This is a genomic window from Pseudomonas sp. BMW13, from assembly GCF_013357275.1.
GTDB classification, from domain to species: domain Bacteria; phylum Pseudomonadota; class Gammaproteobacteria; order Pseudomonadales; family Pseudomonadaceae; genus Aquipseudomonas; species Aquipseudomonas khazarica.
The window spans coordinates 1-46,305 of record NZ_SUKD01000037.1; the positions used below are offsets into that span (position 1 = coordinate 1).

The 46,305-nt window shown below is 64.5% G+C and carries 47 protein-coding genes, 1 other RNA gene and 3 pseudogenes; 23 read left to right on the forward strand and 28 right to left on the reverse strand.

Translation table 11 applies throughout. The annotated features are described in order from the left end of the window. Positions 1 to 228 precede the first annotated feature (228 nt). A complete protein-coding gene (locus tag E4487_RS23130) occupies positions 229 to 1,587 on the reverse strand; it encodes a glutamine synthetase family protein (protein WP_037056753.1) in 1,359 nt (452 codons plus the stop codon). Between the two features lie 794 nt (positions 1,588 to 2,381). Between E4487_RS23130 and E4487_RS23135 the strand changes: the two genes are divergently transcribed. The 5 genes from E4487_RS23135 (at position 2,382) to aguA (ending at position 7,989) form a co-directional block, all read left to right on the forward strand. Then, positions 2,382 to 3,761 carry a glutamine synthetase family protein gene (locus tag E4487_RS23135; protein ID WP_037056751.1) on the forward strand — a complete coding sequence of 460 codons (1,380 nt, stop codon included), beginning with the start codon at positions 2,382 to 2,384 and terminating at the stop codon, positions 3,759 to 3,761. 174 nt (positions 3,762 to 3,935) lie between these two features. Continuing rightward, positions 3,936 to 4,994, forward strand: a complete 1,059-nt coding sequence (locus E4487_RS23140; protein ID WP_037056749.1) for a polyamine ABC transporter substrate-binding protein — start codon at positions 3,936 to 3,938, stop codon at positions 4,992 to 4,994. A gap of 63 nt (positions 4,995 to 5,057) precedes the next feature. After that, positions 5,058 to 5,699, forward strand: a complete 642-nt coding sequence (locus tag E4487_RS23145) for a TetR/AcrR family transcriptional regulator (protein ID WP_037056747.1) — start codon at positions 5,058 to 5,060, stop codon at positions 5,697 to 5,699. Between the two features lie 221 nt (positions 5,700 to 5,920). Beyond that, the gene (gene aguB, locus E4487_RS23150; protein ID WP_037056744.1) at positions 5,921 to 6,802 is read left to right on the forward strand and encodes an N-carbamoylputrescine amidase; all 882 of its coding nucleotides are present in this window, start codon (positions 5,921 to 5,923) and stop codon (positions 6,800 to 6,802) included. An 80-nt stretch (positions 6,803 to 6,882) separates the two neighbouring features. Then, the gene (gene aguA, locus E4487_RS23155) at positions 6,883 to 7,989 is read left to right on the forward strand and encodes an agmatine deiminase (RefSeq protein ID WP_175254479.1); all 1,107 of its coding nucleotides are present in this window, start codon (positions 6,883 to 6,885) and stop codon (positions 7,987 to 7,989) included. 137 nt (positions 7,990 to 8,126) lie between these two features. Here the strand turns inward: aguA and E4487_RS23160 are convergent, their stop codons facing one another. From E4487_RS23160 to E4487_RS23220, 13 genes are all read right to left on the reverse strand, one after another. After that, positions 8,127 to 8,315: a DUF2892 domain-containing protein gene (locus tag E4487_RS23160; RefSeq protein ID WP_047591620.1), complete on the reverse strand. Its 189-nt coding sequence runs from the start codon at positions 8,313 to 8,315 to the stop codon at positions 8,127 to 8,129. Between the two features lie 14 nt (positions 8,316 to 8,329). Then, positions 8,330 to 8,749, reverse strand: a complete 420-nt coding sequence (locus tag E4487_RS23165; RefSeq protein ID WP_175254480.1) for a DUF6691 family protein — start codon at positions 8,747 to 8,749, stop codon at positions 8,330 to 8,332. 2 nt (positions 8,750 to 8,751) lie between these two features. Then, the gene (locus E4487_RS23170; RefSeq protein ID WP_175254481.1) at positions 8,752 to 9,186 is read right to left on the reverse strand and encodes a YeeE/YedE family protein; all 435 of its coding nucleotides are present in this window, start codon (positions 9,184 to 9,186) and stop codon (positions 8,752 to 8,754) included. Beyond that, on the reverse strand, positions 9,183 to 9,497 hold the full coding sequence (locus tag E4487_RS23175) for a metalloregulator ArsR/SmtB family transcription factor (RefSeq protein WP_037056733.1): 315 nt from the start codon (positions 9,495 to 9,497) through the stop codon (positions 9,183 to 9,185). The genes E4487_RS23170 and E4487_RS23175 overlap by 4 nt, the downstream gene beginning before the upstream one ends. A gap of 139 nt (positions 9,498 to 9,636) precedes the next feature. Next, positions 9,637 to 10,026, reverse strand: a complete 390-nt coding sequence (gcvH, locus tag E4487_RS23180; protein ID WP_047588890.1) for a glycine cleavage system protein GcvH — start codon at positions 10,024 to 10,026, stop codon at positions 9,637 to 9,639. 94 nt (positions 10,027 to 10,120) lie between these two features. Continuing rightward, entirely contained in the window at positions 10,121 to 11,203 is a 1,083-nt protein-coding gene (gcvT, locus tag E4487_RS23185; protein ID WP_175254482.1) for a glycine cleavage system aminomethyltransferase GcvT, read from the reverse strand. A gap of 229 nt (positions 11,204 to 11,432) precedes the next feature. Further along, the gene (locus E4487_RS23190) at positions 11,433 to 13,049 is read right to left on the reverse strand and encodes an iron ABC transporter permease (protein WP_175254483.1); all 1,617 of its coding nucleotides are present in this window, start codon (positions 13,047 to 13,049) and stop codon (positions 11,433 to 11,435) included. 173 nt (positions 13,050 to 13,222) lie between these two features. Then, positions 13,223 to 14,224 (reverse strand): extracellular solute-binding protein, encoded by a 1,002-nt coding sequence (locus E4487_RS23195; protein ID WP_175254484.1) that lies wholly within the window; start codon positions 14,222 to 14,224, stop codon positions 13,223 to 13,225. Between the two features lie 95 nt (positions 14,225 to 14,319). Next, on the reverse strand, positions 14,320 to 14,631 hold the full coding sequence (locus tag E4487_RS23200; protein ID WP_150607596.1) for a YceK/YidQ family lipoprotein: 312 nt from the start codon (positions 14,629 to 14,631) through the stop codon (positions 14,320 to 14,322). A 34-nt stretch (positions 14,632 to 14,665) separates the two neighbouring features. Next, entirely contained in the window at positions 14,666 to 15,883 is a 1,218-nt protein-coding gene (locus E4487_RS23205; protein WP_037056723.1) for a 2-octaprenyl-3-methyl-6-methoxy-1,4-benzoquinol hydroxylase, read from the reverse strand. Positions 15,884 to 15,976: 93 nt separating this feature from the next. Further along, positions 15,977 to 17,161: a 2-octaprenyl-6-methoxyphenyl hydroxylase gene (gene ubiH / locus E4487_RS23210; RefSeq protein WP_037056721.1), complete on the reverse strand. Its 1,185-nt coding sequence runs from the start codon at positions 17,159 to 17,161 to the stop codon at positions 15,977 to 15,979. A 4-nt stretch (positions 17,162 to 17,165) separates the two neighbouring features. Then, entirely contained in the window at positions 17,166 to 18,500 is a 1,335-nt protein-coding gene (gene pepP, locus E4487_RS23215; RefSeq protein WP_037056719.1) for a Xaa-Pro aminopeptidase, read from the reverse strand. An 18-nt stretch (positions 18,501 to 18,518) separates the two neighbouring features. After that, positions 18,519 to 19,073 carry a YecA family protein gene (locus tag E4487_RS23220; protein WP_175254485.1) on the reverse strand — a complete coding sequence of 185 codons (555 nt, stop codon included), beginning with the start codon at positions 19,071 to 19,073 and terminating at the stop codon, positions 18,519 to 18,521. 194 nt (positions 19,074 to 19,267) lie between these two features. On the opposite strand from E4487_RS23220, the gene E4487_RS23225 reads away from it, so the two are divergent. From E4487_RS23225 to E4487_RS23265, 9 genes are all read left to right on the forward strand, one after another. Beyond that, the gene (locus E4487_RS23225; protein WP_003458652.1) at positions 19,268 to 19,477 is read left to right on the forward strand and encodes a TIGR02449 family protein; all 210 of its coding nucleotides are present in this window, start codon (positions 19,268 to 19,270) and stop codon (positions 19,475 to 19,477) included. Beyond that, entirely contained in the window at positions 19,474 to 19,779 is a 306-nt protein-coding gene (locus E4487_RS23230) for a cell division protein ZapA (protein WP_037056715.1), read from the forward strand. The genes E4487_RS23225 and E4487_RS23230 overlap by 4 nt, the downstream gene beginning before the upstream one ends. A 66-nt stretch (positions 19,780 to 19,845) precedes the next feature. Further along, a non-coding RNA gene (ssrS, locus tag E4487_RS23235) (6S RNA) lies at positions 19,846 to 20,024 on the forward strand. 49 nt (positions 20,025 to 20,073) lie between these two features. Further along, positions 20,074 to 20,670, forward strand: a complete 597-nt coding sequence (locus tag E4487_RS23240; protein WP_175254486.1) for a 5-formyltetrahydrofolate cyclo-ligase — start codon at positions 20,074 to 20,076, stop codon at positions 20,668 to 20,670. A gap of 379 nt (positions 20,671 to 21,049) precedes the next feature. After that, positions 21,050 to 21,499: an EVE domain-containing protein gene (locus E4487_RS23245; RefSeq protein WP_037056712.1), complete on the forward strand. Its 450-nt coding sequence runs from the start codon at positions 21,050 to 21,052 to the stop codon at positions 21,497 to 21,499. A 50-nt stretch (positions 21,500 to 21,549) separates the two neighbouring features. After that, positions 21,550 to 23,388: a diguanylate cyclase gene (locus E4487_RS23250; RefSeq protein WP_175254487.1), complete on the forward strand. Its 1,839-nt coding sequence runs from the start codon at positions 21,550 to 21,552 to the stop codon at positions 23,386 to 23,388. A 90-nt stretch (positions 23,389 to 23,478) separates the two neighbouring features. Further along, positions 23,479 to 24,546 (forward strand): HlyD family secretion protein, encoded by a 1,068-nt coding sequence (locus E4487_RS23255; RefSeq protein ID WP_175254488.1) that lies wholly within the window; start codon positions 23,479 to 23,481, stop codon positions 24,544 to 24,546. Next, the gene (gene rbbA, locus E4487_RS23260) at positions 24,543 to 27,248 is read left to right on the forward strand and encodes a ribosome-associated ATPase/putative transporter RbbA (RefSeq protein WP_175254489.1); all 2,706 of its coding nucleotides are present in this window, start codon (positions 24,543 to 24,545) and stop codon (positions 27,246 to 27,248) included. Before E4487_RS23255 ends, rbbA begins: the two co-directional genes overlap by 4 nt. Continuing rightward, a complete protein-coding gene (locus E4487_RS23265) occupies positions 27,248 to 28,372 on the forward strand; it encodes an ABC transporter permease (protein ID WP_047588863.1) in 1,125 nt (374 codons plus the stop codon). The genes rbbA and E4487_RS23265 overlap by 1 nt, the downstream gene beginning before the upstream one ends. An 89-nt stretch (positions 28,373 to 28,461) precedes the next feature. Here the strand turns inward: E4487_RS23265 and E4487_RS23270 are convergent, their stop codons facing one another. Next, the gene (locus E4487_RS23270; protein WP_047588861.1) at positions 28,462 to 28,866 is read right to left on the reverse strand and encodes a flagellar basal body-associated protein FliL; all 405 of its coding nucleotides are present in this window, start codon (positions 28,864 to 28,866) and stop codon (positions 28,462 to 28,464) included. Between the two features lie 155 nt (positions 28,867 to 29,021). Here E4487_RS23270 and E4487_RS23275 point away from each other — a divergent pair, with 155 nt between their 5' ends. Then, positions 29,022 to 30,002, forward strand: coding sequence for an NADPH:quinone oxidoreductase family protein (locus E4487_RS23275; protein ID WP_175254490.1), 981 nt, complete (start codon positions 29,022 to 29,024; stop codon positions 30,000 to 30,002). Between the two features lie 114 nt (positions 30,003 to 30,116). Here the strand turns inward: E4487_RS23275 and E4487_RS23280 are convergent. The 6 genes and pseudogenes from E4487_RS23280 to E4487_RS23305 all read right to left on the reverse strand — a co-directional run. After that, positions 30,117 to 30,242 (reverse strand): annotated as a pseudogene (locus E4487_RS23280) (transposase); the annotation flags it as partial. A 136-nt stretch (positions 30,243 to 30,378) separates the two neighbouring features. Further along, entirely contained in the window at positions 30,379 to 30,906 is a 528-nt protein-coding gene (locus tag E4487_RS23285) for a hypothetical protein (protein ID WP_175254491.1), read from the reverse strand. A 216-nt stretch (positions 30,907 to 31,122) separates the two neighbouring features. Next, entirely contained in the window at positions 31,123 to 31,500 is a 378-nt protein-coding gene (locus E4487_RS23290; protein WP_175254492.1) for a hypothetical protein, read from the reverse strand. 65 nt (positions 31,501 to 31,565) lie between these two features. Beyond that, positions 31,566 to 32,256: pseudogene (locus E4487_RS23295) on the reverse strand (transposase). 73 nt (positions 32,257 to 32,329) lie between these two features. Continuing rightward, positions 32,330 to 32,611 carry a hypothetical protein gene (locus E4487_RS23300; RefSeq protein WP_175254493.1) on the reverse strand — a complete coding sequence of 94 codons (282 nt, stop codon included), beginning with the start codon at positions 32,609 to 32,611 and terminating at the stop codon, positions 32,330 to 32,332. A gap of 138 nt (positions 32,612 to 32,749) precedes the next feature. Beyond that, positions 32,750 to 33,106, reverse strand: coding sequence for a hypothetical protein (locus E4487_RS23305; protein WP_373921564.1), 357 nt, complete (start codon positions 33,104 to 33,106; stop codon positions 32,750 to 32,752). A gap of 96 nt (positions 33,107 to 33,202) precedes the next feature. Here E4487_RS23305 and E4487_RS23310 point away from each other — a divergent pair. Beyond that, positions 33,203 to 33,379: pseudogene (locus E4487_RS23310) on the forward strand (zinc-binding dehydrogenase); the annotation flags it as partial. A gap of 55 nt (positions 33,380 to 33,434) precedes the next feature. On the opposite strand, the gene E4487_RS23315 reads toward E4487_RS23310, so the two are convergent. The 5 genes from E4487_RS23315 to E4487_RS23335 form a co-directional block, all read right to left on the reverse strand. After that, positions 33,435 to 34,403 (reverse strand): CDP-6-deoxy-delta-3,4-glucoseen reductase, encoded by a 969-nt coding sequence (locus E4487_RS23315; protein WP_175254494.1) that lies wholly within the window; start codon positions 34,401 to 34,403, stop codon positions 33,435 to 33,437. Continuing rightward, positions 34,403 to 35,869: a 4-hydroxy-3-polyprenylbenzoate decarboxylase gene (gene ubiD / locus E4487_RS23320; RefSeq protein ID WP_175254495.1), complete on the reverse strand. Its 1,467-nt coding sequence runs from the start codon at positions 35,867 to 35,869 to the stop codon at positions 34,403 to 34,405. The genes E4487_RS23315 and ubiD overlap by 1 nt, the downstream gene beginning before the upstream one ends. 132 nt (positions 35,870 to 36,001) lie before the next feature. Next, on the reverse strand, positions 36,002 to 37,261 hold the full coding sequence (gene rho, locus E4487_RS23325) for a transcription termination factor Rho (RefSeq protein ID WP_037052884.1): 1,260 nt from the start codon (positions 37,259 to 37,261) through the stop codon (positions 36,002 to 36,004). A gap of 265 nt (positions 37,262 to 37,526) precedes the next feature. Beyond that, entirely contained in the window at positions 37,527 to 37,853 is a 327-nt protein-coding gene (trxA, locus tag E4487_RS23330; RefSeq protein ID WP_047588854.1) for a thioredoxin TrxA, read from the reverse strand. 109 nt (positions 37,854 to 37,962) lie between these two features. Continuing rightward, positions 37,963 to 38,667 (reverse strand): FadR/GntR family transcriptional regulator, encoded by a 705-nt coding sequence (locus E4487_RS23335; RefSeq protein WP_037052880.1) that lies wholly within the window; start codon positions 38,665 to 38,667, stop codon positions 37,963 to 37,965. Between the two features lie 287 nt (positions 38,668 to 38,954). Here E4487_RS23335 and E4487_RS23340 point away from each other — a divergent pair, with 287 nt between their 5' ends. The 7 genes from E4487_RS23340 to ppx all read left to right on the forward strand — a co-directional run bounded on the left by E4487_RS23340 (position 38,955) and on the right by ppx (position 44,753). Continuing rightward, positions 38,955 to 39,740, forward strand: coding sequence for a transporter substrate-binding domain-containing protein (locus E4487_RS23340; protein WP_175254496.1), 786 nt, complete (start codon positions 38,955 to 38,957; stop codon positions 39,738 to 39,740). A gap of 19 nt (positions 39,741 to 39,759) precedes the next feature. After that, positions 39,760 to 40,425, forward strand: coding sequence for an amino acid ABC transporter permease (locus E4487_RS23345; RefSeq protein WP_175254497.1), 666 nt, complete (start codon positions 39,760 to 39,762; stop codon positions 40,423 to 40,425). Continuing rightward, on the forward strand, positions 40,422 to 41,072 hold the full coding sequence (locus E4487_RS23350; RefSeq protein WP_172979201.1) for an amino acid ABC transporter permease: 651 nt from the start codon (positions 40,422 to 40,424) through the stop codon (positions 41,070 to 41,072). Before E4487_RS23345 ends, E4487_RS23350 begins: the two co-directional genes overlap by 4 nt. Beyond that, positions 41,059 to 41,790 carry an amino acid ABC transporter ATP-binding protein gene (locus E4487_RS23355; protein ID WP_037052868.1) on the forward strand — a complete coding sequence of 244 codons (732 nt, stop codon included), beginning with the start codon at positions 41,059 to 41,061 and terminating at the stop codon, positions 41,788 to 41,790. Before E4487_RS23350 ends, E4487_RS23355 begins: the two co-directional genes overlap by 14 nt. Then, a complete protein-coding gene (locus E4487_RS23360; protein WP_175254498.1) occupies positions 41,787 to 42,290 on the forward strand; it encodes an ureidoglycolate lyase in 504 nt (167 codons plus the stop codon). Before E4487_RS23355 ends, E4487_RS23360 begins: the two co-directional genes overlap by 4 nt. A 312-nt stretch (positions 42,291 to 42,602) precedes the next feature. Further along, positions 42,603 to 43,139, forward strand: a complete 537-nt coding sequence (locus E4487_RS23365) for a hypothetical protein (protein ID WP_373921565.1) — start codon at positions 42,603 to 42,605, stop codon at positions 43,137 to 43,139. 111 nt (positions 43,140 to 43,250) lie between these two features. Further along, positions 43,251 to 44,753, forward strand: a complete 1,503-nt coding sequence (gene ppx, locus E4487_RS23370; RefSeq protein ID WP_037052866.1) for an exopolyphosphatase — start codon at positions 43,251 to 43,253, stop codon at positions 44,751 to 44,753. Positions 44,754 to 44,816: 63 nt separating this feature from the next. On the opposite strand, the gene E4487_RS23375 is transcribed toward ppx, so the two are convergent. Then, complete coding sequence (locus tag E4487_RS23375) at positions 44,817 to 45,710, reverse strand: alpha/beta hydrolase (protein ID WP_175254499.1); 894 nt, start codon at positions 45,708 to 45,710, stop codon at positions 44,817 to 44,819. Continuing rightward, complete coding sequence (locus E4487_RS23380) at positions 45,700 to 45,999, reverse strand: DUF2218 domain-containing protein (RefSeq protein WP_150607565.1); 300 nt, start codon at positions 45,997 to 45,999, stop codon at positions 45,700 to 45,702. The genes E4487_RS23375 and E4487_RS23380 overlap by 11 nt, the downstream gene beginning before the upstream one ends. Positions 46,000 to 46,305: the final 306 nt, after the last annotated feature.

The following is a 46,305-nucleotide window of genomic DNA, read 5'->3' on the forward strand; positions in this document are numbered from 1 at the left end:
GATGCGCGGGCCGTTCTCGGCCAGCTGCTTGTAGTCACTGAACGGCGCCAGATGGTGGGCCTGGCTCAGGGCCTGCCACTGAGCGGTCTTGGGGTTCTTGGCTTGCTGGTTCATCACAACACCTTCTTTGTGCGGGCCGCTCGGGCGGCCCGCGGAAATCCGTTGAATCGTGGCAGGCGCCGTCGCGAACGAAGCGCCTGCCACCGAGCCATCAGCGGCTCTGCATCGTCACACCGACAGCAACAGGAACTCGCGCTCCCAGGAACTGATCACGCGCTTGAAGTTCTCGTGCTCGGCACGCTTGACCGCGACGTAGCCACGGATGAACTTCTCGCCGAGGAACTTCTCGGCGTCCTTGCACGACTCCATACGCTCCAGCGCGCTCTCGATGGTCACCGGCAGGCGCAGGTTGCGACGCTCGTAACCACGGCCCTTGACCGGTGCCCCGGGCTTCACGCCACCGACCATGCCCATGTAGCCGCACAGCAGGGTCGCCGCCAGCACCAGGTAGGGGTTGGCATCGGCGCCGGCCAGGCGGTTTTCCACGCGACGGTTCTGCGGACTGGCTTCCGGTACGCGCAGGCCCACGGTGCGGTTCTCCTCGCCCCACTCCACGTTCACCGGCGCCGAGGTATCGGGCAGGAAGCGGCGGAACGAGTTGACGTTCGGCGCGAACAGCGGCAGCAGCTCCGGGATGTACTTCTGCAGGCCACCGATGTGGTGCAGGAACAGCTCGCTCATCGTCCCGTCTTCATTGGAGAAGATGTTCTTGCCGGTCTTGATGTCGACCACGCTCTGGTGGATGTGCATGGCACTGCCCGGCTCGTCGGTGATCGGCTTGGCCATGAAGGTCGCCGCCACGTCGTGCTTGAGCGCGGCCTCGCGCATGGTGCGCTTGAACACCAGAATCTGGTCGGCCAGGTGCAGGGCGTCGCCGTGACGGAAGTTGATCTCCATCTGCGCCGGCCCTTCCTCGTGGATCAGGGTGTCCAGATCCAGGCCTTGCAGCTCGCACCAGTCGTACATGTCTTCGAACAGCGGATCGAACTCGTTCGCCGCGTCGATGGAGAAGCTCTGACGGCCGGTTTCCGGGCGGCCGGAACGGCCGACAGGGGCCTCCAGCGGGAAGTCCGGGTCACTGCTGCGCTTGGTCAGGTAGAACTCCATCTCCGGTGCGACGATGGGTTTCCAGCCTTTGCCTTCGTACATCTGCAACACCTTCTTGAGGATGTTGCGCGGCGACAGCTCGATGGGGTTGCCCTGCTTGTCGAAGGTGTCATGGATCACCATGGCGGTGGGCTCGATGGCCCAGGGCACGACGAACACGGCGTTCGGGTCGGGACGGCAGAACATGTCGATGTCCGCCTCGTCCAGCAGGTCGTAGTAGATGTCGTCCTCGACGTAGTCGCCGGTCACGGTCTGCAGCAGCACGCTCTCGGGGAGGCGCATGCCCTTCTCGTCGAGGAACTTGTTGGTCGGCGAGATCTTGCCGCGGGCAATGCCGGTCAGGTCACTGATCAGGCATTCGACTTCGGTGATTTTGCGTTCTTTCAGCCAGCTCGTGAGCTGGTCTAGCTTGGTACTCATAGAGACCTCAGGGTTGTAGAACCAACTAGGGTTATAGTCGGTTCAGCGTTGCCCCGCCCTCCCCCTGCAAGCCTCACCAAAGGCCTGGAGGAGCGCGAGATATTCGTGTGGATGCTACTAGGGGTGCAGCACCTCCGGCACCTGACTTTTAGCTCCATCGAAAGAAAATGGCGCGCTTCTGCGTTGCTGCAGCGAGGCGTCTATCTCGCGGCTAAGCGCGAGACGCCTCGAACCCGGGACGCCCTCGTGCGTTGCAGGACGCGGGCCAAGGCGCAGGCACTGCAGCGATACGGCGCTGCGTGCGCTATCGTGCTGGGTAATGAGCGAGCGGAAAGCCTGACGAGACAGGCCGAGCGGCGCGAAAGCCGCCGAAGAGAACGTACGCTGCCGCGCTGCCGCAGCAAGCGCGCCACCCTGCGTGGGGCGAAGACGTCCCCTGGCGTGAAGGGGAGTGCTGGTAGCGTGACCGATGCTGGTCCTGACACAAGCGCTGACGCCGATAGTCGGCAGGCGAAACATGAGACACCCGTATTATTGCTGTTATGGGTTTGAACCGAGCTTAGCCTTGTTCATTTTTTTACACAATAGCTCTGTAAAAAATTGAACACACCCCACTGAGCACCTTGGTAGATCAGCGTTTGGACCACCCATAACGGCCCTGAAACGCCCCAAAAATGGCCATCACGCCCCACAAGAGGGCATGAATGGCCCTGCTTGACAGTAATGTGCGTTTCGGATTGACTCACACCCATGCAGTTGCATGATTGATATTTTTAACAAAAAGGTGTTGCATCATGTCGGTACCCCCGCGTGCCGTTCAGCTTAACGAAGCGAACGCGTTCCTTAAGGAACATCCTGAGGTCCAGTTCGTCGACCTTCTTATTGCAGATATGAACGGTGTGGTGCGTGGCAAGCGCATCGACCGTAACGCCCTTCACAAGGTGTACGAGAAAGGCATCAACCTGCCCGCCTCGCTCTTCGCGCTCGACATCAATGGTTCCACCGTCGAAAGCACCGGCCTCGGCCTGGATATCGGCGACGCCGACCGTATCTGCTTCCCCATCCCCAATACCCTGTGCAACGAACCCTGGCAGAAGCGCCCCACCGCGCAGCTGCTGATGACCATGCACGAGCTGGACGGCACGCCTTTCTTCGCCGATCCACGCGAGGTATTGCGCCAGGTGGTACAGAAGTTCGACGAACTGGGCCTGCGTATCTGCGCAGCCTTCGAACTGGAGTTCTACCTGATCGACCAGGAGAACGTGAACGGCCGGCCGCAGCCACCGCGCTCACCGATCTCCGGCAAGCGCCCGCACTCCACCCAGGTCTACCTGATCGACGACCTCGACGAATACGTCGACTGCCTGCAGGACATGCTCGAAGCCGCCAAGGAACAGGACATCCCGGCCGACGCCATCGTCAAGGAGAGCGCGCCCGCGCAGTTCGAGGTCAACCTGCACCACGTCGAAGACGCCATCAAGGCGTGCGACTACGCGCTGCTGCTCAAGCGCCTGATCAAGAACATCGCCTATGACCATGAAATGGACTCCACCTTCATGGCCAAGCCCTATCCGGGCCAGGCGGGCAACGGCCTGCATGTGCACATCTCGCTGCTGGACAAGAAGACCGGCAAGAACATCTTCGCGGCCGACGATCCCCTGCAGAACACCTCGCTGCGCCATGCCGTCGGCGGCATCCTCGACACCATGGCCGCGTCGATGGCCTTCCTCTGCCCCAACGTCAACTCCTACCGCCGCTTCGGCGCGCAGTTCTACGTGCCCAACGCACCGAGCTGGGCGCTGGACAACCGCACCGTGGCCGTACGCGTACCGACCGGCAGCGCGGACGCCGTGCGCATCGAGCACCGTGTCGCGGGCGCCGACGCCAACCCCTACCTGATGCTGGCCTCGATCCTCGCCGGTATCCACCACGGCCTGACCAACCAGATCGAGCCGGGCGAACCGATCGAGGGCAACTCTTACGAACAGCTCGACCCCAGCCTGCCGAACAACCTGCGCGATGCCTTGCGCGAGCTGGACGACAGCGAGGTACTGAACAAGTACATCGATCCCAAGTACATCGACATCTTCGTCGCGTGCAAGGAAGCCGAGCTGCAAGAGTTCGAAACCACCATTTCCGACCTCGAGTACAACTGGTATCTGCACACCGTGTAACACCCCGGAAAGCCGGCCGTAGAGCCGGCTTCTTTTTGCCTGCACACTGCCTGCTCTGGCGCTCTGCGCCGGAGCCAGCAGCGGTTCGCCGCACGGCGACTCCGCTGACATGAATCAACCTCCGACGGCCACGGCCGCCGGATACTGTTGCCTTCATCCATCAGGGAGCTTCTCATGCAACGCGCTTTTGCCGCCGTCCTGCTAGGCCTGATCTCCGGCCTGAGCCAGGCCGCCGACAGCATCCGTGTCTACAACTGGAACGATTACATCGCGCCGCAGGTGCTGGAAAACTTCACCCGCGACACCGGTATCGAGGTGGAGTACCACACCTTCGCCAGCGCCGAGGAACTGAACGCCGCGCTGGAAAGCGGCCAGGCCATCGACATCGCCGTGCCCTCGCACAACGAACTGCCGACGCTGATCGCCAACGGCCGCATTCGCCCTCTGGACTTCAACCTGCTCCCTAACCGCTCGCACCTGGACAAGCAGCTGCTCAGCAAGCTGGCCGCGGTCGACCCGCAGAATCAGCACGCCGTGCCCTACCTGTGGGGCGCCGTGGGCCTGGCGATCAACACGCCGCAGGCCGAGGCCGCCTACGGCGGGCCGCTGCCGGAGAGCTGGAGCCTGCTGTTCGACCCCGAGAAGAGCGCGCGCCTGGCCAGCTGTGGCATCAGCGTGCTGGACGCGGCGGACGAGACCCTGTCGCTGCTGCTCAACTACCAGGGCCGCAGCCTGGCCCGTAGCGCACCGAGCCGCATCGAGCGCGCCGGCGACCTGCTCCAGTCACTGCGCCCGAACCTGCGCTACGTCGACAGCGAGCGCTACATCGACGACCTCAGCAACGGCAGGCTGTGCCTGGCCGTGGCCTGGGTCGGCGATGCGCTCGCTGCGGCGCAGGCCGGCCAGCCGGTGCGCTTCCTGGTACCGCAGGAGGGCTCGGTGCTGTTCGTCGACAACCTGGTCATCCCCAGCAGCGCCAGCCGTCCGGAGCTGGCCCACCGCTTCATCGACTACCTGATGCAGCCGCAGGTCATCGCCCAGGTCACCGCCGAAACGCTCTACCCCAACGGCAACGCCGACTCGGCGCAGTTCATCGATGCCGCCCTGCTCGCCCAGCCCGGCCTCTACCCGGACCAGGACACCAAGCGGCGCCTGTATCCGCTGGAGGTCCTCTCGGACAAGCATGCCCAGGTGCGCGACCAGATCTGGCAGCGCTTCCGCGATGGTCCCTGAAGACGCTTGCCTCGCTGGCGCCGGCTGACGTCCAATAGCACCTCGCCCACCGAGGAGCCCGTCATGTCGCGCCCCGCCAGCACCCGCAAGCCACGCGCCAGCAGCCAGGCCCGCATCGCCGGCATCCTCGCCTCGGCCCGCGAGCTGCTGGCCGCACACGGCATGGCCAACCTGTCGATCTACACGGTGGCCGAGCACGCCGGGATCCCGCCGTCCTCGGTCTACCACTTCTTCGCCAGCGTGCCGGCGCTGCTCGAGGGCCTGACCGCCGACGTGCACGCCGCCTTCCGCGCCTGCCTGCAGGAGCCGGTCGAGCACGCCAGCCTGCGCAGCTGGCATGACCTGTCGCACGTCATCGAGCGACGCATGCTGGCCATCTATGCCCGCGATGCGGCGGCCCGCCAGCTGATCCTGGCCCAGCACGGCCTGGCGGAGGTGACCCAGGCGGATCACCAGCACGACATCGAGCTGGGTCGCCTGATGCAGGCCCTGTTCGAGCGCCACTTCCCCCTGCCGCAATTGCCGACGGATATCGATGTATTCGCCCTGGCCATGGAGCTTGGCGACCGTGTCTACGCCCGCTCGGTACAGCTGCACGGCGAAATCACGCCGCGCCTGGCCGAGGAAGGCATGCGCGTGTTCGATGCCTACCTGGGCCTCTATCTGCCGGCCGCTCTGCCGAAACGCACGACCCCGCTCGCCTGACCCGAAGCCTTGCCGCTGCTGCCTGCCCAGGCGGCGGCTTGTTTCTGCACGCCCAATAAAAATCGATATGAATCGAAAAATATCGACCAGAGGGCGCTCACCTCTCTTCTAATACCGATATTTATCGGATATAAATCGACCATCACGCCGTGGTCGATCTCCTCCAGCCATGGCACTCCGCAGAAGACTGACCGGCCATGCCGGCTCACAAGAGGTGCTTCATGTCCCGTATCGTCACCGTCGCCGCGACCCAGATGGCCTGCTCCTGGGATACCCGCGCGAACATCGCCAACGCCGAGAAGCTGGTGCGCCAGGCAGCGGCCCAGGGTGCGCAGATCATCCTGATCCAGGAGCTTTTCGAGACCCCCTACTTCTGCCAGAAGCCCAACGCCGACTACACCCAGCTGGCCACCACGGTCGAGGAGAACCCGGCCATCGCACACTTTCGCAAGGTTGCCGCCGAGCTGAAGGTGGTCCTGCCGATCAGCTTCTTCGAGCGCGCCGGGCGGGCCCGCTTCAACAGCATCGCGATCATCGATGCCGATGGCAGCAACCTCGGGATTTATCGGAAAAGCCATATCCCGGACGGCCCCGGCTATCACGAGAAGTACTATTTCAACCCAGGCGACAGCGGCTTCAAGGTCTGGGACACCGCCTACGCCCGGATCGGGGTCGGCATCTGCTGGGACCAGTGGTTCCCCGAATGCGCACGCAGCATGGCGCTGATGGGCGCGGAGATTCTCTTCTACCCCACCGCCATCGGCAGCGAGCCGCATGACCCGAACATCAGCTCGCGCGACCACTGGCAGCGCGTTCAGCAGGGCCATGCCGGCGCCAACCTGATGCCGCTGGTCGCCAGCAACCGCATCGGCCGCGAGGAGCAGGACGGTTACGACATCACCTTCTACGGCAGCTCGTTCATCGCCAACCCGTACGGCGAGAAGGTCGAGGAACTGGACCGCAGCGAAGAAGGCGTCCTGGTGCACAGCTTCGATCTGGACGAACTGGAGAAGATACGCACGGCCTGGGGTGTGTTCCGCGACCGCCGGCCGAACCTATACTGGCCACTTTCCACGCTCGACGGCGCAAGCCTCTGCGAATAAGCCCAACGATGTCGCGCCCCGTTCGCAATCCGGGGCGCGGCGACAGACACCCCGGATCGCCTCCGGGCTACAGGTGAAATATGACGACCCTGAGCAGCACTCCTCGCGCCGATGGCTTCCGCATGCCGGCGGAATGGGAACCCCACAGCCAGACCTGGATGGTCTGGCCCGAGCGCCCGGACAACTGGCGCAACGGCGGCAAGCCGGCACAGGCCGCCTTCAGCGCCGTGGCCAAGGCCATCGCCCAGTTCGAGCCGGTGACCGTCTGCGTCAGCGCGGCGCAGTACGAGAATGCCCGTGCGCGCCTGGACGACGAGCGTATTCGCCTGGTGGAGATCACCACCGACGACGCCTGGGTGCGCGACACCGGGCCGACCTTCGTGACCAACGCCAGCGGCGAAGTACGCGGCGTGGACTGGACCTTCAACGCCTGGGGTGGCTTCGATGGCGGCCTGTACTGGCCGTGGCTGCGTGACGACCAGGTGGCGCGCAAGATCCTCGAGATCGAGGGCAGCAAGCGCTACCGTACCGAGGGCTTCGTGCTCGAAGGCGGCTCCATCCATGTCGATGGCGAAGGCACCCTGATCACCACCGAAGAATGCCTGCTGAACAGGAATCGCAACCCTCACCTGTCACGCGAGGAGATCGAGCGCGTGCTCCACGAGCACCTGGCCATCGATACGGTGATCTGGTTGCCGGACGGACTGTACAACGACGAGACCGATGGCCACGTCGACAACTTCTGCTGCTATGTGCGCCCGGGCGAGGTGCTGCTGGCCTGGACCGACGACGCCAACGACCCCAACTACCCGCGCTGCCAGGCCGCCATGCGCGTGCTGGAAAGCGCCCGCGATGCCAAGGGCCGCCAGCTGACCGTGCACAAGATGCCCATTCCCGGCCCGATCCACGCCACTGCCGAAGAGTGCGCAGGCGTCGACATGGCCGACGGCAGCCAGGAGCGCGATCCGTCGATCCGCCTGGCCGGCTCCTACGTCAACTTCCTCATCGTCAACGGCGGCATCGTCGCGCCGAGCTTCGCTGATGCCAAGGACGAGGAAGCCCGCGCCATCCTCCAGCGTGTATTCCCCGAGCATCGCGTGGTCATGGTGCCAGGCCGCGAAATCCTGCTCGGTGGCGGCAACATTCACTGCATCACGCAGCAGCAGCCGGCGCCGCAAGGCCGCTGAGTCGTGCGGGGTGGGTGCAACCCGCCCCTCTGCCGACCGCTTTCTCTCGTGCCCTACCTGTCAACGCCCGACACATGTCGGGCGTTTTCGCGTTCCCGCACGCGCAAGGAAGCGTGGCAGCGCCCGTGCCATGCACTTCATTCGATCTTGCAGGTGTTGATACCCAGCAGCGGATAGACCGGGCAGAACCGCAGGACGCCGGTCGCCAGCGGCACCACGCCGATCCAGCCCCACAGGCCGACGATGCCGGTCAGGCTGAGTGCGATGAGCATCAGGCCCACGGCGATGCGCAGGCTACGGTCGAGCGTTCCAACATTGGCTTTCATCGGGGTTCTCCAGGTCAGCGCCCGCGCCGGCCCTCCAGCACGGAAAAGATCAGCATGCCGGCGAGCATCGCGACGACGAACAACGGCGCCTGCCAGTGCCCGCTCAGCAGGATGGCCAGGGCCGGGCCGGGGCAGATGCCGGCGATGCCCCAGCCGATACCGAACAGCAGGCTGCCGCCGATCAGGCGGGCGTCCAGATCGCGCCGGGTCGGCAGTTGCATCGCGCCGCCGAGCAACGCCCGCGTGCGGCGCCGCGCCAGGTTCAGCGGCAGCGCGGCGACGCCGATGGCGCCCGCCATCACCAGCGCCAGCGAGGGGTCCCAGTGACCGCCAAGATCGAGAAAGGCCAGCACCTTGGCCGGATCGGCCATGCCGGCCAGCAGCAGCCCGATGCCGAACAGCAGACCACAGACGAACGCAATCACACGGCGCATGCTCAGCCCCCCAGCAGATGACGCAGAACGAACACGGTGGCGAACCCGCTGGCCATGAAGCACAGCGTCGCCACCAGCGAGCGTGGTGACAGCCGGGAGATGCCGCAGACGCCATGGCCGCTGGTACAGCCCGAGCCATAGCGCGTGCCGATGCCGACCAGCAGCCCGGCAACGACCAGGCCCAGGCCGCCAACCTCGAAGTGGACCGCCGGCAGCGCGCGGAACAGCCCCCAGAGCAAGGGCGCCAGCAGCAGGCCGACGACAAAGGCGGCCTTCTCGCCACGGCCTTCCGCGTTGCGCTGCAGCAGGCTGCCGAGCAGACCGCTGATGCCGGCGACGCGACCGTTGGCCAGGGCGAAGATCGCCGCCGCCAGGCCGATCAACGCGCCACCGGCCAGGGCGCTCCATGGCGTGAAACTGACCCAGTCGATGCTCATGACGGCCCCTCGCAGAACAGGCGGTACAGCGTTTCGATCACCGCCAGCGCCGCCGGGCTGCTGATGCGGTAGAAGATCTGCTTGCCGTCGCGCCGGGTCTCCACCAGCCCCTCGCGACGCAGCACGGCGAGCTGCTGCGACAGGGTCGGCTGCTGGATGCCGAGCAGCGCCTCCAGCTCGCTGACATGGCGCTCGCCCTGCGACAGCTGGCACAGCAGCAGCAGGCGGTCGGGGTTGGCCAGCGCCTTGAGCAGCTGCCCGGCGGCATCGGCATTGGCCCGCAGCTGCTGGATATCGATGGGTTCGTTCACGGCCTATACTCAAGCAAAATACAATATGTATTTTTATATATTGTATTTTGAAAAAGTGTAAGCCCGACGACCAACGGTCATCGCTTGCCACAGACAACAAAAAACCCGCCGAAGCGGGTTTTCTGTCTAGGGACGCGAATCAGGCATCGGCGTCGGCGGCAGCCTGATAGGCCGACGCATCGAGCAGCTTGTCCAGCTCGCTGGCATCGCTCGGCTTGAGCTTGAAGAACCAGCTGCCGTACGGGTCGCTGTTGACGCTTTCCGGGCTGTCGGCCAGGGCATCGTTGATGGCGATCACTTCGCCGCCAACCGGGGCGTAGATGTCGGAGGCGGCCTTGACCGACTCCACCACACCCGCTTCCTGGCCGGCGTTCAGTTGCTTGCCCACTTCCGGCAGCTCGATGAACACCACGTCGCCGAGGGCTTCCTGGGCGTGGTCGGAAATGCCCACGGTCACGCTGCCGTCAGCCTCCAGGCGTGCCCACTCGTGGCTGGCGGCATAACGCAGATCGGCGGGGATATTGCTCATGTTCGATTCCTCGTAGACGGTGACGGCAAGTGGGCCGTCAGGACAATTTAGCAGGCCGTGGCGAGAGGGACAGCCAACGCCGCGACCTGATGATTCAGATAAGGGTTTTGCCGTTGCGCACGAAGCCGGGGCGGACCACTCGCACCGGGTACCACTTGCCACGGATTTCCACCTCGGCACGATCCCCCGTGGCCGCCGGCACCCGCGCCAGGGCGATGGACTTGTTCAGCGTAGGCGAGAAGCTGCCGCTGGTGATCTCGCCCTCGCCCAGCCCTTCGACGCGCACCACCTGGTGGGCACGCAGCACGCCACGCTCTTCCAGCACCAGGCCGACCAGCTTGCTCTGGCAACCGGCAGCACACTCCGCTTCGAGTGCCGCGCGACCAATGAAGTCACGCTCGGCAGGCTCCCAGGCAACGCTCCAGGCCATGTTTGCGGCACGCGGTGAGACGTCTTCGTCCATGTCCTGGCCGTAGAGGTTCATGCCCGCCTCGAGACGCAGGGTGTCGCGGGCACCGAGGCCGATGGGCGAGATACCGGCACCGACCAGCTCGTTGAGGAAGGACACCACCTCGGTCACCGGCAGGACGATCTCCAGCCCATCCTCGCCGGTATAACCGGTGCGAGCGATGAACCAGTCGCCCTCAGGAAGGCCCTGGAAGGGCTTGAGCTCATGGATCAGTGCGGCCCGCGCCTGGGTCACCAGCTCAGCAACGCGCGCACGCGCCTTGGGGCCCTGGATCGCGAGCATGGCCAGGTCGCGCCGCTCGCGCAGCTCGACGGCGAAATCAGCTGCCTGGGCATGCATCCAGGCCAGATCCTTGTCGCGGGTTCCGGCGTTGACCACCAGCCGGTAGCCGTCAACGGTGAGGTAGACGATCAGGTCGTCGATCACTCCGCCGCGCTCGTTGAGCATGGCGCTGTACAGCGCCTTGCCGGTGCTCTGCAGGCGGGCGACATCGTTGGCCAGCAAGCGCTGCAGATAGGCCTGGGCCTGAGCACCGGAGACATCCACGACACACATGTGCGAGACGTCGAACACGCCGCAGTCGCGACGCACCTGATGATGTTCCTCCACCTGCGACCCGTAGTGCAGCGGCATGTCCCAGCCGCCGAAATCCACCATCTTGGCACCCAGTGCCAGGTGCAGGTCATAGAGAGGGGTACGCTGTCCCATGGGTGTCTCCTTCCGGGCTTGGCGAAGCGATCCAGACGCCGAGACGCTGCTGGCGTGGCCAGTGCTGCATTGCACCGGCCGCCGCGCGTGCGCTTTTCGACACGTCTGCCGGGTTACCCGGTTCGCGAATGGCGCGCATTGTAGCCGCAAGGTGCGCAGGGGTCATCTGACCAAAGGTCGCGCAGGCGAGCCGCCGCCGTACAACGCCCCGCCAGAGCCCTCGGCAGGCTCAGCCGAAGCTGCGCGCCGAGCGGCGAATCAGCAGGATGACCGGCAACAGGCCGACCAGCACCAGGGTCAGCGCCGGCAACGCGGCACGCGCCCACTCCCCTTCGCTGGTCATCTCGAACACCCGCACGGCGAGCGTGTCCCAGCCGAAGGGACGCATCAGCAGGGTCGCCGGCATCTCCTTGAGCACATCGACGAACACCAGCAGCGCGGCGGACAGGGTGCCCGGCAGCAACAGCGGCAGATAGACCTTGAAGAACAGGCCCAGGCCGCCGACGCCGAGGCTGCGCGACGCCTCCGGCAACGACGGGCGGATACGCGCCAGGCTGGTCTCCAGCGGGCCGAACGCCACCGCCAGGAAGCGGATCAGGTAGGCCACCAGCAGGGCCGCCAGACTGCCCAGCAGCAGGGGCTTGCCGGCACCACCCAGGGCCGTCGACAAGGGGATCACCATCTCGCGGTCGAGGAAGCTGAACGCCAGCATGATCGCCACCGCCAGCACCGAGCCCGGCAGGGCATAACCCAGGTTGCCCAGGGCGACGCCGACGCGCACCGCGCGGTTGGGTGCCTGGCGCCGGGCGAAGGCCAGCAGCATGGCCACGCTGACCGTGATCAGCGCCGCCAGGCCACCCAGGTAGAGGGTGTGCAGGATCAGGCCTGCATAGCGCTCGTCCAGGTCGAAACGCCCGCGCTGCCAGAACCAGGCCAGCAGCTGCAGCAGCGGAATGACGAAGGCACAGGCGAACACCAGGCCGCACCAGGCGCTGGCTGCGAAGGCCTTCCAGCCGTGCAGCTGGTACAGGGCCTTGCCCCTTGGCCGCTCGTTGGCCGGGCGCGCCGCACCGCGCGCACGACGCTCGCCATAGAGCACCAGGGCGACCGCGAGCAGCAGCAGGCTGGCCAACTGGGTCGCGCTGGTCAGGCTGTAGAAGCTGTACCAGGTCTTGTAGATCGCCGTGGTGAAGGTGTCGAAGTTGAACACCGACACGGCGCCGAAGTCGCCCAGGGTCTCCATGATCGCCAGGGCCAGGCCGGCCCCGATGGCCGGTCGCGCCATGGGCAGGGCCACGCGCCAGAAGGCCTGCCAGGGGCTCTGCCCGAGCACGCGCGCCGCTTCCATCAGGCCCTTGCCCTGGGCCAGGAAGGCCCCGCGGGCGAGCAGGTAGACGTAGGGATAGAACACCAGCACCAGGACGATGATCACGCCGCCGGTGGAGCGCACGCGCGGCAGGCGCAAGCCGCTGCCGAACCACTCGCGCAACAGCGTCTGCACCGGGCCGGCGAAGTCCAGCAGGCCGACGAAGACGAACGCCAGGACATAGGCAGGGATGGCGAAGGGCAACATCAGCGCCCAGTCCAGCCAGCGCCGCCCGGGGAACTCGCAGAGGCTGGTGAGCCAGGCAAGGCTGACCCCCAGCAGCGTCACGCCCACAGCCACGCCGATCACCAGGGTCAGCGTGTTGCCGATCAGCCGAGCCATCTGCGTCTGCCACAGGTGTGCCCAGATCTGCGGGTCCACCTCGTGCCAGCTCAACAGCAGCACCGACAAAGGCATCAGCACCAGAGCGGCTACGGCAAGGACAATGGGGTACCAGCGACGCTGGACAGGATGCGGCACGCGGATTCCTCGGCGACGGAAAGGACGACGCCCCGGCAAGGCGGGGCGTCGCAGTATAACGGCAGCGGTCAGATCGTCGAACGTCTGCCTCGACGATCAAGGCGCAGGGTGGCTCAGGTTCTGGCGCTCCACCATGGTGGATGAAGAGGCGTCATTCCCCTGCGCAATCCCCCTTACTGCCAGCCGGCGCGGTCCATCAGCATGGTCGCTTCGGCCTGGCGCTTGCCGGCCACTTCGGTGGCGACGCTGTCGGCCTTGAACGTGCCCCAGGACGCCACCTCGGCAGACGGCTCGACCGCCGGGTTGGCCGGATACTCCTGGTTGACGCCGGCGAAGATGCCCTGCGCTTCCGGGGTGGTCATCCACTCCAGCAGCTTCCTGGCCTGCTCGGCATGCGGGGCATGCTGGGTGACGCCGGCACCGGCCAGGTTGACGTGCACGCCACGGTCATCCTGGTTCGGCCAGAAGGGTTTGACCTTGAGGTCCGGCTGCTGCTTGTGCAGGCGGCCGTAGTAGTAGGTGTTGGTGATGCCCACGTCGCACTGGCCGGCGTCGATGGCCTGCAGCAGCGCGGTGTCATCCGGGAACACGTCCGTGGCCAGGTTGTTGACCCAGCCCTTGATGATCTCCTCGGTCTTCTCGGCGCCATGGGCCTCGATCAGCGTGGCGGTCAGCGACTGGTTGTAGACCTTCTTGCTGGTACGCAGGCACAGGCGGCCTTCCCAGTTCTTCCCCGCCAGCGCTTCGTAGGTGGACAGCTCCTCCGGCTTGACCCGCTCGGTGGAGTAGAAGATGGTCCGCGCGCGCAGCGACAGGCCGGTCCAGCTGTCGGTGCTGGAGCGATACTGGGCCGGGATGTTGGCGTCGATCACGGCGGACTTGGTCGGTTGCAGCACGCCTTCCTGCTCGGCCTGCCAGAGGTTGCCGGCATCGACGGTGATCAGCATGTCGGCCGGGGTATTGGCCCCTTCGGCCTTGAGGCGGGCGATCAGCGGCGCTTCCTTGTCGGTGATGAACTTCACCTGCACACCCGTCTTGGCGGTGTAGGCGTCGAATACCGGCTTGATCAGTTCGTCGATGCGCGACGAATAGACCACGACTTCATCGGCGGCCTGGACGGCAGTAGCCAGGGTGCTGAGGGTGAATGCGGCGAGAAGCGCGTTGCGAGCCTTCATGGGACCAGCCTCTTATGGGTAAGCAAAAGTGGCTGAATAGTAGTGAATGTTATTTGCCTTCTCAACGAAACCTTCCCTTACGCAAGGGTCAGTTGTTACAAAGCATTTTCAGGCTCGCGGGCGGCCCGCAGATCGGCAGGCAGGAGCAAGGTATCGATCAGCGCATCGAGCGGTAGCGAGACGACCGCCAGCACGGGACAGACGACGCTGAACCAGCAAACCACCGTCCCGGGATTACCGCTGCCGCTGGGGCCAGGGCGCATCCCCAGCAGGTAGAGATCGCCGTTGACGCTCTTGTAGGTCTCCACCGGCAGGGCGCCGTTTTCGCCCTCGCGGCCCGTCAGGGTGCCGCAGCCGCCTGCGACAGCGAACAACGATATCCACACACCACGCAGCAGGTGCTTCATGCACGCTCCTCGTTCATCCATGAAAGGAGCGGGCTCAGGCCCTGGCCAGCTCCGGCAGGTCACCGGAAAGCCCCAGCGCCTGGCGCACGAACAGCGCCTTGGCCTCGGCCTGGCCGTCGACCAGGTCGAGGCCCATGTTGCGCAGCAGACGCAGCGGCAGGGGGTCAGCCTGGAACAGGCGCTGGAAGCCTTCCATCGCGGCCATCATCGCCAGGTTGTGCGGCATGCGGCGGCGTTCGAAACGGCTCAGCACGCGCTCCTCGCTCAGGTTCTCGCCACGTGCGGCGGCATGCTGCAGCACCTCGGCGAGCACGGCGGCATCGAGAAAGCCCAGGTTCACGCCCTGCCCCGCCAGCGGATGGATGGTGTGCGCGGCGTCGCCGATCAGCGCCAGCCCCGGTTCCACGTAGCGCTTGGCATGACGCTGACGCAGCGGGATGCACAGACGGCGGTCGGCATGCAGCAGCGTGCCGAGACGCGACTCGAACGCCTTGCCCAGCTCACGGCAGAAAGCCTCGTCGTCCAGCGCCATCAGGCGCTCGGCCTCGGCCGGCACGGTGGACCAGACGATCGAGCACCAGTGCTCGCCAGCCGGCCCGGCCAACGGCAGGAAGGCCAGCGGACCATCGTCGGTGAAGCGCTGCCAGGCCGTGGCCTGATGCGGACGCTCGCAACGCACGCTGGTGACGATCGCGTGGTGCAGGTAATCCCATTCGCGCGTGGCACAGCCGGCCAGGCGGCGCACGGCGGAATTGGCGCCATCGGCCGCGACAAGCAACGGCGCACGCAGCTGACGGCCATCGGTGAGGGTCAGCAGCCAGTCGTCACCACTGCGGCGCAGCTGTTCCAGGCGCGCGCCGGGCAACAGACCGATCTGGCTGTCGTGCAGGCGCTCGAGCAGGGCGTCCTGCACCACACGGTTCTCGACGATATGCCCCAGCGTCTCGGCATGCACGCTGGCCGCGGCGAAGTGGATGCTGCCGGTGCCGGAGCCATCCCACACGCGCATCTCACCGTAGGGGCAGGCCCGTCGGGCGGCGATGCCGTCCCAGGCGCCCAGGCGCTGCAGGATGCGCTGGCTGGCCATGGACAGGGCACTGACCCGTGGCTCGAACGGCGCCTGTGCGACGAAGGGCGGCACGCTGAGCGGGCTGCCATCGACGATCAGGATGTCCAGCCCACTGTGCTCCAGCGCCAGGGCCAGCGTACTGCCCACCATGCCGGCGCCGACGATGATCAAATCCGCGCGCATATCATTCCTTAAACCCAGGGGTGCGTGCTGCGCACCGCTCGGAATCCATGGTGCGCACGGCCTGGGCGGCCCCGCGACACCCTACGAATCGACTCACAGACTGCGGGTTCCCAGACCCATGGCCTGCCGCGCGAACCAGCGCTTGGCCGGCGGCAGCAGGTCGAGGCCGAGCAGCCCCAGGTTGCGCCCGGCGCTGAGCAGCGGCTGGGCATTGCTGAACAGGCGCGTCACCTGGTCGGAGAAACCGACGGTCAGTTGCTGGTCGAGCTGCTGCCGTTGCTGGTAGCGCTGCAGCGTGGCGAAGTCGCCCAGCGGCCCCTCGCTGCCGATCAGCACCTCGGCCAGCGCCAGGGTATCGCGCAGCGACAGGTTGTAGCCCTGGCCCGCGATGGGGTGCAGGCTGTGCGCCGCATTGCCGAGCACCACCAGGTGCGGCCGCACCTGCTCCTGCGCCTCGACCAGGCTCAATGGATAGAGATGCCGGGCACCGACCTGTTGCAGCGCGCCCAGGCGATAGCCGAAGGCCTGCTGCAACTCGCCGAGGAAGCTCGCCGCGCTGATCGCCAGCAGGCGTTCGGCATCGGCGCTCGCACGCGTCCAGACCAGCGCGCAGCGGTTGTCGCTCAGCGGCAGCAGGGCCATCGGGCCGTCATCGGTGAAGCGTTCGAAGGCCTGCCCGCGATGCGCCTCCAGCGGGCTGACATTGGCGATCAGCGCACTCTGCCCATAGGGTTTGACGTTGACGCCGATGCCGAGCTGCTCACGCAGGGCAGAGCGGCCGCCATCGGCGAGAATGGCCAGGTCGCACTCGAGGCTGGCGCCGTCACTCAGCGTCAGACGATAGCCATCGTCCAGGCGCTGCATCGCGCTGACCTCCGCCGGGCAGCGCCATTCGACGACATCGGCATCCAGCGCCTGCCACAGGCAATGGCCGATCCAGGCGTTTTCCACCACATAGCCCAACGCCGGCACGCCCTCTTCGATCGCCTGCAGGCGCGTGGCGCCGAAACGGCCACGGTCGGAAACGTGGATCTGCTGAATCGGCTCGGCCCGCTGGGCGATGCCCTGCCACAGACCGAGGCGCTCGTAGATCAGCCGGCTGCCGTAGGACAGCGCGGTGGAGCGTGCGTCATAGCTGGGCTGGTAGTCGCTGCCCGGAGCGAAGGGTTCGATCAGCGCAATGCGCCAGCCCCGCTGCCGCGCACTGTCCTGCAGGGCCAGCGCCAGGCTGGCACCGACCAGGCCACCGCCGATGATCGCCACATGCACACGTGACATGGGCTCAGGCCGCCTCGCTGCGCGCGGCCGCCATCAGTGCCTCGATCTCGGCGACGCTCTTGGGCACCCCGCCGGTGAGAATCTCGCAGCCCTTGCGGGTCACCACCACGTCGTCCTCGATACGCACGCCGATGCCGCGCCATTTCCTGGCGACCGCCTCGTTGTCGGTGGCGATGTAGATGCCCGGCTCGACGGTCATCGCCATGCCCGGTTCGAGCACGCGCCATTCCCCGCCGACCTTGTAGTCGCCGACATCATGCACGTCCATGCCCAGCCAGTGGCCGGCCCGGTGCATGTAGAAGGGTTTGTAGGCTTCGCTGGCGATCAGCTCGTCGACATCGCCGCTGAGCAGGCCCAGCTCGACCAGGCCGGCAGTGATCACGCGAACGGTGGCTTCGTGCGCCTCGTTCCAGTGCTTGCCCGGAGCGATGTGCTTGAAGGCTTCCTCGTTGGCCGCCAGCACCAGCTCGTAGATGGCCTTCTGCTCGGGCGAGAAGGTGCCGCTGACCGGGAAGGTGCGGGTGATGTCGCTGGCGTAGCAGTCGATCTCGCAGCCGGCGTCGATCAGCACCAGGTCGCCATCCCTGAGCGCCGCGTCGTTTTCGCGGTAGTGCAGGATGCAGGCATTCTTGCCCGCCGCGACGATGCTGCCATAGGCCGGCATCTTCGCCCCGCCCTTGCGGAACTCGTAATCCAGCTCGGCTTCCAGATGGTACTCGTGGAGGCCGGCGCGGCTGGCCTGCATCGCGCGGATGTGCGCACGCGCACTGATCTCGGCAGCCTCTTTCATCACCTTCACCTCGGCAGCCGACTTGTACAGGCGCATGTCGTGCAGCAGGTGGTCGAGGGCGACGAACTCGTTCGGCGGCGTAGCCCCCTGACGGGCCTTGGCGCGGATGTGGTTGATCCACTCCATCAGGCGCTGGTCGAACTCCTGATTGCAGCCGATGGCGTAGTAGACGCGCTCGCGCCCCTCGATCAGCCCCGGAAGAATGTCGTCGATATCGCCGATGGGAAACGCATCGTCGGCCCCATAGCTGGCGATGGCGCCATCCTGGCCAGCACGCAGGCCGTCCCACAGCTCGCGCTCGGGATCGCGCTCACGGCAGAACAGCACGTACTCGCCGTGCTCGCGACCGGGAATCAGCGCCATCACCGCTTCCGGCTCGGGGAAACCGGTGAGGTACTGGAAGTCGCTGTCCTGGCGGTAGGTGTGCTCGACATCGCGGTTGCGGATATACACCGGCGCAGCCGGCAGGATGGCGATGCTGTTGGGTTCCATCTGCGCCATCAGCGCCTTGCGCCGACGGGCGTATTCGGACTTGGGGATGCTGGTCAAGACGGGCTCCGGGAAAGATCAGTGCAGGGAGGGTTTGGCGGCAGGCGCCGCGGGCTTCACGCACTCGGTGAACAACAGCAGGGGCGCGACGCGCAGGTATTCCATCACTTCCATGTAATCGCTCTCGCCATCCTCGGATTCCTCCAGGCCACCCTGGACCTGGGCGATGGCGGACAGATCCTGCAGCACTTCCATGGCCTCGGCGCTCAGCGCGCCGTCGCGGGCGGTCAGGCCGAAGCCACCGAGGAAGCCCTGGCACCACTGGCCCAGCGCAACCGCACGTTGCGCCAGGGGTGTTTCGTCATCCGGCAGCAGCAGCACCAGGCTGATGTCCTCGCTGCACAGCTCGCCCTTGACCATCTCCTGCAGACCGATCAGCGCCTGGCGCACGTTGTCCTGCGGCTCACCGCCGAGCAGGTCGGTGGCGTCGAGCAGCCAGGCATCCGGCTCGAAGCCGGCACCGGCGCAACTGCGGCCGAGCAGCAGGCCATGCAGTTCAGCGGGCGAGACGGTGTGCCCTGCGCTGCTCAGCAGAGCGGCGAAGGCGGCGTAGGGAGAACTTGGAATCGACATAGATAGCTAGGCGCCAGACGGCGCAATCTCTAGAATGGAGGCCTCGTATCCTAGCACCGGCAGACGCGGCAAGACCATCGAAGTCCGCCGGGGTGTCGATGACGTCGTACGCATCACGCCACTGCCATCTGGGTTTGACCCCTACCCGGGTCCAGCCTATATAGTCCAGCCATTCCCTCCCATAGCGAGAGCCCATGGAAGACGCCGATCTGCACGCATTGACCGCCAAGCTGGAGCTGCTGATCCAGCGTGTCGAGCAGCTCAAGGCTCACAACCGACTCCTGCTGGCGAATGAACAGGCCTGGCGCGAGGAACGCGCCCATCTGATCGAAAAGAACGAAATGGCCCGGCACAAGGTCGAATCGATGATTTCGCGCCTCAAAGCCCTGGAGCAGGACTCATGACCCAGTCGAACACCGTGACCGTCCACATTCTGGACAAAGAATATTGCATCGCCTGCCCCCAGGACGAACGCGCCAACCTGGAAAGCGCCGCGCGCTACCTGGATGGCAAGATGCGCGAGATCCGCACCAGCGGCAAGGTGATCGGCGCCGACCGCGTGGCAGTGATGGCGGCCCTGAACATCACCCATGACCTGCTGCACAAGCAGCAGCGCCTGGATCAGGACGCCAGCTCCACGCGCCAGCAGGTGCGCGACCTGCTCGATCGCGTCGACCGCGCCCTGACCGACGACTCGGCTTCCTGAGCCGAACATGCCTGCCAGTTCGTCGCAGGCCGCCCCTCCACCCGTCTATTCGGGTATACTGGCCGCCACTTCCTGGGGTGTGCGCCAGTCGGGGATGTCCCTGAGCCGATACGCACAACCACGGGGGTTGCATGTTGGGGCAGGTGTGCATGTCCGCCTGACGGAAAGCCTTAACGCCTCCTGCAACCTCCACCTTGAACTTTCGGGTTCAAGGGCTAAACCGACAGCGGCACGCTGGGAAGTCACCTCCCCCTCCGGTAGCCGCCGCTACCCACCCCGCTTCATCCTCTGCCCATGACTCCTACCGCCCCACTCAGCCGCCCGCAACTGCGCCGTGTGCTGCGCCAGCGTCGTCGTGCGCTCAGCCGCAGCCAGCAACGCAGCGCCGCGCGCAACCTGTACCGCCAACTGGCGCAGAGCCCGCAGTTTCGCCGCGCCCGGCACATCGCCCTGTACCTGCCCAACGACGGCGAGATCGACCCTCGTCCGCTGCTGGCAGCCGCGCAGAAACGCGGCAAGCGCACCTACCTGCCGGTGCTCAGCGCCTGGCCGCGCACCAAGATGGTGTTCCAGCGCGTCACCCGGCACGAGAAACTGGCGGGCAATCGCTTCCGCATCCTCGAACCCAGCCCGCACCGCAAACGTCAGCGCAAGCTCTGGGCACTGGACCTGGTGCTGCTGCCGCTGGTGGGGTTCGACGACCGCGGCGGTCGCCTGGGCATGGGCGGTGGTTTCTATGACCGCAGCCTGGCCTACCTGCGCATGCGCAAAAATTGGCACAAGCCGACGCTATTGGGACTAGCGCATGAATGTCAGCGGGTGGACGAACTGGCGATGGCCAGCTGGGATGTGCCCTTGCAGGCGACGGTGACGGACAGGCGCTGGTACTGACGAGCGGGTGGCACCGCGATCCTTGCGGCGCTGACGCTGCGAGCCCGCGAATCAGGGCTGCTGCGTGACCTTGATGGAAACGTCGCTCTGGCGCTCCCAAAGGCTCTGGGTGTAACCCGTGGTAACCACGCCCAGACTGAAAAGTACTACGAGAACCCACAAAAGATCTGGCTTGCGTTTCATCTATTGCCTCCCCCTTCAAGGCAACTGCGCGCGTTGGTCGCGCGTTATTGTTGTGTGCAATACGACGTCGCCAAGCGTTAAGCCGGGCATTTTCCGCCAGGGCCGAGCGCGGTGCAATTTCTGGCGCCAACCGGCTGTCGGAGAGTTCCACTCAAACGAGCGTCCGCTAACGGACAGACCTGCAGGAGCAAAGTTCATGCCTTATTGGTTGATGAAGTCCGAACCCGACGAATTGTCGATCCACGACCTGCAACGCCTGGGCAAGACGCGCTGGGATGGCGTGCGCAATTACCAGGCGCGCAACTTCCTGCGCGCGATGCGTCCGGGCGATCAGTTCTTCTTCTATCACTCCAGTTGTCCGCAGCCGGGCATCGCCGGCATTGGCCGCATCGACGGCGAGGTCTACCCGGACCCGACCGCACTGGACCCGCAGAGCCACTACCACGACCCCAAGGCCAGCCCGGAGAAGAACCCCTGGAGCGCGCTGGATGTGGCGTTCGTCGAAGCCTTCGCCGAGGTGCTGCCACTGCAGCACCTGAAGAACAACCCACTGCTGGCCGAACTGGCCCTGGTGCAGCGCGGCAGCCGGCTCTCGGTGATGCCCGTCGGCGAAAAAGAATGGACGGCGATCCTGGCCATGCGTTGAGCCAACACAGGCACTGTGCTATCACCCAATGAGAGCTTTGGGAGTTATCCATGCCGGCATCCTCCGCCTGGCCAGCGCGACTCGCGCTGGCCTTCCTGTTACTGGTGCTGAGCGGCGCCAGCGTGCTGCTGTGGCGGCAGATCGAAGGCGTCCAGCAGCAACGCCTGGACGAACGCGTCGGCTACCAGGCGCGCAGCCTCGCGCGTCAGCTGGAAGGCACCCTGCACCTGGAAGTCGCCAGCCTCGAGCGCATCGCCCGCTTGTGGAACAGCCTGGGGCGCCTGCCCCGCGCCAGCTGGGACGATGAAGTCGAGCGGGCACTGCGCGGTTTTCCCGCCTACCAGTCGATCCAGTGGGTGGGCGACGACCTGCGCATGCGCTGGCTGTTCCCGGTGGCCGGCAACGAGGCCGCGCTGAACTTTCGCCTGTATCCCGAGCACCCCAACTACCCGCTGGCCATGGAGGCACGCGACACCGGCGAGCAGCGCTTCTCCAACAGCTTCGACCTGGTGCAGGGCGGCCGCGGCTTCGTGCTCTACACACCGCTCTATCGGCAACAGGATGGCCAGCGCGTCTTCGACGGTTTCCTCCAGGGCGTATTTCGCGTCGAACCGCTGATGGTGCAGCTGCTGACGCAGATCGATCGCGACGCCTTCAACCTCGAACTGCTGGAGAACGGCCAGGTCCTGTTCCGCCACGGCGACACGACGGGCGACGACCCACACAGCCTGCAACTGGGCCTCAGCCTGCTCAACAACCAGGCTTTCAGCCTGCGCCTGAGCCCCACGGCGCGCCTGCTCGAACAGCTCGAGTCGCCGCTGTCCGGCGTGGTGCTCGGCGCCAGCCTGGCGATCAGCCTGCTGCTGGTCGCCGCACTGGCCCTGGCCCTGGAGAACAGCCGCCGCGCCCATGCCCTGCAACTCGCCAACCGACGCTACAAGGTGGAAGCCGAGCGCCGCGAGGAGACCGAGCAACGCCTGCGCGAAAACCGCGAGCGCCTGCAACTGGTGCTCGACCTGACCGACTCCAGCCATGACGGCCTGTTCATCTTCGACAGCGGCAGCCGCGAGCTGCTGCACATGAATCAGGCGACCTACGCCACGCTGGGCTATCGCCCCGAACAGTTCGCCGAACTGCTGCGCGAGGATCCGGAAAAGCTCCTGCCGGGCTTCCACCGCTGGCTGCAGCAGGTGCGCGAGGCACAACGCGACAACCTCTCGCGGATCTTCCAGCGCGAGCTGATCCGTCGCGACGGCAGCCGCCAGCCCGCCGAGATCAACACGCAGCTGGTGGAGCTGCATGGGCGCGAGTACCTGATTGCCGTGTCCCGCGACAACAGCGAGCGCCTGCAACTGGAGGACCGCCTGCAACGCCTGTCGCAACAGGACGGCCTGACCGGTCTCTACAACCGGCGCTACTTCGACCAGCGCCTGCAGGCCGAGCTGCGCCGGCTACGACGGGCCGGTGCACCGCTGACCCTGCTGCTGCTGGATATCGACCACTTCAAGGCCTACAACGACGCCCTCGGCCACCTGGCCGGCGACGATGCGCTGCGCAAGGTCAGCGCCGTGCTGCAGGACAGCCTGCAGCGCGAGGGCGACGCGGCCTGCCGCTATGGCGGCGAGGAGTTCGCCATCATCCTGGCCGGCACCGGGCTCGAAGGCGGCGAGCACGTTGCCGCACGCATTCACGCCGGCATCGCCGCGCTGGAGCTTCCTCACCCCGCCAGCCCGCTGGAACGCCTGAGCCTGAGCATCGGCCTCGCCGTGCTCGATCCGGTTCGTGACGAACAGCCCGGCGAGCTGATCGCCCGCTGCGACCAGGCGCTGTACAGTGCCAAGCACGAGGGCCGCAATCGCACCTGCCTGTGGGGCGCCGCCCTCGCTTGACCTGCATCAAACCACGCAACAGGCTGAGCGCAGACAATGAAAGTCTGCTAATCATGGTCCCGAGCAAGGGCCCGCAGAAAGGACGCTGAGATGAACAACGCGCGACGTCGCCTCCCCTACCTGATCGTTTTCGGCCTGGCCGCAGTGGCCGCCATCGCCTGGTGGCAACTGCGCCCGAGCGGCCTGCCGGAGGGCTTCGCCAGCGGCAACGGGCGCATCGAGGCCACCGAGGTGGACGTGGCGACCAAACTGGCCGGACGCATCGCCAGTATCGATGTCGACGAAGGCGACTTCGTTAAGCCCGGGCAGGTCCTGGCGCGCATGGACACCCAGGTCCTCGAGGCCCAGCTGGCCCAGGCCCGTGCGCAGTTGCGCCAGGCGGAGAATGGCCAGGTGACGGCTGCCAGCCAGATCAGTCTGCGGGAAAGCGAGAAGCGCACCGCCGAGGCGGTGGTGCGCCAGCGCCAGGCCGAGCTGGATGCCGCACGCAAGCGTCACGCGCGCAGTGCCACGCTGGTCAAGCGCAATGCCCTGGCCCAGCAGCAGCTGGACGATGATCTGGCGCGCCTGCAGAGCGCCGAAGCCGCCCTGGCCGCAGCCCGCGCCCAGGTCAGCTCGGCCGAGGCCGGCATCGCCGCCGCCCAGTCGCAGGCCATCGAGGCGCAATCGGCCACCGAAGCCGCCCAGGCCAGCGTCGAACGCCTGCAGGTGGACATCGACGACAGCCAGCTCAAGGCGCCGCGCGCCGGCCGCGTCCAGTACCGTGTGACCCAGCCGGGAGAAGTGCTCGGCGCGGGCGGCAAGCTGCTCAACCTGGTGGACCTCACCGACGTCTACATGACCTTCTTCCTGCCCGAACGCCAGGCCGGCCGCGTCGCCCTCGGCAGTGAGGTGCGCCTGGTGATCGATGCCGCACCGCAGTACGTGATCCCGGCCAAGGTCAGCTATGTCGCCAGCGTCGCCCAGTTCACGCCGAAGACCGTGGAAACCGCCAGCGAACGCGAGAAGCTGATGTTCCGGGTCAAGGCCCGTATCGACCCCGAACTGCTGAGCAAGCACCTGCAGCAGGTGAAGACCGGCGTCCCCGGCATGGCCTACCTGCGCCTCGACCCCGAGGCCGAATGGCCTGAGCACCTGGCGATCAAGGTTCCGCAATGAACGCGCCGGTCGCGCGCCTGGCTGGCGTCGGCCTGCGCTACGGCGAAACCCACGCCCTGCAGCAGATCGATCTGAGCCTGCCGGCACAGCGCATGGTCGGCCTGATCGGTCCGGATGGCGTCGGCAAGTCCAGCCTGCTGGCGCTGATAGCCGGTGCCCGCAAGCTCCAGGACGGCCAGGTCGAGGTCCTCGGCGGCGACATGGCCGAGGCTCGGCATCGGCGCAACGTCTGCCCGCACATCGCCTACATGCCGCAGGGCCTGGGCAAGAACCTCTATCCGACCCTGTCGGTGTTCGAGAACCTCGATTTCTTCGGCCGCCTGTTCGGCCAGGACGCCGCCGAACGCGAACAGCGCATCGACGACCTGCTGCGCAGCACCGGCATGGCCGCCTTCCGCGAACGCCCGGCCGGCAAGCTGTCCGGCGGTATGAAGCAGAAGCTCGGGCTGTGCTGCGCGCTGATCCATGATCCCGATCTGCTGATCCTCGACGAGCCGACCACCGGCGTCGATCCCCTATCACGCAACCAGTTCTGGGAGCTGATCGAGCGCATCCGCACACAGCGCCCGCAGATGAGCGTGCTGGTGGCCACCGCCTACATGGAAGAAGCCGAGCGCTTCGACCACCTGGTGGCGATGGACGACGGCCGCGTGCTGGCCGAGGGGAGCCCCGCCGAACTGCGCGAACGCACCGCCTGCGCCAGCCTGGAGCAGGCCTTCATCGCCCTGCTCCCGGAAGAGCGGCGGCGCGGCCACCAGCAGGTGCTTATCCCTCCGCTGCAGGGCAGCAGCGAGATCGCCATCGAGGCCAAGGGCCTGACCATGCGCTTCGGCGACTTCGTTGCCGTCGACCAGGTGTCGTTCCGCATTCGCCGTGGCGAGATCTTCGGCTTCCTCGGCTCCAACGGCTGCGGCAAGAGCACCACCATGAAGATGCTCACCGGCCTGCTGCCGGCCAGCGAGGGCGAGGCACTGCTGTTCGGCCAGGCGGTCGACCCGCGTGACATGGCCACGCGCAAGCGGGTCGGCTATATGTCTCAGGCGTTCTCCCTGTATGGCGAGCTGACAGTGCGGCAGAACCTGGTGCTGCACGCCCAGCTGTTCCACGTACCCAGCGCCGAGATCGGCCCACGGGTGGCGCAGATGGCCGAGCGTTTCGACCTCGGTGAGGTCATGGACATGCTCCCCGAGCGCCTGCCGCTGGGCATCCGCCAGCGCCTCTCGCTGGCCGTCGCGGTGATCCACAAGCCGGAGATCCTGATCCTCGACGAACCGACCTCGGGCGTCGACCCGGTCGCCCGCGACGGCTTCTGGCAACTGATGCTCGACCTGTCGCGCCAGGACGGCGTGACCATCTTCATCTCCACCCACTTCATGAACGAGGCGCAGCGCTGCGACCGCATCTCGCTGATGCACGCCGGCAAGGTGCTCGACAGCGACACGCCGCAGGGGCTGATGGACAAGCGCGGGCTGGACAGCCTCGAAGCCACCTTCATCGCCTACCTGCAGGAAGCCGTCGGCGAGCAACCGCTCAGCGAGGCACCACCGTTGCAACAGAAGCCCGCGCCGCAGCGCCAGCGCTTCAGCCTGCGCCGCCTGTTCAGCTATGCCCGGCGCGAGGCGCTGGAACTGCGCCGCGACCCGATCCGGGGCGGCATGGCGCTGCTGGGCACCGTGCTGCTGCTGTTCATCATCGGCTACGGCATCAGCCTCGACGTGGAAGACCTGTCCTTCGCCGTGCTCGACCGCGACCAGACCACCACCAGCCAGGAGTATCACCTCAACCTCTCCGGCTCGCGCTACTTCCTGGAGAAGGCGCCCCTGCGCGACTACGACGAACTGGAGCGACGCCTGCGCGACGGCGACATCAGCCTGGCGGTGGAGATACCGCAGAACTTCGGCCGCGACCTCAAGCGCGGCGCCAGTCCGCAGATCGGCATGTGGATCGACGGCGCCATGCCGACCCGCGCCGAAACCATCAAGGGCTACGTCACCGGCCTGCACCAGCACTACCTGGCCGAGCTGGCCCGGCGCTCACCTCAGCCACAAGCCAGCAGCGCCGCCGAACTGGAAGTGCGCTACCGCTACAACCCGGACGTGGAAAGCCTCAAGGCCATGGTGCCGGCGGTGATCCCGCTGCTGCTGATGCTGATCCCGGCGATGCTCACGGCACTCGGCGTGGTGCGCGAGAAGGAGCTGGGCTCGATCATCAACCTCTACGTCACCCCGGTCACCCGCCTGGAATTCCTGCTCGGCAAGCAGTTGCCCTACATCGCCCTGGGGCTGTTCAACTTCATCCTGCTGGTGCTGCTGGCGATCACCGTGTTCGACGTGCCGCTCAAGGGCAACCCGCTGACCCTGCTGGCCGGCGCCCTGCTCTACCTGGCCTGCGCCACCGGCCTCGGCCTGCTCATGTCGACCTTCACCAAGAGCCAGATCGCCGCCGTATTCGGCACCGCCATCGCCACCCTGCTGCCCGCCATCCAGTTCTCCGGGCTGATCTACCCGGTGGCTTCGCTGGAGGGCTTCGGCGCGCTGGTCGGCCAGCTCTACCCGACATCGCAGTTCCTGGTGATCAGCCGTGGCCTGTTCTCCAAGGCGCTGGAGCTGCGCGACCTGGCCGGCTATTTCCTCGCCCTGGCACTGACCGTGCCGCTGTTGACCCTGCTCAGCGCCAGCCTGCTGCGCAAACAGGAGGTCTGATGGAACGCCTGGCCAATATCCTGCACCTCGGCATCAAGGAACTGCGCAGCCTGCAGCACGACCTGGCGCTGGTGATCCTGATCCTCTGGGCCTTCAGCATGGGCGTCTATTCGGCCGCCACCAGCCTGCCGGAAAGCCTGCACAACGCCGCCATCGCCGTGGTCGACGAGGACCAGTCGCAGCTCTCCGAAAGGCTGATCCAGGCCTTCCAGCAGCCCTACTTCCGCACGCCGGAGCGCATCGACCTGAGCCAGATGGATCGCGGCATGGACTCCGGCCGCTACACCTTCACCCTGAACATTCCGCCGAACTTCCAGCGTGACGTACTGGCCGGCCGCAGCCCGGCGATCCAGCTCAACGTCGATGCCACTCAGGTGAGCATGGCCTTCACCGGCGCCGGCTACATCCAGAACATCGGCACCAGCGAAGTCGCCGAGTTCGTCCGCCGCTACCGGGGCGACCTGCAGCAGCCCGCCGATCTGGTATTGCGCGTGCAGTTCAACCCGAACCTGACCCGCGCCTGGTTCGGCTCGGTGATGGAGGTGATCAACCAGATCACCATGCTCTCGATCATTCTCACCGGCGCCGCCCTGATCCGCGAACGCGAACACGGCACCGTCGAACACCTGCTGGTGATGCCGGTGACGCCGCTGGAAATCATGCTGGCCAAGGTCTGGTCGATGGGCCTGGTGGTGCTGACGGCAGCGGCGCTGTCGCTGCTGCTGGTGGTACAGGGCTGGTTGCAGGTGCCGATCGAAGGCTCCATCGCCCTGTTCCTGCTGGGCGCGGCGCTGCACCTGTTCGCCACCACCTCGATGGGCATCTTCTTCGGCACCGTGGCACGCTCGATGCCACAGCTGGGCCTGCTGATCATCCTGGTGCTGCTGCCGCTGCAGATTCTCTCCGGCGGCACCACACCACGCGAGAGCATGCCCGAGCTGGTACAGCAGATCATGCTAGCCGCACCGACCACCCACTTCGTCGCCCTGGCCCAGGCCATCCTCTATCGCGGCGCGGGGCTGGCCATCGTCTGGCCGAACCTGCTGGCCATCGTCGGCATCGGCACGCTGTTCTTCCTCGCCGCGCTGACCCGCTTTCGCAAGACCCTGGCGCAAATGGCGTAGCCCGGATGCAATCCGGGGATGTCGCATGAGGGGCCGCCGGATTGCATCCGGGCTAGGCCGCTGAAACCGAACGCGCCAGGGATTCGCCGCTACTGAATGATCAGATTGTTGAACAGCAGGTCCTCGACCACGGGCTTGCCTTCTTCTGCGTTGATCGCGTCCTGCACCTGCTTGAGCGCCTGCTGGCGCAGGTTCTCGCGGCCATCGGGAGCGTTGATGGTCTCGCTGGTCTGGGCCGAGAACAGCAACACCAACTGATGACGGATCAGCGGCTCATGGTGCTTGACCTGCTCCTCGGCCTCGGTGCCGGTCACGCGCAAGGCGACGTCCGCCTTGAAGAACTTCAGGCGGTTGCCCTGATCGGCCAGGTTGCCGATCAGGGCCGGCGTCAGGCTGTGGTAGATCGTCGTCGGCACCTCTTCCTTCTTCTCCGAAGACGCCAGGGCAGGCAGGCAGATCGACAGGCTCAGCAACAGGGCGGTCAACAGTTTCACGTTCGGCACTCCATCGGGGATGTGCCTAGCATAGCCATCCACACGCCAGCACCCAAGCCCGGCGCTTATGCCGGGCTATCAGGCGCGGGCATGCTCGTTGACCCATGGCAGGCGCTTCCTACACTGCATGTCACCCTGCAAGAGGAACGCATCTGATGAAAGCCCTGCTGTGCAAAGCCTTCGGCCCTGCCGACACCCTGGTACTGGAAGACCTGCCATGCCCCGAACCGAAAAAGAACGAGGTGCTGATCGAGGTCCAGGCCGCCGGGGTCAACTTCCCCGACACGCTGATCATCGAGGGCAAGTACCAGTTCAAGCCGCCTTTCCCCTTCGCGCCAGGCGGTGAAGTTGCCGGTGTGGTCAAGGCAGTAGGCGAGAAGGTCAGCCACCTGCGCAGCGGTGACCGGGTGATGGCTCTGACCGGCTGGGGCGGCTTCGCCGAAGAGGTCGCCGTGCCGGCCTACAACGTGCTGCCGGTGCCGAAGAGCATGGACCTGACCAGCGCAGCGGCCTTCGGCATGACCTACGGCACCTCGATGCACGCCCTCAAGCAGCGCGCCAACCTGCAAGCCGGGGAAACCCTGCTGGTGCTTGGCGCCTCCGGCGGCGTCGGCCTGGCAGCAGTGGAAATCGGCAAGGCCATGGGTGCGAAAGTGATCGCCGCTGCGAGCAGCGCCGAGAAACTGGAAGTGGCGCGCAAGGCCGGTGCCGACGAACTGATCAACTACAGCGAGCAGAGCCTGAAGGACGAGGTGAAGAGACTCACCGGCGGCCAGGGCGTGGATGTGATCTACGACCCGGTGGGCGGCACGCTGTTCGAGGAAGCCTTCCGCAGCATCGCCTGGAACGGCCGCTTCCTGGTGGTGGGCTTCGCCGCTGGCGGCGGCATCCCGGCCCTGCCGGCCAACCTGCCGCTGCTCAAGGGTGCCGCCCTGGTCGGCGTGTTCTGGGGCTCATTCGCCCAGCGCCAACCGCAGGACAACGCCGACAACTTCCAGCAACTGTTCGCCTGGCACGCCGAGGGCAAACTCAAACCACTGGTATCGCAGACCTTCCCGCTGGCGCGCGGCGGCGAAGCGATCGATGCACTCGGCCAGCGTAAGGCGGTGGGCAAGGTGGTAGTGGAGGTGCGGTAGGAGGCGTCGCGCGCACCGGACACGGTTGCACGCAGGTGTCCAAGGTCGCTCTAGCGGCGGCCTTGGTGGACAGACATCAGGCAATGGTCAGAGGGCTTGGGTCTGAAGGCATCGGTCAGGTAGCACAGAAATGCTGAGCTGATCGTGCTGCCCAGCGGCAAACACCACCTGCCGGTTATGCCCTCGCTGCACCACATGATGTGGGTAGTTCGGCAATACAATCCGTCCCATCATTGGCATAACGATCTCCTTCCATTGAGACCTTCAGCTTAGTCGATCTGGTGAAAAATAAATTTGTCCCCTTTTCCCTACATATTGTTGCCTATTGTTGAGTAAAACAAATAGCCCCGGCAGTGCCAGGGCTATTTATGGCTAATCATTTGCTATGTTTTCTTGCTATCAAGATCGCTCGATCAACCATGTCGACAGTGATATACGGTACAAATCCGAGCCTATCTCCCTCTGCAAAGCTCTGCTTGTAACCTTCTAATCGTTCAACATCCCCAGTTATCGCCAAGGCAGCTAGATGCCTGAGCGGCATTGCACCTTTGGCAGCAGTTGGCAACCCCCTATAGGCCGTTAGCCCATCTTCCAGGCTTTGAGACAGAGCCCATGATATAGCTTCATCAGCAAGTTGCAGCACATCCTCAGCAGAAAGACTAGCTAGTTTCTTAGGAGGTTCATTACTAAAAATAATAGGAGAATAGTCCCTACCTTCCCCATAAATAAACCCGACGGCCTCGGAGAACTCTCTTGATGAAATGGAAGGAGCAAGCGAGACCCTAAAATGGTCTGCTCGCTTACCTATAAATGGAATAACCTGAATTTGAATATTATCAACAACAATTATACAAAAGCAGTCCCCCACTTCATCCTTCTTACAAGTCCAGCCTTGCTCCTCCATAATGACACCAACTCGCTTTCTTTCATTATTTAGCACCAGGAAAATTAATTATTTCTAGAAAAAGGGGACAGAAAAAGGGGACAGATTTATTTATGACGCAGCACCGTCAGCCTAAAAATAAATCTGCCCCCTTTTCCCTGCATGGATACTTTGTGGGGATTCCTCAGGGTCTGCCCCCTATTACTCACCCTTCTTCTTGCCCTTTTCCTCTTGCAGCTATTCAGGAAACTTTATAAAGCGCTTCGTGAGAAATGGCTTATATGACTCAGGAGATGCTGAAATTAAACCCCTAACGTCATCTCCTAAAGCCGAGCGCACATCCACAATAGATTCTACAAAATAGTATAAAACCTCTGACCTCAAAGAGAGAAAAGAGGAGTGAACCTTTAGAAAATCCTCAAGAAAATGCAAATCTCTATTCCTGGCAAGCCCTCTTCCTATTTCTTCAAATGCAGATATATAGAAGCCATCCTCAATGACGCCATCCACACCATCAAGACAATTCAAAAAACCATCAATTTCTTCTGAAGAAACAATAGACAAACCCATCAACCAGTCAATGAACCCTTTGAAAAAATCAACGTCCGATAGCATCATCAAGATCCTTCACCAATTCTTTAGCAAACTCTACAAAAAAGGGGACAGATTTATTTTTCGGGTTATCGCTTAGGTCTGCCCTGACCTCGTAGCTCAACCCCGCTGCCCTTGGATTCTTTCTATTTCATCCACGAAACGAGCACTCCCGGTTAGCTGCCTCCTCTGTAGTGCTGCACGGATCAGATCAATCTCGCTCGATGGTACGGCTTGACGCATGAACTCCATGTACCGGATACGACGCTTTTCAGACGTGTTGCCGAGAGCAATGAAGCAGGGGTCTATATCTAACCAATCGCTGTCTGCCTGATCCGTTACCCGCATCCGATGGCTCGACCAGGGATAATCACCGGCCTCGACAACCATACGAGCTCGAACCGGGTTCAGTTCGATATAGCGACAGCAGGCAAGCAAGTAGGCGTCTGACTCGACGACGCTGGACTTGTAGCGACTCTCCCAGAGAGTGCCGGTGCGCCCCTCCAGACGATTTCGATAGCGCGTAGCTCGCGCCGCCAGCGCCTTCATCAACTGCCCCAGCCCGGCAACAGCTTCACCGGGCGCCAGCAGCAGGTGGACATGATTGGTCATCAGGCAATAGGCGTAAACCTTGACCCCGAAGACATCTTTCAGCTCACGCAGACCAGAAATGTAACGCTGATAGTCTTGTTCAGCAGAAAACACCACCTGCCGGTAATGCCCTCGCTGCACTACATGATGTGGGTAGTTCGGCAACACAATACGCCCCATCCTTGGCATAACGATCTCCTTCCATTGAGACCTGCAGCTTAGTCGATCAGGTGAAAAATAAATCTGTCCCCTTTTTCTTTAATTACGGAAGGATATTTTTTCTCTCCAGCTCCGAAAACATGTAGAGAACACCCTCTCTAATGCTATCTGTATCCTTCCTCAACACGACATCCTTAGCTGGCATATTCAAAGCAAACGTATATATGTTCCTATCTCGCTCGCCATCGACCTTCAGTAGAAAGAACCCTTTGCTTTTCATTGCCACTAGCTCCAGAGCCTGAAAAAAATCCTCCAAACCAAGAGCATCTACACTTGAGAATCCAAATCGCTCAGCGTACTTCCCTGCAAAGACTTCAGTAGACATCAATCCAGCCCTCTTAATGCTTTGGAAATATCTTGAACGCTATTTAATTTTCCGAGGAAAAAGGGGACAGATTTATTTATGACGCAGCACCGTCAGCCTAAAAATAAATCTGTCCCCTTTTCCTCAATCAGAAAACCTTTACTCTTCATCCCAAAAATCTCCGGGAGGCGCATACTCCCCTCCTCGCAAGACAGCGCACCAACCGTAACCTTTATAAAACATTTCAAGGTCAAGAATCTTGTAAACGCCTTCACCAACTTTCCGCAACGTAATCAAACCATTAGCAAAGTGCGTATATCGACCGCCCGCCCCTGCAATAGCTCTTAACTCAAGCTCTCTACGATCCCAGGCTGACACCAGCCCCGACGACTCAGGAACAGTATCCGAAAACGAAATCTCAAAGTCTGTTGAAATTTTGCAAAAGCAGGGGATTCGCTCCTGCATGAGTATTTCATCCGTGATCATATTGTTAGGAAAATCAATGTTCAATTTCACTTAAATACACTCCAAGGAACGACAACCTCACCAGTGTAAAAGTGACAGATTTATTTATTGCCTCACAATATCAGCCGAAAATAAATCTGTTCCTTTTTCGCCCAGCGCCAACCGCAGGATAACGCCGACAACTTCCAACAACTGTTCGCCTGCCACACCGAAGGCAAACTCAAACTATTGGTATCACAGACCTTCCCGCTAGCGCGGGGTGGCGAAGCGATCGATGCACTCGACCAGCGTAAAGCCGTGGGCAAGGTGGTGGTCGAAGCGCGGCTGGGGCGAACTATGCCACCCCCTGAAAAGTCGCCCTATTGGCGGCTTTTTCAGTTCAGCCACGCGGTGCGTAGGCGAACACATCGGCGCGCATCTGGTGCGCGTCCATCCCGGCGTCGACCAGCGCATCGAGCGTGGCGTAGACCATGGCCGGGGAGCCGCTGGCGTAGACGTGCAGCGCCTTGAGGTCGGGGAAGTCTTCGCGCACCGCTTCGTGCAACAGACCACAACGACCCTGCCAGCCACATTGGTCGCTGACCACCTGATGCAGATGCAGATTGGCCAGTTGCTGCCACTCGGCCCAATGCGGCAGCTGATAGAAGTCGTCGGGACGACGTGCGCCCCAGTACAGGTGCACCGGGTGGGCGAAGCCGCTGGCGCGGCAGTGTTCGATCAGGCTGTGCATCTGACCCATGCCGGTGCCGGCGGCGATCAGCACCAGCGGTCCTGCCGGCAGTTCGGCCAGGTGGGTATCGCCATAGGGCATCTGCACGCGGGCAAAGCCGTGTTCGCGCAGGTGCTCGAGCAGCAGGCGGGTGCTGTCTTCACGCGCCAGGATGTGCAATTCCAGTTCGCGACCGGAATGCGGTGCCGACGCCAGGGAGAAAGCGGCCATCTCGCCGTCCGGGCGCTGCAGCAGCAGGTATTGCCCGGCGTGATAGCGCGGCACCTTGCCGGCTGGCGTGCGCAGGCGCACGCGATAGACGTCGCCGCCCACGTCGAGGCACTCGATCATCTGGCAATTCAGCTCACGCACCGGCAGCTCGCCCGGCGCCAGCACGCCATCCCAGTGCAGCACGCAATCTTCCAGCGGCTCGGCCAGGCAGGTGAACAGCTCGCCATGGTCCAGCTCGACACCGGACTGCAGCACCCGCCCCTCGACCAGCAGCGCCGCACAGATATGGCAGTTGCCGTTGCGGCAGCTTTGCGGGCACTCGTAGCCCAGGCGTCGGGCGCCGTCGAGGATGCGCTCGCCCGGCTGCAGGGCCAGGGTGACGCCGGAAGGTTGCAGGGTGACATTCATCAATCGATTCCCAGCTCGCTCCACAACGCATCGACCCGCGCCACTACCGCAGGGTCCTTCTCGATGGCACGACCCCATTCGCGCGTGGTCTCGCCCGGCCACTTGTGGGTGGCGTCCAGGCCCATCTTCGAGCCCAGGCCGGAGATCGGCGAGGCGAAGTCGAGGTAGTCGATCGGCGTGTTGTCGATCATCACCGTGTCGCGCTTGGGGTCCATACGCGTGGTAATCGCCCAGATCACGTCGTTCCAGTCCCGTGCGTTGATGTCGTCGTCGGTGACGATAACGAACTTGGTGTACATGAACTGTCGCAGGAACGACCAGACACCAAGCATTACGCGCTTGGCGTGGCCCGGGTACTGCTTCTTCATGGTCACCACCGCCATGCGGTAGGAACAGCCTTCCGGCGGCAGGTAGAAGTCGGTGATCTCCGGGAACTGCTTCTGCAGGATCGGGACGAACACCTCGTTCAGCGCCACGCCGAGAATCGCCGGCTCATCGGGCGGGCGGCCGGTGTAGGTGCTGTGGTAGATCGGCTCGCGGCGGCGGGTGATGCGCTCGACGGTGAACACCGGGAAGGTATCGACCTCGTTGTAGTAGCCGGTGTGATCGCCGTAGGGCCCCTCCGGTGCGGTTTCGCCCGGATGGATCACGCCCTCCAGCACGATCTCGGCACTGGCCGGCACCTGCAGCTCGCTGCCGACGGCCTTGATCAGCTCGGTGCGATGGCCCCGCAGCAGCCCGGCGAAGGCGTACTCGGAAAGGGTATCGGGCACCGGGGTGACCGCGCCGAGGATGGTCGCCGGGTCAGCACCCAGCGCCACGCAGACCGGGTACGGTTTGTCCGGGTGCTTCTGGCACCATTCGCGGTAGTCCAGCGCACCGCCACGGTGGCTGAGCCAGCGCATGATCACCTTGTTGCGGCCGATCACCTGCTGGCGGTAGATGCCGAGGTTCTGCCGCTCCTTGTTCGGGCCCTTGGTGATGGTCAGGCCCCAGGTGATCAGCGGCGCCACGTCGCCCGGCCAGCAGTGCTGGATCGGCAGCTTGCCCAGGTCGACGTCGTCACCCTCCTCGATCACCTCATGGCAGGGTGCGTCCTTGACCACCTTGGGCGCCATGGAGATGACCTTCTTGAAGATCGGCAGCTTGCTCCAGGCATCCTTGAGGCCTTTCGGCGGCTCGGGCTCCTTGAGGAAGGCCAGCAACTTGCCGATCTCGCGCAGCTCGGACACATCCTCGGCGCCCATGCCCAGCGCCACGCGCTCGGGCGTGCCGAACAGGTTGCCGAGCACCGGCACGTCGAAGCCCGTGGGCTTTTCGAACAGCAGCGCCGGACCACCCTTGCGCAGGGTGCGGTCGCAGATTTCGGTCATTTCCAGAACGGGGGATACCGGGGTCTGGATGCGCTTGAGTTCGCCGCGCTTTTCCAGTTCACGGATGAAGTCGCGCAGGTCGCGATACTGCATGCAGGAGCCTCGTGTCGGGCTGGCTTGGGTCAGCCGTAAAGTTTAGCGCCGAAGTCGGGCTTTCAGAAGGCTTGAAAGCCTCCAGATACGACAAGGCCGGGTTTCCCCGGCCTCGTGGCACAGCGCAAGGTCTTACTTGCGCTTCATCGACAGGAAGAACTCGTCGTTGGTCTTCGTCGCTTTCAGCTTGTCGATGAGGAACTCGATGGCGGCGATCTCGTCCATCGGGTGCAGCAGCTTGCGCAGAATCCACATGCGCGACAGCTCTTCCTCACCGGTCAGCAACTCTTCACGACGGGTGCCCGACTTGTTGATATTGATCGCCGGGAAGGTGCGCTTCTCGGCCACGCGACGGTCGAGGATCAGCTCCATGTTGCCGGTGCCCTTGAATTCCTCGTAGATCACTTCGTCCATCTTCGAGCCGGTCTCGATCAGCGCGGTGGCGAGGATGGTCAGCGAGCCGCCTTCCTCGATGTTGCGCGCGGCACCGAAGAAGCGCTTCGGCTTCTCCAGGGCATGGGCGTCGACACCACCGGTCAGCACCTTGCCGGAGCTCGGGATCACGGTGTTGTAGGCACGTGCCAGACGGGTGATGGAGTCGAGCAGGATGACCACATCCTTCTTGTGCTCGACCAGGCGCTTGGCCTTCTCGATGACCATCTCGGCAACCTGCACGTGGCGGGTCGGCGGCTCGTCGAAGGTGGAGGCAACCACTTCGCCGCGCACGGTGCGCTGCATCTCGGTCACTTCTTCCGGACGCTCGTCGATCAGCAGGACGATCAGGTGCACTTCCGGGTTGTTGCGCGTGATGTTCGACGCGATGTTCTGCAGCATGATGGTCTTGCCCGCTTTCGGCGGGGCGACGATCAGGCCACGCTGGCCCTTGCCGATCGGTGCGCAGAGGTCGATCACACGGCCGGTGATGTCCTCGGTGGAGCCATTGCCGGCCTCCATGGTCAGGCGCTTGTTGGGGAACAGCGGCGTCAGGTTCTCGAAAAGAATCTTGCTCTTGGCGTTCTCCGGGCGGTCGAAGTTGATGCTGTCGACCTTGAGCAGGGCGAAGTAACGCTCGCCTTCTTTCGGCGGGCGGATCTTGCCGACGATGGTGTCACCGGTACGCAGGTTGAAGCGGCGGATCTGGCTGGGCGAGACGTAGATGTCGTCCGGGCCGGCCAGGTAGGAGGAGTCCGCGCTGCGCAGGAAGCCGAAACCGTCCTGGAGGATCTCCAGCACGCCGTCACCGGAAATTTCCTCGCCGCTTTTGGCATGCTTCTTCAGCAGGGCGAAGATGATGTCCTGTTTGCGCGAACGGGCCATGTTTTCCAGGCCCATCTGTTCGGCCATGTCCAGGAGTTCGGCAATCGGCTTTTGCTTGAGTTCGGTCAGATTCATAGGAATGACGTGATCATCGAGAGGGGAAGAAAGCTGTTAGCTTGAGAGGCCGCGCCGCAGAGAAGGCGACAGGATCGCGAACGAGTTCGTATAGGAATGAATCGGCGACGGCGTGCAGAGGGCTGCATAGAAAATGCAGCGAGGCCGAATTTAACACCACGAAAATACAGCGTCTACCCCAAAAAATGCAAAACCCCGCAAAAAGCGGGGTCTTCATCAGGCAGCGTGGGGTGGATGACGCTGATCTCATCCACCACCCTGCGACTCAGATGTTGCTGTCGAGGAACGCAGCCAGTTGCGACTTGGACAGGGCGCCGACCTTGGTCGCCTCGACGTTGCCGTTCTTGAACAGCATCAGGGTCGGGATACCGCGTACGCCGTACTTCGGCGGGGTTTCCTGGTTCTCGTCGATGTTGAGTTTGCACACCTTGAGTTTGCCCTGGTATTCCTTGGCGATCTCGTCCAGCACCGGTGCAATCATCTTGCACGGGCCGCACCACTCAGCCCAGTAGTCGACCAGAACCGGACCCTCAGCCTGGATGACGTCCTGGTCGAAGCTGGAGTCGCTGACGTTGGTGATGAATTCGCTCATGAGAGTCTCCGTATATTCGGAAGCAAAAAGTGGCGACATCATAGCCCGGCTTGAGTGTCACCGAAAGGCGCTGGCGATTGAGCCTTTCAATACCCCTATGGGGTACGCCTCAATCACCCAGGGTGGTGAAGGCGATGCCGGTGCGCAGCGCTGCGGCGCGAATGTGCTGCTGCATGGCCTTCTGCGCCGGCCCCGCAGCATGCCGGGCCAGGGCCTTGAGGATCTTGCGGTGTTCCTGCCAGGTTTCCATGGCCCGCTCGGGACGGATGAACGGCAGTTTCTGGCTTTCCAGGAAGATGTCCGCACTGGAGGTCACCAGGGCGAACATCGCCTGGTTGCCACTGGCGGCGAGAATGCGTCGGTGGAACTCGAAATCCAGCCGCGTCGCCTGCTCGAAATCCCCAGCACGCAGCGCCTGGCGCATCTGCTCGACGTTGTCTTCGAGGATGTCCAGCTCTTCTGCGGTCATCACGCCGGCCGCCAGCCCGCAGGCGAAACCCTCCAGGGCGAAGCGCAACTGGAAGGTGTCGGCCGCCGACACCTGCGCGGCAAAGGGCCAGACGAAACCACCCGCAGCCTCGACCTTCGGCGCCTCCTGGACGAACACGCCCTTGCCGGCCTGCACGCTGACCAGCCCCAGGGCGCTGAGCGACGACAGGGCCTCGCGCAACGAGGCGCGGCTGACGCCGAGGCGCTCGGCCAGGTCGCGCTGCGACGGCAACGCATCGCCGGGGCGATAGCCCTCCTCCTCGATCAGGCGACGAATCGCCTGCAGAGCGTACTCGGGTACCGCGCGAGGAGCAGAAGCATTCATGGCTGTTCGGGCCGGTCAGTCCAGTGGAGCCGCCTTTGTAAGGCCAGAGACCCACTTCAGGCAAGTGACGCCCCCTTGTGGAACAGGCCCGCGAAGGAACGCACCGAGATGGCACAGGATTGCATCTGACCAATCGGTCAATTACCGCAACTGTTCAGACCAGTAAGACCTTATCAACACTCGCCTGAGGCGATGCAAGCCGCTATTTCATTGAATCTGGCACAACCGATGCACTGCACGATCCCGTGCAAAACCCATCCGTTTTCATCCTTTCACTGGAGCACGACATGCGCAGAATCCATCGCAACCTGCTGGTCACCCTGTTCGCCGCCCTGACCCTCGGCGCCACCAGCGCCCACGCCGACGTACTCCAGGACATCGGCGCCGCCGGCACACTGAAAGTCGCAGTGCCGCAGGACTTCCCGCCATTCGGCTCGGTCGGCCCGGACCTGCAGCCGCGCGGCCTGGACATCGACACCGCACAGCTGCTGGCCGACAAGCTGGCGGTGAAACTCGAGCTGACCCCGGTCAACAGCACCAACCGCATTCCCTTCCTCACCACCGGCAAGGTCGACCTGGTGATTTCCAGCCTGGGCAAGAACGCCGAGCGCGAGGCCGTGATCGACTTCTCCTCGCCCTACGCGCCCTTCTACCTCGGCGTGTTCGGCCCGGAAGACGCCAGCATCGCCAGCCTCGATGACCTCGACGGCAAGACCATCAGCGTCACCCGTGGCTCGATCGAGGACATCGAGCTGAGCAACGTCGCCCCGAAAGGCGCCACCATCAAGCGCTTCGAGGACAACAACTCGACCATCGCCGCCTACCTGTCGGGCCAGGTCGACCTGATCGCCAGCGGCAACGTGGTGATGGTGGCCATCTCCGAGAAGAACCCCAAGCGCGTGCCGAGCATGAAGCTCAAGCTCAAGGACTCGCCGGTGTACGTCGGGGTGAACAAGAACCAGGCCGCGCTGCTGGACAAGGTCAACGCCATCATCGCCGCCGCCAAGGCCGACGGCAGCCTCGACGCGATCAGCCAGAAGTGGCTGAAGCAACCGCTGCCGGCTGACCTCTGAGCCGCGCGGGAGCCGAGCCATGGCGTACCAGTTCGACTTCGCCGCCGTCCTGCAGCACAGCGACCTGCTGCTGCAGGGCGCGGCCTTCACCCTCGGCCTGACCGCGATCGGCACCCTGCTGGGTGTCGGCCTCGGTATCGTCGGGGCCATACTGCGCGCCTGGCGCATCCGCCCGTTCGAGCGCATCTTCGGCGTCTATGTGGAGCTGATCCGCAACACGCCATTCATCGTCCAGCTGTTCTTCATCTTCTTCGGCCTGCCTTCGCTCGGCGTACGCCTGAGCGAGTGGGAGGCCGCTGTGCTGGCGATGGTGATCAACCTCGGCGCCTATTCCACGGAGATCATCCGTGCCGGCATCCAGGCCATTCCGGCCGGGCAGCTGGAAGCCGCCGCCGCGCTGGCCATGAGCCGCTTCGAGACCTTCCGCCACGTGGTGCTGCGCCCGGCCCTGGGCAAGGTGTGGCCGGCGCTGTCGAGCCAGATCATCATCGTCATGCTGGGTTCGGCGGTGTGTTCGCAGATTTCCACCGAGGAGCTGTCGTTCGCCGCCAACTTCATCCAGTCGCGCAACTTCCGCGCCTTCGAGACCTACCTGCTGACCACCGCGCTGTACCTGCTCATGGCCATCCTGATCCGCCAGCTGCTGGCCTGGGTCGGCCGTCGTTTCATCATGGGAGCCCGCTGATGGACTTCACCCTCTGGGACATCCTGCGCAACCTGCTCACCGGCCTGCAATGGACGCTGCTGCTGTCGCTGGTGGCCTTCGTCTGCGGCGGCATCGCCGGCCTGCTGGTCCTGCTGGCACGCCTGTCGCCGCTGTCTGCGCCACGCATCCTGGCCCGTGGCTACATCGAGCTGTTTCAGGGCACGCCGCTGCTGATGCAGCTGTTCCTGGTGTTCTTCGGCATCGCCTTGCTCGGCATCGACGTATCGCCCTGGCTGGCAGCCGCCACGGCCCTGACCCTGTTCACCAGCGCCTTCCTCGCCGAGATCTGGCGCGGCTGCGTCGAATCGATCGGCCGAGGTCAGTGGGAGGCCGCCGAGAGCCTGGCCATGAGTCGCCTGGAAACCCTGCGCCACGTGGTCCTGCCGCAGGCACTGCGCATTGCCGTGGCGCCCACCGTCGGTTTCTCGGTGCAGGTGGTCAAGGGCACTGCGGTGACCTCGATCATCGGTTTCACCGAGCTGACCAAGACCGGCAGCATGCTGGCCAACGCCACGTTCGAGCCCTTCATGGTCTACGGCTTCGTCGCCCTCGGTTACTTCCTGCTCTGCTACCCGCTGTCCCTCGCTGCATACCGCCTGGAAAGGAGGCTCAATGTCACTGCTTAACGTCACCGCGCTGCACAAGTACTACGGCGACAACCATGTACTCAAGGGCATCGACCTCAGGGTGGAGGAAGGCGAAGTGGTCGCCATCATCGGCCGCAGCGGTTCGGGCAAGAGCACCTTCCTGCGCACCCTGAACGGCCTGGAGTCGATCAACGACGGCGTGATCGAAGTGGACGGCGAGTACATCGACGCCGCCCGCGCCGACCTGCGCAGCCTGCGGCAGAAGGTCGGCATGGTGTTCCAGCAGTTCAACCTGTTCCCGCACCTGACCGTCGGCGAGAACGTCATGCTCGCACCGCAGGTGGTGAAGAAGACCTCGCGCGCCGATGCAGAGGCCGTCGCCCGGCAGATGCTCGAACGCGTCGGCCTGGCCGAGAAGTTCGACGCCTACCCCGAGCGCCTCTCCGGCGGCCAGCAGCAGCGCGTGGCCATCGCCCGCGCACTGGCCATGTCGCCCAAGGTACTGCTGTGCGACGAGATCACCTCGGCGCTCGACCCCGAGCTGGTCAACGAGGTGCTGGCGGTGGTCAAACAACTGGCCAGCGAAGGCATGACCCTGATCATGGTCACCCACGAGATGCGCTTCGCCCGCGAAGTGGGCGACAAGCTGGTGTTCATGCACCAGGGCAAGGTGCACGAGATCGGCGACCCCAAGGCGCTGTTCGCCGCGCCGCACACCGAGGAACTGCGCAACTTCATCGGCTCGGTGAACCTGTGAACGCCATGCCGCCCCTGCCGCTGCACATCGAGCCGCTGACCCGCGAGGCCTTCGCCCCGTTCGGCGAGGTGATCGAGACCGCCGGTGCCCGCTCCTTTCCGATCAACGCCGGGACCACCACCCGCTATCACGACCTGGCCCGGGTGGAACTGGCCGGCGAGGCGCCGCGCACCCTGGTCAACCTGTTCGAGGGCCAGGCTTGGCATGCGCCCATCGCGATTCGCATGCTCGAACGACACCCCCTGGGCAGCCAGGCGTTCTACCCGGTGGATGGCGGACGCATGCTGATCGTCGTCGCCCCGCCTGGCGAACTGGACGAGTCGCGCATCCGTGCCTTCGTCAGCGCAGCGGATCAAGGCATCAACTACGCCCGTGGCACCTGGCACCACCCGCTGCTGAGCCTGCAACGCCCCGCTCGCTTCCTCGTGGTGGATCGCGGCGGCAATGGCCACAACTGCGAAGAGCGGATGCTCGAACGACCGCTGCAAGCCCTGCTCTGAGCGGCCGGGGACATCGCACGGCGCCACCTGCGCGGGCACAGGTGCTGCGCCCTGGATACTCCGGGGCGTAAGGCACCTGTGATTTCGTGACCGGGGTTCCAGGTCACGTCACTCCGTCGCAATCCCCGCTGGAGGACCTTGCCGTCGCGGCGGATTTGCCACAGGCTAGCGCTCGGACGCAGCCCTCCGGCGAGCCGCGACTGGCTTGCCTCGTGCCTGCGCACAGGGTCTGCTGAGCAGCAGGAAGCAACATGACGGCTCAGGGCGGCTTGCCGCACGACTCAGCCGCGCCATCCCAACAAGGAGCATCAGATGGTTTCTCTCCGTTCAGTCCCGGCCGTGATCGGCATGCTGCTGTTGAGCACCGGCGCTTGCGCCGAGACAGGCAGCGAAGGCAGCACAATCAAGGAGTCGGCCAAGGCGGCGGTGTCCTCGGCGATATCGGCCGGGAAGAACCTGCTGGGCGGCATCACCGAAGGCGTGATCGATGGCCGCGAGTCGGCCCAGGGCGCCGATGGCGCACAGGTCATCTCCAACCACGAGCAGATGGCGGACATCGTCCAGGTCGACGTGCTGAAAACGCAGCCGGACGGCGACAACCTGCGCGTCACGCTCGGCCTGAAGAATACTTCCGCCACGCAACTGCGCCTGATCAATCTGACGCAGACCGGCGCGCTCCTGGCGATCGACGCCGATGGCTACGCCAACCCGCTGCTGCCAGGGCTGCAGAATCCGGACGAAATCACCGTTCCGGCGAACGCAGGCGTACGCCAGGTCTTCATCTTCGCCGGGCCGATGGACAGCGGCGTGTCGGTGCGGCTCTGGGGCCAGGACTACCCCGTTCACTGATCCGCCAGCCGGCATGAGCAGCGGATCGGCCATTCTGCGACATCCGTATGCGTTGGCTCATCCGCTCAGTCGTGGCAGGATGGCGCGGAAATCGAACGAGATGCCGCCATCATGCCCCAAGCCCCTGCCGAGAGTTTCCCCCTGATCGCCGCCATCGACCTGGGCTCGAACAGTTTCCATATGGTGCTGGCCAAGGCCGACAATCACGAGATCCGCATCCTCGAGCGGCTTGGCGACAAGGTACAGCTGGCGGCAGGCCTGGACGACGAACGCCAGCTCAGTGAAGAAGCCATGCAGCGCGGCCTCGACTGCCTGCGCCGCTTCGCCCAGTTCACCACCAGCCTGCCGGAAGGCGCGGTGCGCGTGGTCGGCACCAATGCCCTGCGTGAAGCACGCAACCGGGCGGTGTTCATCCGCCGTGCCGAGGAGATTCTCGGCCACCAGGTCGAGGTCATTTCTGGGCGCGAGGAAGCGCGCCTGATCTACCTGGGTGTGTCCCACAGCATCGCCGACACACCGGGCAAGCGCCTGGTCGCCGATATCGGTGGCGGCAGCACCGAATTCATCATCGGCCAGCGCTTCGAGCCACTGCTGCGTGAAAGCCTGCAGATGGGCTGCGTCAGCTTCACCCAGCGCTACTTCAAGGACGGCAAGATCACCCCGGCGCGCTACGCCCAGGCCTACACCGCTGCGCGCCTGGAGCTGATGGGCATCGAGCAGGGCCTGCGCCGCCTCGGCTGGGAGGACGCCGTGGGCGCTTCCGGCACCATCAAGGCCATCGGCCTGGCGACCAAGGCGGCCGGCCTGGGCAGTGGCGAAGTCACGCTCGAAGGCCTGGCCTGGCTCAAGCGCAAGCTGTTCAAGCTCGGCGAGGTGGAGAAGATCGACCTCGACGGCATCAAGCCGGATCGCCGCGGCATCTTCCCGGCCGGCCTGGCGATTCTCGAAGCCATCTTCGACGCCTGCGACATCCAGCGCATGACCCACTCCGAGGGCGCCCTGCGCGAAGGCGTGCTGTACGACCTGCTTGGCCGCCATCAGCACGAGGATGTACGCGAACGCACCCTGTCGGCCTTCATGGAGCGCTACCACGTCGACGTCGACCAGGCCGCACGGGTCGAGAGCAAGGCGCTCTCGGCGCTGGACAAGGTGGCCAGCGACTGGGGCCTGACCGACGACTGGCACCGCGAGCTGCTGAGCTGGGGCGCCAAGGTGCACGAGGTGGGCCTGGACATCGCCCACTACCAGTACCACAAGCACGGCGCCTACCTGATCGAACACTCCGACCTGGCCGGCTTCTCGCGCCAGGACCAGCAGATGCTGGCACTGCTGGTACGCGGCCACCGCCGCAACATCCCCAAGGACAAGTTCGCCGACTTCGGCGAGGAAGGCGTGCAGCTGATGCGCCTGTGCGTGCTGCTGCGTTTCGCCATTCTCTTCCACCACATCCGGGGCTCCCAGAGCATGCCCGAGGTGCAGTTCAAGATCGGCGACAACAGCCTGGAAATTCATTTCCCCGACGGCTGGCTGGCGGCCAACCCGCTGACCCAGGCCGACTTCGAGGCCGAGGCCGAGTGGCTCAAGCGCATCGACCTGGCGCTGAGCGTGCGCTGACCCTACCCGACCTCGACAGGGCGGCGGCCCCCTGCCAGCGTTGCCTGGCGGGTTGCACCCGCCCTACGGCTGCAGCGCGAAGTCCAGCACCTGCACGCTGCTGACGAAGGCATTGCCGGCATGGTCGCGCCCCGGGGCCACCAGCAGCTCGTTGGGCAGGCCCAGCGCATTCAGGCGCTGATGGAATTCACGCGTGTTGTCCACCATGCGCCGTTCGGCCAGGTGCCGTTGCCGCGCATCCTTGAGCTGTGCACCGGCCGCAGGTTGTTCGCCACCTCCGACGCTGAGCAGCAGGCGCACCTGCGGTCGCTGCTCCTGCCCTGCGTGGGCCTGCAGCAGGTCGAAGGCATAGCGCCGGTTCCACCACAGTGACGGACTGGAGGCGAAATAGCGCTGGAACGCCTGCGGACGGCTGAGCATCGTGTAGAGGGTGAACAGGCCGCCGTAGGAGTGGCCGAACAGCGTCTGCCGCTGCGGGTCGACCTTGTAGCGCGTGGCGACCAGTGGTTTGACCTCATCCTCGAGAAAGTCGAGGAAGCGCTCGGCGCCGCCCTGCCGGGTGGCCAGCCGATCACCGGTGTCGCGCATGTCCGGCGCGGGCGGCGTGTAGTCCTCGGCGCGCGCCGGTACATCGAAAGGCGCATCGCCCGGGTAGCCGATGCCCACCACCAGCACGGCCTCGCGACCGTCGCGGGAGGCATGCGGCTGATACATCAGCGCCTGCTGCGACAGCAGCGGGAAGAACAGGTTGGCATCGAGCACATAGACCACCGGGTAGCCCTGTGGCGGCGCCTCGCCCTGCGGCCGGGACAGGTACAGGCGATAGGTGCGCCCGGTATGCCGGGACTGCAGCTCGCGCATTTCCGCCTGCGCCAGCGTCGCCGGCTGCCAGGGCTCGGCCTGCAGCGCAGGAGAGGACAGCAGCGCCAGCAGGCAGAGGACGACGCTAGCCCTCATCGGCGATGTCCTCGCTCCAGGTGATGCTCAGGTTTTCCCGGCGGGCGAAACGCACCAGGTGATCGTCGAGCACGAAGCGGATGCGTGCAGCAGCCTCGTCGTCGTCGGCCTGGCAGTCGAAGCGTAGGCTGTCCGCATCGGCCTGCATCAGGCAGCGCCCGAACGGGAAACGTGCATCGGCGCTGCGCTCATCGAACTCCACGGCGATCTTGTGGCGAAAGTGCTTGCACAGCTTGGTCATGTACAGCGAGGCAGAGGCGGTAACCGCGGCGCCTTGGAATCGGATCATGCAGGAAGGCTCATCAGGTGGCGGCGGGTGGACCCGCTGTTATCGGGATTGGAGAGTGGATGGCGCGCTTGCCATCCACCACCGCGTACATTAAACGGTGGACGGGTGAAGCGTCGTCCACCCTACGTGAGACCACGTGTTGCAACCGTGGGGGGATGACGCTCTTTTCATCCACCACCGCGTATACCGAACGGTGGACGGGTGAAGCGTCGACCACCGTACGTGAGCTCACGTGTTGCAACCGTAGGGTGGATGACGCTCTTCTCATCCACCATCGCGTACAGCAAACGGTGGACGGGTGAAGCG

Bases quoted from the DNA above. Each gene is read 5' to 3' on its own strand.
- E4487_RS23130 (WP_037056753.1), bottom strand. From the start codon at position 1,587: ATGAGTACCAAGCTAGACCAGCTCACGAGCTGGCTGAAAGAACGCAAA.
- E4487_RS23135 (WP_037056751.1), top strand. From the start codon at position 2,382: ATGTCGGTACCCCCGCGTGCCGTTCAGCTTAACGAAGCGAACGCGTTC.
- E4487_RS23140 (WP_037056749.1), top strand. From the start codon at position 3,936: ATGCAACGCGCTTTTGCCGCCGTCCTGCTAGGCCTGATCTCCGGCCTG.
- E4487_RS23145 (WP_037056747.1), top strand. From the start codon at position 5,058: ATGTCGCGCCCCGCCAGCACCCGCAAGCCACGCGCCAGCAGCCAGGCC.
- aguB (WP_037056744.1), top strand. From the start codon at position 5,921: ATGTCCCGTATCGTCACCGTCGCCGCGACCCAGATGGCCTGCTCCTGG.
- aguA (WP_175254479.1), top strand. From the start codon at position 6,883: ATGACGACCCTGAGCAGCACTCCTCGCGCCGATGGCTTCCGCATGCCG.
- E4487_RS23160 (WP_047591620.1), bottom strand. From the start codon at position 8,315: ATGAAAGCCAATGTTGGAACGCTCGACCGTAGCCTGCGCATCGCCGTG.
- E4487_RS23165 (WP_175254480.1), bottom strand. From the start codon at position 8,749: ATGCGCCGTGTGATTGCGTTCGTCTGTGGTCTGCTGTTCGGCATCGGG.
- E4487_RS23170 (WP_175254481.1), bottom strand. From the start codon at position 9,186: ATGAGCATCGACTGGGTCAGTTTCACGCCATGGAGCGCCCTGGCCGGT.
- gcvH (WP_047588890.1), bottom strand. From the start codon at position 10,026: ATGAGCAATATCCCCGCCGATCTGCGTTATGCCGCCAGCCACGAGTGG.
- gcvT (WP_175254482.1), bottom strand. From the start codon at position 11,203: ATGGGACAGCGTACCCCTCTCTATGACCTGCACCTGGCACTGGGTGCC.
- E4487_RS23195 (WP_175254484.1), bottom strand. From the start codon at position 14,224: ATGAAGGCTCGCAACGCGCTTCTCGCCGCATTCACCCTCAGCACCCTG.
- E4487_RS23200 (WP_150607596.1), bottom strand. From the start codon at position 14,631: ATGAAGCACCTGCTGCGTGGTGTGTGGATATCGTTGTTCGCTGTCGCA.
- E4487_RS23205 (WP_037056723.1), bottom strand. From the start codon at position 15,883: ATGCGCGCGGATTTGATCATCGTCGGCGCCGGCATGGTGGGCAGTACG.
- ubiH (WP_037056721.1), bottom strand. From the start codon at position 17,161: ATGTCACGTGTGCATGTGGCGATCATCGGCGGTGGCCTGGTCGGTGCC.
- E4487_RS23220 (WP_175254485.1), bottom strand. From the start codon at position 19,073: ATGTCGATTCCAAGTTCTCCCTACGCCGCCTTCGCCGCTCTGCTGAGC.
- E4487_RS23225 (WP_003458652.1), top strand. From the start codon at position 19,268: ATGGAAGACGCCGATCTGCACGCATTGACCGCCAAGCTGGAGCTGCTG.
- E4487_RS23230 (WP_037056715.1), top strand. From the start codon at position 19,474: ATGACCCAGTCGAACACCGTGACCGTCCACATTCTGGACAAAGAATAT.
- E4487_RS23240 (WP_175254486.1), top strand. From the start codon at position 20,074: ATGACTCCTACCGCCCCACTCAGCCGCCCGCAACTGCGCCGTGTGCTG.
- E4487_RS23245 (WP_037056712.1), top strand. From the start codon at position 21,050: ATGCCTTATTGGTTGATGAAGTCCGAACCCGACGAATTGTCGATCCAC.
- E4487_RS23250 (WP_175254487.1), top strand. From the start codon at position 21,550: ATGCCGGCATCCTCCGCCTGGCCAGCGCGACTCGCGCTGGCCTTCCTG.
- E4487_RS23255 (WP_175254488.1), top strand. From the start codon at position 23,479: ATGAACAACGCGCGACGTCGCCTCCCCTACCTGATCGTTTTCGGCCTG.
- rbbA (WP_175254489.1), top strand. From the start codon at position 24,543: ATGAACGCGCCGGTCGCGCGCCTGGCTGGCGTCGGCCTGCGCTACGGC.
- E4487_RS23265 (WP_047588863.1), top strand. From the start codon at position 27,248: ATGGAACGCCTGGCCAATATCCTGCACCTCGGCATCAAGGAACTGCGC.
- E4487_RS23275 (WP_175254490.1), top strand. From the start codon at position 29,022: ATGAAAGCCCTGCTGTGCAAAGCCTTCGGCCCTGCCGACACCCTGGTA.
- E4487_RS23285 (WP_175254491.1), bottom strand. From the start codon at position 30,906: ATGGAGGAGCAAGGCTGGACTTGTAAGAAGGATGAAGTGGGGGACTGC.
- E4487_RS23290 (WP_175254492.1), bottom strand. From the start codon at position 31,500: ATGCTATCGGACGTTGATTTTTTCAAAGGGTTCATTGACTGGTTGATG.
- E4487_RS23300 (WP_175254493.1), bottom strand. From the start codon at position 32,611: ATGTCTACTGAAGTCTTTGCAGGGAAGTACGCTGAGCGATTTGGATTC.
- E4487_RS23315 (WP_175254494.1), bottom strand. From the start codon at position 34,403: ATGAATGTCACCCTGCAACCTTCCGGCGTCACCCTGGCCCTGCAGCCG.
- ubiD (WP_175254495.1), bottom strand. From the start codon at position 35,869: ATGCAGTATCGCGACCTGCGCGACTTCATCCGTGAACTGGAAAAGCGC.
- rho (WP_037052884.1), bottom strand. From the start codon at position 37,261: ATGAATCTGACCGAACTCAAGCAAAAGCCGATTGCCGAACTCCTGGAC.
- trxA (WP_047588854.1), bottom strand. From the start codon at position 37,853: ATGAGCGAATTCATCACCAACGTCAGCGACTCCAGCTTCGACCAGGAC.
- E4487_RS23335 (WP_037052880.1), bottom strand. From the start codon at position 38,667: ATGAATGCTTCTGCTCCTCGCGCGGTACCCGAGTACGCTCTGCAGGCG.
- E4487_RS23340 (WP_175254496.1), top strand. From the start codon at position 38,955: ATGCGCAGAATCCATCGCAACCTGCTGGTCACCCTGTTCGCCGCCCTG.
- E4487_RS23345 (WP_175254497.1), top strand. From the start codon at position 39,760: ATGGCGTACCAGTTCGACTTCGCCGCCGTCCTGCAGCACAGCGACCTG.
- E4487_RS23355 (WP_037052868.1), top strand. From the start codon at position 41,059: ATGTCACTGCTTAACGTCACCGCGCTGCACAAGTACTACGGCGACAAC.
- E4487_RS23365 (WP_373921565.1), top strand. From the start codon at position 42,603: ATGGTTTCTCTCCGTTCAGTCCCGGCCGTGATCGGCATGCTGCTGTTG.
- ppx (WP_037052866.1), top strand. From the start codon at position 43,251: ATGCCCCAAGCCCCTGCCGAGAGTTTCCCCCTGATCGCCGCCATCGAC.
- E4487_RS23375 (WP_175254499.1), bottom strand. From the start codon at position 45,710: ATGAGGGCTAGCGTCGTCCTCTGCCTGCTGGCGCTGCTGTCCTCTCCT.
- E4487_RS23380 (WP_150607565.1), bottom strand. From the start codon at position 45,999: ATGATCCGATTCCAAGGCGCCGCGGTTACCGCCTCTGCCTCGCTGTAC.